Origin of the sequence: Tenacibaculum dicentrarchi, from assembly GCF_964036635.1 — a bacterium.
GTDB lineage: Bacteria > Bacteroidota > Bacteroidia > Flavobacteriales > Flavobacteriaceae > Polaribacter > Polaribacter dicentrarchi.
This window is the reverse complement of sequence record NZ_OZ038524.1, coordinates 1,054,215-1,111,885: the sequence shown is the minus strand read 5'-3', so window position 1 is coordinate 1,111,885 and position 57,671 is coordinate 1,054,215. Positions and strand designations below refer to the sequence as shown.

36 protein-coding genes (2 of these 36 cut by a window edge) are annotated in these 57,671 nt (G+C 28.6%); 32 read left to right on the top strand and 4 right to left on the bottom strand.

The genetic code is table 11. The annotated features are described in order from the left end of the window. On the bottom strand, window positions 1-3,687 hold the 5' portion of the coding sequence (locus tag ABNT14_RS04955) for an alpha-2-macroglobulin family protein (RefSeq protein ID WP_348719400.1). Its footprint begins 1,803 nt before the window's first position; only the first 3,687 of its 5,490 coding nucleotides appear in the window; it begins with the start codon at window positions 3,685-3,687; the stop codon falls past the left edge of the window. A gap of 190 nt (window positions 3,688-3,877) precedes the next feature. On the opposite strand from ABNT14_RS04955, the gene ABNT14_RS04950 reads away from it, so the two are divergent. The 32 genes from ABNT14_RS04950 (at window position 3,878) to ABNT14_RS04795 (ending at window position 52,800) form a co-directional block, all read left to right on the top strand. Then, entirely contained in the window at window positions 3,878-4,459 is a 582-nt protein-coding gene (locus ABNT14_RS04950) for a tRNA-(ms[2]io[6]A)-hydroxylase (RefSeq protein WP_101901990.1), read from the top strand. A gap of 5 nt (window positions 4,460-4,464) precedes the next feature. Further along, complete coding sequence (locus tag ABNT14_RS04945) at window positions 4,465-4,902, top strand: DUF4268 domain-containing protein (RefSeq protein WP_101901988.1); 438 nt, start codon at window positions 4,465-4,467, stop codon at window positions 4,900-4,902. Window positions 4,903-4,932: 30 nt separating this feature from the next. Further along, window positions 4,933-6,327 (top strand): tRNA uridine-5-carboxymethylaminomethyl(34) synthesis GTPase MnmE, encoded by a 1,395-nt coding sequence (gene mnmE, locus ABNT14_RS04940; protein ID WP_101901986.1) that lies wholly within the window; start codon window positions 4,933-4,935, stop codon window positions 6,325-6,327. A 170-nt stretch (window positions 6,328-6,497) separates the two neighbouring features. Further along, a complete protein-coding gene (locus ABNT14_RS04935) occupies window positions 6,498-7,649 on the top strand; it encodes a tyrosine-type recombinase/integrase (protein ID WP_101901984.1) in 1,152 nt (383 codons plus the stop codon). Window positions 7,650-7,906: 257 nt separating this feature from the next. Beyond that, the gene (locus ABNT14_RS04930; RefSeq protein ID WP_145993557.1) at window positions 7,907-8,875 is read left to right on the top strand and encodes a hypothetical protein; all 969 of its coding nucleotides are present in this window, start codon (window positions 7,907-7,909) and stop codon (window positions 8,873-8,875) included. A 160-nt stretch (window positions 8,876-9,035) separates the two neighbouring features. Then, window positions 9,036-9,323 (top strand): helix-turn-helix domain-containing protein, encoded by a 288-nt coding sequence (locus tag ABNT14_RS04925; RefSeq protein WP_101901977.1) that lies wholly within the window; start codon window positions 9,036-9,038, stop codon window positions 9,321-9,323. A 91-nt stretch (window positions 9,324-9,414) separates the two neighbouring features. Continuing rightward, window positions 9,415-10,767, top strand: coding sequence for a DUF3987 domain-containing protein (locus tag ABNT14_RS04920; protein WP_101901975.1), 1,353 nt, complete (start codon window positions 9,415-9,417; stop codon window positions 10,765-10,767). Window positions 10,768-10,978: 211 nt separating this feature from the next. Beyond that, window positions 10,979-12,019 carry a DUF6371 domain-containing protein gene (locus ABNT14_RS04915; protein ID WP_101901973.1) on the top strand — a complete coding sequence of 347 codons (1,041 nt, stop codon included), beginning with the start codon at window positions 10,979-10,981 and terminating at the stop codon, window positions 12,017-12,019. A gap of 69 nt (window positions 12,020-12,088) precedes the next feature. Further along, window positions 12,089-12,382 (top strand): mobilization protein MbpA, encoded by a 294-nt coding sequence (mbpA, locus tag ABNT14_RS04910; protein ID WP_101901971.1) that lies wholly within the window; start codon window positions 12,089-12,091, stop codon window positions 12,380-12,382. Window positions 12,383-12,384: 2 nt separating this feature from the next. Beyond that, window positions 12,385-13,152 carry a relaxase/mobilization nuclease domain-containing protein gene (locus tag ABNT14_RS04905; protein ID WP_101901968.1) on the top strand — a complete coding sequence of 256 codons (768 nt, stop codon included), beginning with the start codon at window positions 12,385-12,387 and terminating at the stop codon, window positions 13,150-13,152. 6 nt (window positions 13,153-13,158) lie between these two features. Beyond that, on the top strand, window positions 13,159-13,611 hold the full coding sequence (locus tag ABNT14_RS04900; RefSeq protein ID WP_101901966.1) for a DUF6730 family protein: 453 nt from the start codon (window positions 13,159-13,161) through the stop codon (window positions 13,609-13,611). A gap of 1 nt (window position 13,612) precedes the next feature. Next, window positions 13,613-14,203, top strand: coding sequence for an AAA family ATPase (locus ABNT14_RS04895; protein WP_101902068.1), 591 nt, complete (start codon window positions 13,613-13,615; stop codon window positions 14,201-14,203). A 42-nt stretch (window positions 14,204-14,245) separates the two neighbouring features. Next, complete coding sequence (locus ABNT14_RS04890) at window positions 14,246-14,476, top strand: hypothetical protein (RefSeq protein ID WP_101901964.1); 231 nt, start codon at window positions 14,246-14,248, stop codon at window positions 14,474-14,476. A gap of 232 nt (window positions 14,477-14,708) precedes the next feature. Further along, window positions 14,709-15,692, top strand: coding sequence for a hypothetical protein (locus ABNT14_RS04885; RefSeq protein WP_101901962.1), 984 nt, complete (start codon window positions 14,709-14,711; stop codon window positions 15,690-15,692). A 1,383-nt stretch (window positions 15,693-17,075) separates the two neighbouring features. Further along, window positions 17,076-18,461, top strand: coding sequence for a phospholipase D-like domain-containing protein (locus ABNT14_RS04880; protein ID WP_101901960.1), 1,386 nt, complete (start codon window positions 17,076-17,078; stop codon window positions 18,459-18,461). Further along, a complete protein-coding gene (locus ABNT14_RS04875; protein ID WP_101901959.1) occupies window positions 18,454-19,206 on the top strand; it encodes a VWA domain-containing protein in 753 nt (250 codons plus the stop codon). Before ABNT14_RS04880 ends, ABNT14_RS04875 begins: the two co-directional genes overlap by 8 nt. Continuing rightward, a complete protein-coding gene (locus ABNT14_RS04870) occupies window positions 19,206-19,991 on the top strand; it encodes a hypothetical protein (RefSeq protein ID WP_101901957.1) in 786 nt (261 codons plus the stop codon). The genes ABNT14_RS04875 and ABNT14_RS04870 overlap by 1 nt, the downstream gene beginning before the upstream one ends. Continuing rightward, the gene (locus ABNT14_RS04865; RefSeq protein ID WP_101901955.1) at window positions 19,988-22,054 is read left to right on the top strand and encodes a hypothetical protein; all 2,067 of its coding nucleotides are present in this window, start codon (window positions 19,988-19,990) and stop codon (window positions 22,052-22,054) included. The genes ABNT14_RS04870 and ABNT14_RS04865 overlap by 4 nt, the downstream gene beginning before the upstream one ends. Further along, window positions 22,051-23,397: a DUF4407 domain-containing protein gene (locus tag ABNT14_RS04860; RefSeq protein ID WP_101901953.1), complete on the top strand. Its 1,347-nt coding sequence runs from the start codon at window positions 22,051-22,053 to the stop codon at window positions 23,395-23,397. The genes ABNT14_RS04865 and ABNT14_RS04860 overlap by 4 nt, the downstream gene beginning before the upstream one ends. A gap of 66 nt (window positions 23,398-23,463) precedes the next feature. Then, window positions 23,464-23,775, top strand: coding sequence for a DUF6804 family protein (locus ABNT14_RS04855; RefSeq protein WP_317042216.1), 312 nt, complete (start codon window positions 23,464-23,466; stop codon window positions 23,773-23,775). 107 nt (window positions 23,776-23,882) lie between these two features. Then, on the top strand, window positions 23,883-27,140 hold the full coding sequence (locus ABNT14_RS04850) for a helicase-related protein (protein ID WP_101901951.1): 3,258 nt from the start codon (window positions 23,883-23,885) through the stop codon (window positions 27,138-27,140). A 10-nt stretch (window positions 27,141-27,150) separates the two neighbouring features. Continuing rightward, window positions 27,151-27,786 carry a DUF4391 domain-containing protein gene (locus tag ABNT14_RS04845; RefSeq protein WP_101901949.1) on the top strand — a complete coding sequence of 212 codons (636 nt, stop codon included), beginning with the start codon at window positions 27,151-27,153 and terminating at the stop codon, window positions 27,784-27,786. A gap of 242 nt (window positions 27,787-28,028) precedes the next feature. Then, on the top strand, window positions 28,029-29,918 hold the full coding sequence (locus ABNT14_RS04840) for a site-specific DNA-methyltransferase (RefSeq protein WP_101901946.1): 1,890 nt from the start codon (window positions 28,029-28,031) through the stop codon (window positions 29,916-29,918). Between the two features lie 5 nt (window positions 29,919-29,923). Further along, window positions 29,924-33,022, top strand: coding sequence for a DEAD/DEAH box helicase family protein (locus ABNT14_RS04835; protein ID WP_101901944.1), 3,099 nt, complete (start codon window positions 29,924-29,926; stop codon window positions 33,020-33,022). A gap of 1,243 nt (window positions 33,023-34,265) precedes the next feature. Next, window positions 34,266-34,556 carry a hypothetical protein gene (locus tag ABNT14_RS04830; RefSeq protein WP_101901942.1) on the top strand — a complete coding sequence of 97 codons (291 nt, stop codon included), beginning with the start codon at window positions 34,266-34,268 and terminating at the stop codon, window positions 34,554-34,556. Between the two features lie 2 nt (window positions 34,557-34,558). Then, complete coding sequence (locus ABNT14_RS04825) at window positions 34,559-37,339, top strand: AAA domain-containing protein (RefSeq protein WP_101901940.1); 2,781 nt, start codon at window positions 34,559-34,561, stop codon at window positions 37,337-37,339. A gap of 9 nt (window positions 37,340-37,348) precedes the next feature. Continuing rightward, on the top strand, window positions 37,349-38,407 hold the full coding sequence (locus tag ABNT14_RS04820) for a hypothetical protein (protein ID WP_101901938.1): 1,059 nt from the start codon (window positions 37,349-37,351) through the stop codon (window positions 38,405-38,407). A gap of 9 nt (window positions 38,408-38,416) precedes the next feature. Further along, window positions 38,417-39,901 (top strand): phospholipase D-like domain-containing protein, encoded by a 1,485-nt coding sequence (locus tag ABNT14_RS04815; RefSeq protein ID WP_101901936.1) that lies wholly within the window; start codon window positions 38,417-38,419, stop codon window positions 39,899-39,901. Further along, a complete protein-coding gene (locus ABNT14_RS04810) occupies window positions 39,891-41,495 on the top strand; it encodes a sigma 54-interacting transcriptional regulator (protein ID WP_101901934.1) in 1,605 nt (534 codons plus the stop codon). Before ABNT14_RS04815 ends, ABNT14_RS04810 begins: the two co-directional genes overlap by 11 nt. Before the next feature lie 234 nt (window positions 41,496-41,729). Further along, entirely contained in the window at window positions 41,730-43,280 is a 1,551-nt protein-coding gene (locus ABNT14_RS04805; protein ID WP_101901932.1) for a Fic family protein, read from the top strand. A 683-nt stretch (window positions 43,281-43,963) separates the two neighbouring features. Next, on the top strand, window positions 43,964-51,814 hold the full coding sequence (locus ABNT14_RS04800) for an InlB B-repeat-containing protein (protein WP_348719399.1): 7,851 nt from the start codon (window positions 43,964-43,966) through the stop codon (window positions 51,812-51,814). 95 nt (window positions 51,815-51,909) lie between these two features. Beyond that, window positions 51,910-52,800 carry a PorP/SprF family type IX secretion system membrane protein gene (locus ABNT14_RS04795; RefSeq protein WP_101901730.1) on the top strand — a complete coding sequence of 297 codons (891 nt, stop codon included), beginning with the start codon at window positions 51,910-51,912 and terminating at the stop codon, window positions 52,798-52,800. Window positions 52,801-52,988: 188 nt separating this feature from the next. On the opposite strand, the gene ABNT14_RS04790 is transcribed toward ABNT14_RS04795, so the two are convergent. The 3 genes in view from ABNT14_RS04790 to ABNT14_RS04780 are tightly spaced (at most 40 nt apart) and all read right to left on the bottom strand, a layout consistent with a single transcriptional unit that may run on beyond the window. Further along, complete coding sequence (locus tag ABNT14_RS04790; protein ID WP_101901733.1) at window positions 52,989-54,581, bottom strand: SulP family inorganic anion transporter; 1,593 nt, start codon at window positions 54,579-54,581, stop codon at window positions 52,989-52,991. Window positions 54,582-54,621: 40 nt separating this feature from the next. Next, window positions 54,622-56,487: a proton-conducting transporter membrane subunit gene (locus tag ABNT14_RS04785; RefSeq protein ID WP_101901735.1), complete on the bottom strand. Its 1,866-nt coding sequence runs from the start codon at window positions 56,485-56,487 to the stop codon at window positions 54,622-54,624. Window positions 56,488-56,497: 10 nt separating this feature from the next. Beyond that, window positions 56,498-57,671: the 3' end of a YbcC family protein gene (locus tag ABNT14_RS04780; RefSeq protein WP_101901737.1), read on the bottom strand. The gene runs 1,334 nt beyond the window's last position; the window shows 1,174 of its 2,508 coding nt (coding positions 1,335-2,508); its start codon lies off the right edge, out of view; its stop codon occupies window positions 56,498-56,500.

Genomic DNA, 57,671 nt, shown 5'->3' with positions numbered 1-57,671 from the left:
TAAAATCATTACAGGTTTACGTACTAAAGCTGTTTTTTCAGCACTTCCGTAAGCGTTATTTTCAACATCGGCAGCAACTACCATAGCACGTACCGAACCTATATATTTAGGTATTTTTATTGTATGTGTTTTACTAGCTCCTTTTTCTAAATTAAAAGGACCTAAATAAGTAACCATTGGTTTAAATCTATTAGCTTTTTTATTTTTACTTCCCGCTTCTGATTCATCTCCTCCAATACTTAAAATCTGATTTACTTTTCCTCCGTAAGCACCTACTACATCATCAAAAACATCCCAAGTTTTTACTCCTAATGATTGGCGTGCATAAAATGTATTCCACGGATTTGGTGTTTTAAATCGAGTTAAATCTAATAATCCATCATCAACCAAAGCAATTGTATAAGTCATTGCTTTTCCTTTTTCTTCTTTAACCTTTATTTTAGTTATTGATTCAGGTCTTATTTCATCTGCTAATTCAATCACTGGAGCTAATTTAGTTTCAGGATTATTTACTAACATAGGAATTGAACCATACATACGAATTGGTAAATCGTTAACCGTTTGACTATGTTTTTGTAATAACGAAATATTTACAAATACATTAGGTGTATAATTTGCTAATACAGGAAATTTAAATGCTGTTTGCTTAGCTGTTGTTTCTACCCAAAAATGGTCTAAAACTTCTGTTCCATTTTCAATAGTAATTAAAGCTCTTCCTCCTTCTGATGATGGAAATTTTACTGTAGCAGTTTCATTTACTTCATAAGATTCTTTATCTGTAGTAAAAACTAGCATCGTTGCATTTGTTTTATCTTGATTTCCTCTTTTCTTTCCATACCAAGAAGGCCAATCAAAATAAACAACATTTGAAGTAACATGTTTACTTCTCTTATCTGTTACTTTAATAAGATAACGTCCCCAATCATTTTCACTTATATTTAAATCAAAATAACCTTTTCCGTTAGCATTTGTTTTTACTTGTAATGTTTTATATGCTTGATGATGACGTGTTCCATCATAATTAGAAAGCCCATTATCAGAAGTACTCCACCACCAACGCCAAGAGATTTTATATACTTTTACTTCTAAATTATTAGCAACTCCTACGCCATTTTCATTTACTGATGCTACATTAAATGTATATTTTTCATCTGTAAATAAATAATTTTTAGATTGTTGTTCTGATGCGTTTAATAAACCAGCATAAGTTTTATAAGGTGATACTTTTTTCGAAAACACATCTGTACTAAAATCTCCACCATTTTCATAAACTTTTGTTATAAAACTAGCCTTTAACATTCCTGGAGCTTTACTTTCTAAACTTGGAGATACTGAAAAACTTGTTTCACCATCGTTATTTAATGTTCCGTCTAATACCTTAAATTCTTCTGTTCTAAAATTTCGAGTAATATCATCAAAATTATAATTTTTAAATTTCGGAAACTCCGTTTTTATCTGTCTAAATTTACCGTTAATATCCAACTTTAAATTTCTTGCAATTGCACCATGTAACCATTTTACTTCAACATCTCCATTAATATCTGTATCAGCTTTAATAAAATCGGCTGTGGTTTTTAACTTAATTTTTAAACGGTTTGGTTTTATAGTTTCAATTTTAAGTGTTTTATTAAAAACCGCACCACCAACGCTTACTCTTAATTTCCAATTTCCTGTAATTGCATCTTGACTAGTTTTCGGAGTATATCGATATACATTTTTATTATTTTTAGAAAGTACTTTTCGTTGGATAATTTTTCCTTGTGGATTAATCAATTCAAATTTAATAGGATGCTTTTCTGGTATCGGGTTTGCATTATCATTTAAAACAAAAGTCAAAAATAATTGATCACCAGGTCGCCAAACACCACGTTCACCATAAATATATCCTTTAATTCCTTTTTGAAGTTTTGTTCCTGAAACATCAAACTTACTCATTGACAAAGCATTTCCGTCATTTAACTTAATGTAAGTTGTATTTTCATCTTTAGTTACTTTTGCAAAAAAAGCATTACTAATTCCGTTAAAATTAGCAACACCATCGGTATTTGTTGTTGCCGTTATAACAGCTTGTTGTTGTAAATTATATAAGGTTACAGAAGCATCAGTAACAGGTTTTGTTGTTAATAAATTAGTAACAGCAATAAAAGTAGTTTTGTTATTTCCTTTTTTAACAATAACACCTAAGTTAGTCGCCAAAACATTGGTACTAATATTTTTATTATAAAAATACGAATCTGTACACGGATTTTCTCTGTCACTCCATCTATAACGATCATAATTATAATAATTAGGATTATCATATTCTCTTGTATCTACTTCTTTTTTACCATAAACAATAGTATTTGTATTCGTAGTTTCATCACAAGTATAATTAGAATATTTTTTATTGAATGAAAATTCAACTCTATACATTGCGCCATTTTCTATAGATAAAACTTCAGATAAATCTATAGCAAAAGCATTTTCTTTTGTTAAGTCAACACCTTTGTCCGTAAGATTTACTGTATATTTAGCTTCAGGACGACCTACATAACGTAAATTACCCTGATTACTTAAATTATTATTTTGTAAAAACTGTAAAACATTATTTTTATATATTTTATATACCGAAACATCAACAGCTTTTAAATTAACAGCTTTAAAATTAATTTTTAAATTAGTTGAACTCGGAATTATAGTTCCGCTTTTTATAAAACTTACTAAAGGCTTTAATTGTTTAAAATGTAACGTTTGACTGTAACCATGTTTTAAAGAAAATCCTTCTGTATTTTTAATTCCTTTAAAAACTTGTAATTCTACTTTATTTTTAAACGAACTCTTCGGATAAATAGTTACAATATTATTTGTTACTTTATATGTAAATCTTCTTTTTTGAGCATTTTTAAAAGCTATTAATCCCTGTAAATCTTGTGATTTTTTAATAGGGTCAGAAAAACTAACTTCAATATGTTGTTTATCAGTATCAATAACTTCAATACTTAATACTTTAAAATTATTTTTACCTGTTATTGTTAAAACACGTTCTCCTTTTGAACTAGAATTAATACTACTTCCATCCCAAATAACTTTTATATCTCTATCTTCTTCTAATCTTTTTAAATTTTTAATTTTAAAAAAAGCTTGAGAAACAAGTGTTTCTGATGTTTCAAAATTCATCGAAATATCAGAATTATTATACGTTGCTTTAACTAATTCTGATAATTTATCCGAAGAAATTACATCACTAATATTTACCACACCTTCTACATCATATATATTTTTACTAGAAACAATAGGTGTTGATAAGGTTACATTAAAAAGTAGTTCTTTAGTTTTTACTTTTGTCGTAAATTTTTGTAAATCATCAGAAATATCATCATATAATTTTGATAAATGAAGTGTTACTGTATATTCTGTGTTACTTTTTAATTTTTCTGAAGGAATAAAAGAAATTTTATTTCCATCTAAAAAAACCTCACCTTTCACCTGTGGATTTACCGTAATAACATCATTACTGACTGTGGTTACTTTAGGTGTTTTTTTTAGTATAAACCTAAAATCAGCAACAGATGAAATTATTTCCTTAGGAAATACTGAAACATATTCCGTATAATTATCAACAGTACTTTTATCTTCTACAGATTTTTTACAGGAATTAAACATCAATAGCAATAATGTTACTGCTATTATTTTCATAAAATTATTCATAATTAAGCATTTTTTTTGAAGTAGACCAAAGTTAATTGTTTTATCAATAAAATCGAACCTCTTTCTACTTTTTATCTATAAAGATTTAAAATGATAAAAAATTAAATAATTTGTAATAAATAAACACTACATATAATTATCTCTTACATGTAATAATCCTTAATTTTGCAACCTATATTCAATTTACAATATGTTAGGATTACAATTTGAAACCGAAACTTCTTGGGCAGATATTGCTAAAGACAACCTACAACAAATATTAACAGACCATGCTTTTTTAGAACAAAAAGCAGCTTCTAATGCTGTTTCTATAATTATTAATTATTCCGAAGAAACAGAACTTGTACAAAGTATGAGTGAAATTGCTATTGAAGAAATGGAACATTTTAAAATGGTTCATGATTTTATGGTAAAACGAGGCATGGTTTTAGGAAGAGAACAAAAAAATGATTACGCTATTCGTTTACAAAAATTCTTTACAAAAACAAAAGACCGTACAAACGCATTAGTACAACGTTTATTAATTGCGGCGTTAATTGAAGCTAGAAGTTGTGAACGTTTTAAAGTGTTTTCTGAAAATATGGAAGATGAAGAATTATCTAAATTCTATAAAGATTTAATGATTTCTGAAGCAAACCACTATACTGTATTTTTAGGTTTTGCTCGTAAATATCAAGATAAAGATATTGTTAATAAAAAATGGAATGATTTAGTTGCTTTTGAAGCTGAAATGATGAGAAATAGAGGTTCTGAAGCCAAAATTCACGGATAAAAAATATGTTTAGTAAAGAAGAATCTGCAGCAATGCGTAAAGAATTTTGGACAAGTTTTGGAAAATCTTTTCCAAGAAAATGGCTATTGTATAATACAAAAATTAAAGGTTTCGCCTTTAAATTTCAAGGAGATAGAAAAACAGCTTCTGTGTGTTTAGATTTTGAACATCCTGATGAAATTGCCAATGAATTATTGTATGATAAGTTACTTTCTTTAAAAAATATTTTAGAAACTGAATATTTACCTGAAATTATTTATCATGAAAATTTCGAGCTAGATAATCGAAAAATTATTCGACGTATTTATGTTCCTTTTGATAAAAAATTTAGTATTCATAATAAAAATACGTGGCGAGATTGCTATGAATTTTATGTAAAAACAATGGAACAATTTGAACTCTTTTTTTATGAATATGAAGACATTATTAAAGATGCAATTTAATTTATTTTTATTAAAATCACTATTTTAAATATGATACAAAATGATACTATTATTGCCATGGCAACTCCTTCAGGCGTTGGTGCTATTGCGGTTATTAGGCTTTCGGGCGAAAAAGCTATTGACATTGTAAACACTTTTTTTAAGTCGATAAATAAAAAAAAATCGCTACTTACTCAAAACACACACACGCTACATTTAGGGCATATTATCAATAATAATATTATTTTAGATGAAGTTTTAGTATCTATTTTTAAAAATCCTCGTTCATATACAGGTGAAAATGTAGTAGAAATTTCATGTCATGGTTCTGTTTTTATTCAGCAAGAAATTATTCAATTATTTTTAAAAAATGGTTGTAGAATGGCTGATAATGGTGAATTTACCATGCGTGCTTTTTTAAACGGAAAAATGGACTTAAGCCAAGCCGAAGCCGTTGCCGATGTAATTGCGTCTAATTCTGCGGCGAGTCATCAAATGGCGATACAACAAATGCGTGGCGGAATTACCAACGAATTAAAAGATTTACGCCTACAATTATTAGATTTTGCGGCATTAATTGAGCTTGAACTTGATTTTTCTGGCGAAGATGTCGAATTTGCAGACCGAACTAAATTCAAAGAATTAGTTGCTAAAATCACATTTGTTTTAAAACGATTAATCGATTCTTTTGCCTTTGGAAATGCCATGAAAAATGGAATTCCAGTAGCAATTATAGGTGAACCTAATGTAGGAAAATCAACTTTATTAAATACGCTTTTAAATGAAGAAAAAGCAATTGTATCTGATATAGCAGGTACTACCCGTGATGCCATTGAAGATGAATTAATTATCGAAGGCGTTGCTTTTCGTTTTATTGATACGGCAGGAATCCGAGAAACACAAGATATTGTTGAAAACATCGGAATTAAAAAAACTTACGAAAAAGCAGAAAATGCACAATTAATTATATTTTTGATTGATGCAAATAAATTTGCCATTTCTAGCGATGAATTTTTGCAAGAAATTAAAAATATAAAAGAGCGTTTCCCTAATAAAAGACTGCTTGTAATTGCTAATAAAATTGATACTTTATCCTGTCATGACACAGCTATTTTAAAATCTGAAATTGATAATTTAATTTTATTATCAGCAAAACAAAAAACAGGAATTATAGAATTAAAAGCTGAATTAACATCTTTAGTAAATACAGGTGCTTTAAGTAATAACGAAACAATTGTGACAAATTCTCGTCATTTTGAAGCGTTAAACAACGCTTTAACAGCAATAACCTCGGTACAACAAGGAATTGATTTAGAAATTTCTACGGATTTATTCTCGATTGATATTCGTGAGTGTTTACGTCATTTAGGAAATATTACTGGTGAATATGATGTTGACAAAGATATTTTAGGACATATTTTTGGTAATTTCTGTATCGGAAAGTAAGTACACAAAACAAAGGAAACTAAAAGAAAGAAAACCAATAAAATCAAGTACTTAAGCTTATTTTATTGGTTTTTTATTTTCCTATATTTTCCTTTTTTAATACATTTATGGAATCTAAACTCCACCTCATAAGTAAATAACTAAAATGAGGTGTATTTAATTCCATCTTTATGAAAATATCACTAAAAAAGAAAAAGTTAAAAACAGGAAAATACAGTCTTTTTATCGAATACTACAAAGGAACTGTTATTGATAAAAACGGAAAGACAAAACACGATAGGGAATTTGAATACTTAAAGCAGTATTTAATAATCGACCCTAAAAATAAAACTGATAAATTAGAAAATAAAGAAACACAAGAATTAGTTGAAAAAATACTATCAATTAGACAAGCTGAATATTATCAAGGAAAATACAAAATTCAACATAATTCAAAAGAAAGATATAATTTTCTAGAATACTATAAAGAAAAAAAAGAAGAGCGTTGTCAGTCTGAAACCAATTATGATAATTGGGAAGCTGCCCAAAAACATATAGAGAATTTTTGCTCCTCTTCTATCACATTTAGTGATATTGATATCGATTTCATTAAAGATTTCCAAAAACACCTGCATACTGAAGCAAAAACAAAAGCTGGTCAACCATTAGCTCAAAACACAAAACACACTTACTATAATAAATTTAAGGCTTGTTTACGTAGTGCATTTGACGAAGGTTATTTAAGAGAAAACTATGTTGAGAAAGTTAGAGCTATTCCTATGGGTGAAACGCATAGGGAGTATTTAACTATAGATGAAGTACAATCCCTCTCAAAAACACCTATCAAGCAAATAGTATTAAAAAAAGCATTTCTATTTTCATGTCTTACTGGTATTCGTTGGTCAAATATTAATAAAATGAAATGGAGTGAAGTTAGAGACGAAGGAATAGATGATAATTGTCAAGCTATACATCGAATAGTGTTTTCACAAAAGAAAACCAAAGGAGTAGAATATCTATATATATCTCCACAAGCTAGAGAGTTCTTAGGAGAAAGAAGAAAACCTGAAGATAGAGTTTTTACTAATCTTCACTATAGCGCTCAGATGAACATTAACTTAATTAAATGGTGTATGAGTGCTGGTATCACAAAACACATTACCTTTCACTCTAGCAGACACACGAATGCAGTTCTTTTACTAGAAAATGGAGCTGATATTTATACAGTATCTAAAAGATTAGGTCATAAAGAAATTCGTACAACAGAAATTTACGCTAAAATTATTGATAAAAAAATGAAAGAGGCTGCTACACTAATTCCTAAATTAAATATTGAGTTATGAAAAAATATATTAGTTTGTTCGTTCATAAAATTGTTTTTTACAATTATACAATCTTTAAAATTTTCTTTATTTCTATACCTTTAATTCCAATTATCTTATTATCTATATACTGTAAAACAGATGTGTTTTATTTTTTATTAATTACAGCATATACACTTCTTTTACTTTTTTTCATTTATAAAATAAGGTCAAACAAAAATCTAAAGTATAACTTTTATTATTTAAAATATATAAATTTATCTAAAGAGACCTATCAATTGCTTCGAGAAGATGAAAAGGTTAATTTTTACGATACTATTATTAAAGCTATAATAGAAAAGGATTTATTACTCATTTTTTTTAAAAAGCAAGAATTCAATAAATCTCAAACTTCTTTTATTTCAGAAATAAATTCAATTAAAATTAAAGAAAATATTTTATCTGAAATAAGTTTTGAAAGGTTTAACAATACCATTGAAACATACAAAGGAAAAGAATGGATTAGAGATATTTTCCTTTATAAAAGAAAATATAGAAAAGGAGTTGATATTATTTTAAGCAAACTTTCTAACCATCCAAATACAGAAAAAACAAGTGATCTAATTAGAGTTTTAATTAATAATTTAAACTTATCTGAAAATGGAATAACTCTAGAACCTGAAAAAGACTTTAAGAATGAAATTGATTATGTTTTAGATAATCAAAATCCAGAAAGTCATAAAACTATAGTATCAGTAAATAATCATAATGAAACTAAAATATTAATTCATAATCGCAAAGAAAAACACATTTACAATGAAAAAAATACTCAAAACACTTATAATACAAAAATTTACAATCATATAGAAGAACCTATTGGCAAACAAACAATCTCAAAGAGCTTAACTAAAAAACAAAAAGAACATTCTATTAAAATTTTAAAAAATTGGTTTAAAGATTTAACAGATAAAGAAGCTTTAATTTTATTAAACTTAGAAACTTCTAAAATTTTATTTTTAAAAGGAGATTTTACACCATATAGCTATTTCCTATCTATATTAGAAAAAAAAGGTCATTATACATCAACACAGATAGAAGATTTTTTAGATTCAGAACAACTAAAAAGTTGGAAAACAAAAAAGCCACTAAATAAATTAAATCACAGAACTTACAAGAAAAATTTAGAAGATGCTGAATATATTATAAAATCTCTTCGTTCTAAAAAACAAGAAAAAGATTTAATTGAATTACAAAAATTATTAAAATAAAATAAACGACTGAAAAACAACCAAATAAACAATAATTATCAATTATTAAATTATTATCAAATAACCTTTCCCTTTATCATCTTTTCTTTGTAACCAGTTAACAAAGAGAATATAACAAGACTGCGCAGTCCATTGTAAATCTTTAAAATAAATTAAGATAATGGACAATATACAATTAGACCAACGACTTGATAGAATCGAAAGATTACTATTAAACAATAAGACTGTACTTACTTTTGATGAGGCTTGTGACTATACAGGTATCTCAAGAAGTTATATGTACAAAATGACTTCCACTGGAATTATTCCACATTCGAAACCTAATAATAAAAAGATCTTTTTTTCTAAAGAAAAGCTTGATGTATGGTTATTAAATAATCATAAGAAATCTACATCTGAAATAGAAAAAGAAGCTCTCAATTATGTCTTAAATAAAAGAAAAGCTTAATAGTTGCAACCTATTAAGCTTTATAATATTTCTTTTCCAAATATTAACTTCTGTATCAATCAAAGATATGGCTTAAAACTTACACATAAAAATGAGTAACTCAAAAGTTGTTCATATTGATAAAATCGACCTTGAAAACGATTTTACTCAATTGACACACAATAATAAAAATCCTTTTCCTGTTGATGTTTTCCCAAAAATTACTCAAGAAATCATTTATGAAGGAAATGATAAATATCAATTTGCTCTAGATTATTTAGGAGCTGGAATTTTAACAGCAGTCTCTTCTGCAATTGGAAACTCTTTAAAAGTTAATGTAAAGAATGGTTGGAACGAAAAAGCAAACCTTTTTACTGTAATTGTTGGTAGACCTGGAGACTCAAAATCACATGCTTTAAATTTTTGCCTAAAACCTATTCAGATAAAAGAAAACCTATTATTTGATGAATATTCTAAGTTACTCAAAGAATATGAAGAAGAATTGAAATCTGACCCTAAAACCACATTAATAAAACCTTATTTACAAAAATATCTTATTAATGATTACACGCCAGAAGCCTTAATTCTTCATCATTCTAATAACAAAAGGGGACTTTACATATTCGTAGATGAATTAAATGGATGGATTAAAAACTTTAATCGATACAATTCGTCTGGTGAAGCAGAAACTTATTTAAGTCTTTGGAGTGGTACAACAATCTCAACCGATAGAGCATCAGGTAAAAGTTTTAGAATTAATGATCCTTTTATAGGTGTAATAGGAAGTACACAAATATCAGTTTTAAAATCTTTTGCCAAAGATGGTAGAAGTTCTAATGGCTTTATGGATCGTCTATTATTTGTATATCCAGAAATTCAAAAAACTTTAAAATGGAATATCAATAAAGTAGATGATCGAATTTTAGAAAATTACTATTCAATTATCTCAAATCTTATTGAAACATCAATAGATCAAAATGAACCTCTTTTGATTCCAATTGAAGAGACAGCTAAAAAACATCTATTTGACTGGCAAAATAATAGACCTGAAAACTATCTTTTTGAATATGAAAGAAGTATTGAAGTTAAACTTCAACAATACGTTATTCGTTTTGCCTTGATTTTACAATCAATACATCATGCAGCGAATAAAAACACATTGGATAAAATTGAATTATTTGCAATTCAAGGAGCTATAAAACTTTTTCACTATTTCTACAACAATGCTATAAAGGTTAGACAAGAAATTATTAAAAAGGCATATGTTGAAACCTTAACAGAGTTACAAAAAACAATTCTTAATGAATTAGATGATGAATTTACTACTGGTGAAGGATTAAAGATTGCTTGCAGGAAAATTAATAATAAACCTAGAATTAGTAAAAGGCAATTCTACACGTATTTGAAAGACTCAAAATTATTTAAAAAAGTATCACATGGGAAATATCAAAAGATAAACCTATAGAAAATACTGCACTTTCTTCACTTTAAATCAAATCTAACTAAAAACCAGCAGATTAACACGTTTTTAAAGTGCAAAATTAGTGCACAAAATGCAAACCTATGCATTTTGAAAATGCAGAAAGTGCAATCAAAGTGAAGCCAAAGTGCAGTGAAAAACGGGCTAAAGCCCAAGTATAGCTTGAAAGTGCAGAAAATGCAGTAAAACCATATACATGTATAAATATTCATTACATAAAAAATCAATAAAGCATAAATGTCCTCAGTGTAAAAAGAACAAATTAGTCCTTTACATTGATACTGAAAATGACAATTATTTATCATCTAAAGTTGGTAGATGTGACAGAGAAATTAATTGTGGTTATCATTTAACACCTAGAGTATATTTCAAAAACCACAATATATCTTATAAACCACTTATAAATAAAAATCATCCTTTAGAGATTAAAGATACTAATTTTCACATACCAAAAGACCTAAACAATTCACTGGCTAATTATGATAAAAATAATTTCATCAAATTCATAGAATCTAAATTTAACTCAGAGCAAGTTTCTAGTATGTTAAATGATTATAAAATTGGTACAGCTACAGCATGGAACAATGGAACTATATTTTGGCAAATTGATTACCAGAATAAAATTAGAGGCGGGAAAATCATCCTATACAATGAAAAAGGAAAAAGAACTAAATACATCAATTGGATACATTCTTTAAATATTAAAAAAGGAAAAATAAATTCATTTAACCTTTCTCAATGTTTTTTTGGTGAACATCTTATTTCAAAATATGACAGACCTATTGCAATTGTAGAGTCTGAAAAAACAGCCTGTATAATGAGTGTTTTATTTGAAAAATATTTATGGCTAGCTTCTGGATCTCTTGGAGGTTTAAATGATAAGAAAATAAAAATATTAAAAAATAAGACAATTATACTCTATCCAGATTTAGGTATTGAAGGCACAAATGGATCTCCTTATTCAAAGTGGAAAAAAAGCTGTGAGGAATTAAAATCAAAAGGCTACGATATTCAAATATCAAATTTATTAGAAAAAAAAGGAAGTATAACTGAGCGAGAAAAAGGATTTGATATTGCTGATTATTTTTTAAAAAGTATAGAAGAAAAACCAAAAAAAATAATATCAAAAATAAACAATACAGCTCTAAAAATGTATATGAAAAACAAGAGTATAAAATCGCTATTAGAAGTATTTGAACTAACTGATTTAAATGGTGTTAAGATTAAGGTTGATTAGTATTTCAAGATGTGTCCTTGTCAGGACATATCTTGCTTTTTCTCCCTTCGGTCGCAAAAGTTTAAAAAAATGAAGAATCAAAAAATAGAATTTAGATGTACTCTTTTTGAGAAAAAACTTTTAAAAGTTAAGGCTAAAAAAGCAGGTTTATCTTTAAGTGAATTTTGCAGAAAATCTGCAAATGATAAAATGATTATTGAACGCTTAACAGAAGAGCAAATAACTATTTACAAAATGTTAATTACCTATCATAATAATTTTAAAAGCATCGGGAATTTAATAAAAAACAAGCACCCTGATTTATATCAAAAAGTATTTCAAACTGCTGATGAAATAAAAAATCATCTTAAAATTTTTAAATAAAAATGATAGGAAAAGGAAAATCAATATCACATACAAAAGCATCTATTGCATATGGTCAAAATCAAGAGAAAGATGCTGAAATAATTTTAAAACAAAACTTAGCTGGAGAAACTCCAAAAGAAATAACAGGAGAATTTAAAATTATTCAATCAATGAATGATAACTGTCAGCGCAATACATTGAGTTTTGTAATCAGCCCTACTATTGAAGATGGTGAAAAATTAACTTCTAAAGATTTAAATAAAATTACAGATGAATTTCTTAAAGATTTAAAGTTAGAAAACCATCAAGCAATTGCTTTTGTTCATAATGATAAAAATCATAAACACATTCATTTATATGTAAACAGAATTGATTTTGATGGAAAAGCTTATAACGATAGTTTTATTGGTAAACGCTCTCAAAAATCAGCAGAAAGAATTGCTGAAAAAATGCAACTACAAACCGTAAAACAAGTTAAAGAACAAAAGTTAGAAAAGGTAAAAGATATTAGAAAATTTATTCAAAATAAACACGAATTATCGTTTAGTGCCTTTCATCCTGAGAAATATCAAAAATACATCAAAGAAATGGAAAAGTTTAATATTAAAGTAAACCCTGTAATTAATAAAAAATCAAATAAGCTTCAAGGGTTTCGATATCAATTTAAAAATACAAACCTTAAAGGAAGTGATGTACACAGAAATATGTCTATAAATAAACTAAATATTAATTATTACAAAATTGCTAAAAAAATTACAAAGCAAGTTGGTAAAGGAATTTCAATATAAAATAGTATGGCTAAAATAGAAGAAGTAACAGCGTTGTTAATAGATGAAATAGCAACATTTGAAAAAGCAATAAAAGAATTTAAAAAACAAACGGAAGGCATAGAAAAACATAAAATTGAAATTGATGTATCTCAAGTAAAAAATGTTTTTAAAGAGTTTGAACACAAAATAAATACAAGCTACAAGTTAGAGAACAACCAATTAAAGGTAATTCAAAACAAACTGAATAAATCAGCCATTTTTCCAAATTGGATGGCAGTTTTATTTAGCATGTTTTTCATTGTCTTGATTTTAAGTTTTGGTTTTAATTTTTATCAATATCAACAAAAAAAAGAGGTAGAAATAATTGCATATAATAAAGGAGAAAAAAACATTAAAAATAAAATGATCATTTTTTTTGATAAAAACCCTAAAAGTTTAAAAGCTTATGAAAAATGGGCTAAAAAAACAAAGAAATAACATGGGGAAAATAATTTTAACAACACATCAAAAAGGTGGTGTAGGTAAATCGACGCTTACCTATAATTTAGCTCAAAATATTTCAGAAAATGCTTCTGTACTTGTTTTAGATTTTGACCTACAAGGAAGTTTATCTCAAATTAAAGATTTAGTAAGTGATTTTAACATCATGTCTTATAATCGAGAAATAAAAAAAATAAAAAATCTTCCTTATGATTTTATTTTTATAGACACCCCTCCTTACCTATCTAATCAATTACCTGAATTGATTGATTTAGCTGATTTAATTATCATTCCAACAAAAGCAGGAGTTTTTGATTTATTAGCTATAAAAAGCACCTTAGAACTTATTGAAAATAAAAATAAGACAGCTAATTCTTTAGTTATTTTTAATATGATTAAAGCAAATACAACATTAACCTTAGATATTTTAATAGGATTAGAAGAATATAATATCCCTATTGCTAAAACTCATATTTCTGATCTCGTTTCATTTACCAGATCTGTTTTAGTTAGTGGGGTAAAAACTGATAAAAATGCTCAAAAACAATTAGATAATTTAACCAAAGAAGTATTAACAAAACTCATATAATTCTATAAATATATACTTATATAAAAATACAATTCTAGCATTATGGAAAAACAAAATTTTAATGATTTAATTAATAAAGCAAAGGCTAGCAACCAAACTAAAACCATTCAAAAAGTAGTTCCTGTTTCAGTGAAAGAAACTGAAGAGGTTCAATTTTCTTTTTATTTAGATAAAAACTTACTAAAACGAATTAAACAGCAAGCTTTAAACCAAGATGAAAGCATTAAAAACATCATTAACAAAGCTTTAGAAAATCATTTAAAAACATCTTAAATTTCGAATATCTGTAGTATCTTGCATAAGATTTACAGATATAAAAAATTAACATATAAAGCGTTTAGCTTTTGAACTGGAACTAGAAAATCGCCAATTTTTAAATCCTCCACTTTCAAAACTAAGACGCCCATGCTACTGCGTGGGCTGTTCTTATTTGGAGGAAAGGTGTTTGGCGATGCCACTAGTTCGATAAAGTTCAGTTCCACGCTTTTTTTATTCAATTTATATCATGAAAAATCAATACCCGAAAATCGCCAATATTCAATTACAAATTTCAGAAAACTGCTCTGATTTAGAAAAAAAAATTCTTCATTTCCATTGGGAAATGGAAGAATTAAAATTTACAAACATTCCAAAAAAGACAAAAGAAACTTACGATATTACACAAGGTTATTTAACTAAGTTAAACGCAAATCATAGTAAATTATCTGTTTATATTTTATGTGAAAATTGTATTTCATACGAAAAACAGATTGCAAAAAGCCATTCTAAATTCAAAGAGATTTTAAAATTAAAACAAGGTCATTTTAAGTGTAATCATTGTACTGAACAAGAACGAATTTTAGCTGAAGAACAAAGAAAAAAAGAAAATGATAAATTAATTGAAAGTCTAAAAATTGCTATAGAAAACGAAAATTGGAATAACCTTTCAAAATTTGAAAAAACACTATTAGTTCATTGTTTAGAAAAATCCTTTAATCAAATAAAAAGTCATTATGGAAAAATTCTTGGTCAAGGTAATTTTTATCAACTTATTAGAGCTTTAGAAAACATTGAAGCACAAAATTTAATTATTTTAATTAGAAATTCTTGGAATAACTATGTTACAAATTTTAAATATTTAGATAGTTTAAAAGACCATCAGGAAGAAATAAATTTTATAAAAGAACTCTCTGACGACAATACAACTTTTGATGATGCTACAAATACTTTAAAGTTTAAATTAACTATCAATGAATTTCAACATCATCCAGACAGCCCTTTATATGCTGGAGCAATAAAATTTAAAGAACGAATTATTATTGAACCTGATGTTGATTATATTTTTGGTTTATGGCAAAGATCAAATGACAATCTATATTTAACTATTATTCCTGTTTCTGAATTTGAAAAAAGACCTACACAAAAACCTATTACAAAACTTCCTAAAAAAATAAAACAAGGTGCTCATGAGTTTTTAAACACTATCGGAAGTACTTTTAATTTAGAATAATAGCAACTAAAAACCATCTAATTAACTCAATACAAAACATAGCTTAAACATTTACAAAAAACATGTTATTAAGCTATGTTTTAACTGCTCACCTTACACGCTATAAACATATATTTATAGATTTATATAATTATCTAACCATAATTATATATCAATACATTTTATTACTTTAGACAAAAAAATTGCAATCATAAATAAATGAATAACAAAAAACAACGAGTTTTTATAATAATTTATTAGAAGTAAAACAGGTAACAAATAATTTAAAAACAGTCCTAATAAAGGTGATTTTGCTAGTCAATCTATGTATTATTTTGGGTACAAATTATATGCTATTTACTCAGAAAAGGAGTTATTGAAAATTTTGATTTACCCAAAGCTTCTATTCATTCTTTAAAAGATATTTAAAATCAAATAAAAAACTTTGTATTACTTGCTGACAAAGGATATTTATCTTCCGAATACAAACTCGATTTGTTGACTCATTCTAATATCAAAATTGAAGTTACAATGAAAGAAAATCAAAATAATTCATTATTATTAAACCCGATGTTTAATACATTTTTAGACAATGGAAAAGAACAAGTAAAGATTTGTAATTAACATTTCCCCATAAAAAACATGGATAAATTCCCTGTTAAAAAAAGGTTCTTAGATCCCCCTATTGAATTACAGCAAAGAGTTACAAACTATTGAATAACTTATTTTAAAAATCTAGACTTTTAAATAAAATTAAAGCAATACCTGACATATGCCACTTCGTCTCATTTTCAAAATCAGTTGATTATTTCTAGAAATGACACAAAAAATCAACTGATTTTGAAAACGGTAAAACTACGTGGATGTATTTTACCTTTAAAACACAAACAAAGGTAAATATTAAAATTATTTACCTTCGTTTTTTAATAGATATAAATATACTTTTATATGAATCTATTTTTCTACAAAAGTATAATTAGACATTTATATAATTATATAAAAATAGAAGCTTGTTTAAAACCTCTAACTCCTAACCTGAATAAAACTTTATCTAAATAAAATAAGCACTAACAACAATCAAACAATTAATTGCCAGCAAGTTAAATCTACAAAACACACACCTCTAGCTCAGAATTTTATATATTTCTATAAATATAGTTTTACATAATTATGAGTTACCGTAATTATATACCAATTAAATTTAGTAGTTTAGAAGTCTAAAAAAATTGTATCTACTTATTATGCTCACAACATAATAAGCGAAAATCTATATATATGAATAAACTCTCAAATAATAAATTAGCTTCCTTTTATTTACTCTACAGCAAGCAACTATCCTAGATAAGTTTCATTAACTATAAATTTAATATAAAAATTTAATAAATAATATAAACTTATTTACAAATGCAAATAGATAGTTATTTCACAAAACAAATAGATGTTAGACAAATTATTATAGAACAACTAGATAATGCTACTAGCAAAGTATTTATAGCAGTCGCATGGTTTACGGATACTATTTTATTTAAAAAATTATTAGAACTGCAAGAAAAGGGAGTATCCATAGAGTTAATAGTAACAAAACATAAATTTAATACCGATAGCAGAAATAATTATCAATTAATTGATGAAAATGGATTTTTTGCAGAAATAGGGAACGATAATCAATTGATGCATATGAAGTTTTGTATTATTGATTATAGTATTGTAATTAGTGGATCAGCTAATTGGTCAAATAGAGCATTTACAGTAAATAATGAAGAAGTAACAATCGTTTCAGAAAATCAGCAAAGGTCTAATGATTTTATAGAAGAGTTTGAACGCTTAAAAGAACTTTCTGGGAAAATTAAAAAATACGAAGAAGCACTTGATATTTCTAAAGCGTTTAAATATTTTAAATTAATTAAAGCGTTCGTAGATTTAGGAGAAACAGCAAATATTCAGCCATATATTTATAAGCTTAAATTAATAAAAAAACTAACTCCAATAACAAATCTACTCTTAGCTGGTAATTATGACTTGGCATTTATTGAAATTGACAAGTTTGAGAAAAGTTATACTCAATTGATAGATATTACAGCTATCGAAAAATCTCAAATAGCTTCACAAATAAAACTTCTTTCCTATCAAATCGAAATATTAGAAATAGAAAAAACCGAAATAGAGGCACGAATAGTACAATTCAATCATCGATATATTATTGAGCTTAATCCATTAATTTCAAAAATTATAGCTCTCAAAAAGAAGATTTATGAAAAATTTAAAAAGCACGGTATTGTAGATGATACTTATAAGAAAATTGAAGAAGAATTTAATCAAAAGAACAGAGAATATCAAGAGGAATTAGAAATTGAAATACCTGAGTTAAATAATAATGATGTAATTGATATCAAAAAAATGCACAGAGAAGCTGTAAAATTATGTCACCCTGATTCATCGAATTGTATTTATGAAGATAAAAATGAGGCCGCAAGAATTTTTAATGAATTAACAAATGCAGTAAAAGTCAATGATATTAAAAGGGTGAGATATCTTTGGAATGAATTAAAACAAGGTACCCCTATATCAGATATTAATAAATATGGAGAGTTAGAACATTTAAGAGTGAAATTAGAAACTATTAAAATGAAATATAATTATTTGTTCAATGAATTATCTTTAATACAAGAATCTGAAACTTGCCAAATAATTTTAAAAATTGACGATTGGGGTACGTATTTTGAATCTCAAAAAAAACTTTTAAAACAAGAATATAAAAATTTAATTGAAAAACATGTAAAGCATGAGTAAAGATGTACAAAAAATAAATAACACCCAAAAAGGAAAATTAGATTTACTTAATATAAATACATCTACTCTTACTGCTTGTTTAAGCGGTTTGGTTGTTCCTAGATTATTTTATCAATTGGTAGTTTTTGTATTGGATGCTTCGGAATCCATGACTTGGGAAGGTGTTTCAGGAGAGTCTAAGGGTAAAGAAATTCATAATCAAATTGGACCAATAATTAAAAAGTTAGCTGGAAGTAAAAATGCTAATAGTTTTGATGTTAGCATGTATGCTTTTTCACAGACTCATAAAGAGTTTGTTTCGATGCAAACACCAAATTCTATTGATATTGAAAACTTTAACTTCAACCCCTGTAATTATGTTGGCAATCACCAAACTTATGCTGAACCAGTGTTTTTGGAAGCTGAAGAAAAAATCAATAATTATTTATTAGAAAATAAAGATAAAAATAGTCAAGCAATGATTGTTTTTTTGGGAGATGGAGATATTTACGACTATTCTAAAGTTATAGATATTTGTAATAGATTAAAATCTAATAATAAAATTACGATACTTAGTTATCTGATGGAAGATAGATCGTGGTCAGAAGAATTGGAGAAAGAAAAACTTGATCGCCTTAGAAATAATATAAAAAACATGTCAAGCAAGGATAATAATGGACTAAATTTTTTCGAATCTAAAGTTGATCCCGAAGAGATAAGAAAACACATGATTAAAAGTATCTCAACAGTATCAAAAATAGATTAATGTATTTTTCAGCACAACATATAGACGTTAAATTAAAACAAGATTATGCCGATTTTTCTATTGATGAATGTAGAAAATCTTTAGTGCTTTGCGATGGAATAGGTGAATTTGAAGATTCGGGTAAAATATCAGAGGTTGTTGTAAACCAATTTATAAGAGAAAACTATTCAGAATTATCTGAGGTAGTTTTGGATGATGAAGTTCAAAAATTGAAAAGTGATAATGTAATTGGTGGAACAACTTTTATCAGTGCTATTAATAAAAACAAATCAGATAAAGTTCAGGTAGAGTATCTTGGAAATGGCGGAATAATACATCTACATGGAGATTTTTCAACTAACGTGAATTCTGAAGAACCTTATAGGTATGGTGAGTTAATGATACCTCATATTTCTCCTAAGGGAGTATTAACGAGGTATATTTCTCATAACAGTGGAAATATAGAACAAACATCATCAAAAATAGAACTTAATCTTAATTACATTACTGGAGATATAATATTGCTATTTAGTGATGGGATTTCGTCCCTTGAAGATAAAGTGATTTTAAAAGATAATGAAAATAGGTTTTGGAGAAATGAAAATCCTGCTATTCAATTAATTTTAAAAGAATTAAATGACTTTCTTGTTTTAAATAAAAATCCTGAACTATTTAAAGAAGAACTCATAGCGTTTAATAATACTATTCTAAAAAAACTAAATTGTGAAAATTACCTAGAAGACGATGCTTCTTTAGGATTTATAATATCAGAACAAGTGTTAAATCATTATAATAAAAAACAATGATTAGATCACTTTCAAGTATCACAGATATATCTGTGATAAATCAAAATAATGAAAATGATATTTTATCTTTTTCAAAAATTGATTTCGATAATAATCCAATAGGCTCTGGTGGTTTTGGTTCTGTACATCATGTACAAGCAATAGATAGTATTTCAAAATCAGAGTTCGTTCTAAAAATATTCACAGATGAAGAACACAAACAGCATGCTTATGATGTAATAAAAACTCTACATGATAAGTTAAAAAAGCGTCAAGTAAAAACAAAAACACCAACATATCATGACTTACCAGAATTATTAGGTCTTCCTTTTCTTGTCTTTAAAGGTTATGATACTGTTTCAGAAAAGCATTGTGTCGCTTTTTTAATGTACAATCTTCAAAAATTAAATTATGAAGATTACGGAAATGATACTGCAAATTTAGAAGATTATAAAATTTTAAGTATTCCAGATAAGTTGTATTTAGCTTACCAATTAACCAAGTCAATAGATTTTCTACATCAAATAGAATTTATTCACGCTGATTTAAGTGAAAATTCTTTATGGTTTAATGCTAATAGAGTTCAATTAGCTATAATTGATTATGATAGTGGGTTTCATTTTGATATACAAGGAAAACCGACTACAGTAGGTAAAATTGGACATTGGATTGGATCTCGTTTTAGAAATATTATTGGACAGAAAAAAGATTCATCAGATCTAACAACACTCGATAGGATTTACGAAGAATATTGGGTATTAGCAAATGCAACTTTTGAAATTATATTTGGTGTAATGCCATTCTTCTTTTTATCGGATACAAATGATAACACAAAACAATCTTATTTAAGTAAAAATGAGTGGCCAAATATAGATTACCAATCGTCACTTTTTAACGAACAAAACAAACAACAGCATCAAGCTATAATATCTCTTATAAAACAATTAGAGAGTACTGGTGCAGAGGAGTTAATTACTGCATTTAAAACGGTATTTAATAAAGGATATAAAAACGAATCTAAAAGATTAACAGCAAAAGAATGGAAAGATTTACTTTTAACTCTGAATAAATCTCTAGAAAACAAGCCTTTAATTAAAAGATTTAGTGCTAATAAAATGAATATAAATCAAAAAAATGAAGACGTTTTGTTTTCATTTGATGTTCAAAAATATAACGCAATTTATCTTGATAATAAACTTGTTTCTTTACATCAGAATTCATTAACCTTAGCTTTAAAAGATCATAAAAAAATTGTTTTAAAAATAAAAAATGATTTTCAAACTATAGAAGACTTTATTGAAATTAAAGCTATAAAAATCAATCCCAAAATAGTAAAATTTGAAGCTTCTAGTTATTTAAGAAACTCTCTATATCCAATAAACCTGAATTGGATTGTAGAAAATGCTAAAGAAGTTACTGTTTCTGGATTAGGAAGTTCTTTTCCTACATTAAGTAATATAGATGTTAAACCGACAACCAAAACTACTTATACATTAACCGCAAATGGTTTTTTTGATGAAAAAATTACTAAGGAAATTACTATAAATATAATTGAGCCTGTAATTAAGTCATTTAATTGGGAAATCAATCTGAATGAAGGAATTGATAATATTGACTTAAAATGGGAAACAGAAGAAGCGCAAAGTATTGAAATTACACCAAACGTTATAGCGAATAGTACTAATGGCTTAGTTCATGTAGCTATTAATAAAGAAACTACCTTTAAATTAAAAGCAAAAGGGCTCTTTAGTAATATTGAAAAAGAGATTACTGCACACCCTTTCCATATTCCGAGTGTTAAACAAATATTTGCAGAAGCACCAAAAATTGAAATTAAAACAAATATTGATTTTTCAGAATCGAGTTTACCTAAAGAGTTATTTACAATTAATAATATCCAATTTTCAAATAATATCAGTTTTAATAACCTTGAAATTGATTCAACTGACCTACAAAAAAAATTAGAATTTCCAAAATTCGAAAATGAGAATGTCTTAATAAAAAAAGTTAATAAAAAGAAAATTACATTATCTGATATTTATGATAGTGTATTAAATAAAATTCACAAAAGATTAAGTAAATGAAAAAGCTAATTAAATATCCTTTCCAAAAGTTATATAAATTTTTCTTGTGGGCATCTGGCGCAGATTTAGAAATACTAAAACATGCTCCTACAGATGCTAATAAATATTTTGGAATTGGCGGTACCATAATTTTCACATCCCTAATGGCTGCTTTTGCTGGTGGTTATGCCTTTTTTACTGCATTTAAAATAGAAATATTAAACACAGAAGGTGTTGTTATTGGCTATACTATGTTAAGCGAATGCTTAGCTTTATTTTTTGGATTATTCTGGGGGGCTTTAATATTTAACCTAGATAGATATATTGTTTCTACGTTTGGTGTAGGTGATGGTAAAAAAACAATTTCTAGACAAGAATTAATGGAAGCTGGACCAAGATTAATAATGGCAATGTTATTAGGCTTTGTAATTGCGACCCCTTTAGAATTAAAACTTTTTGAAAAAGAGATTAATGCAGAAATTAGTACACAAATAGCAATCGTAAATAACACTTTAATTAAATTTGGTGAAAATGACCCAATTTTAACAAGGTTGAAAACAGAGAGAAATGATTTGCAAACAAATATTAAAAATAGAAGTAAAATAATTGAAGAAAAAAGATCTTTTTGGGAAGCTGCTAATAAAGATAAAAATGACGAATGGAACCTAGGTAAGTTTAGTGGTAAAAAAGGAAAAGGTGGATATTATGATGATCTTAAAAAGATTTCTGATGATGCTGAAATAGCTTATTCAACAACTAAAAACAGTACCACTATTTTAAATGAAAAAGATTATAAGGTAATTGACGACATAGATGTTAAAATAAAAGCAAGAGAAAGTGCAACGCAATCTGACATTCAAAATCAAAAAACAGTTCAAGCTCAAAACAACGGATTAATTGCTAAGCTTAAAGCTTTAGACAATTTAATGTATGAAGAAGTTCCATTTTATGAGGTAAAAGATGGCGAAAAACAATTAGTTAAAATATCTAAAGAAAAAACAGTTGTTTGGTATGCTAAATGGTTAATTACAATTCTATTTATATTTATTGAAATAGCTCCTATTATGTTTAAAATGATGACAGAAAGAGGGACTTATGATGATATTTTAGACAGAGTAAAGCATGAAGCAAAAGTGAAACAATTATTATTACAGTCGAATATTAATGAAGAAATTAACACAGCTGTTAAAGTAAATTCTGATAAGAACGCACAAAAATTAAATGCAGAATTAACAGCAAACAAAGATTTACTACAATCTATTGCGAATGCGCAGGCAGAAATTGCAGAAGTTGCAATTGAAGAATGGAAAAAAGAACAATTAATAAAAGTGAAAAACGATCCTAATATTATGATTAAATCTTAAAATGAAGCTATACCTTAATTAACTATAAGCTCTTATAATTAACATAGTTTCAAATAATGGATATTTATGAAATTTAAAAGTATAGATAAAATCATCAAAATTACATTAGCAATTTTAATGCTGCTTTGCTTACTAAAGATGCCTTACGGGTTTTATGAGTTTGTAAGATATATTACTCTTGTAGGTTTTGGTATTTTGGCCTATAAAGCTCATGAAAAAGAAGATAAAACTACATTCATAATTTTTATCACTCTTGCCCTACTCTTTCAGCCTTTTTTTAAGATTGCTCTTGGAAGATTAATTTGGAACATTGTAGATGTAATTACAGCTATATACCTGTTTGCAAACCTCATAAGTCGCTATACAAAAAATAGATAATTATAAAAACACATTCCTATAAATATAATTTTATATAATTATATATCAGTTCGTTTCATTACTTTAGATATTTAAATAAAATCCAACAAACATTCTGCAATTAAAAAATGATAAAACATTTCAATAACAAAACTCATAAAGTTGGTGACGACTTAAAAATGACTATAGAAAAAGGAAGTAAAATAAGTATTGCAGCTGCAATTTTTTCAATTTATGGTTTTGAAAGCCTTAAGAAAGAATTGAAAAACATAGACGAATTACATTTTATTTTTACAGACCCTACATTTATTGAATTAGACAAAAAGAACCGACAAGAAAAAATGTTTGAAATTTTGGCTAATGATAGAAAAAAATCTATTGGTGGTTCTCGTTTTGAAATTAATCTTAAAAATGAATTAAAAGGAAAAGCTATTGCCAAAGAATGCAGAAAATGGATTGAAGACAAAGTAACGTTTAAAACCAATGCTAAAAACGGATTCATACAACCTCAATTTATCATTAAAAACCCTGACAATAATTTTGCTTATAGCGGAATAAATGAATTTTCTAGCGCAGGTGTTGGTTACGAAAAAGATAATTCCATTCTTAATATGGTTACTCGGTTTGAAGATTTCCCAATCACTGATGCTTTTTTACAGCAATTTGATGACGTTTGGAATGATAAAAATATTCTAAAAGACGTTACCAAAGATGTAAGTTCTTATATAGATAACCTGTACAAAGAAAATGCTCCAGAGTTAATTTACTACATAGCCTTGTTTCATATTTTTGATGAATTTTTAGAAAATATTACTGAAGACGAACTCGCAAATGAACAAACTGGTTTTAAAGAATCCGTAGTTTGGAATACTCTTTACGATTTTCAAAAAGATGCTGTACTTGGTATTATCAATAAATTAGAACGCTACAACGGTTGTATTCTGGCAGACAGTGTTGGATTAGGAAAAACCTTTTCCGCGCTGGGTGTTATTAAATACTATCAAGAAAGAAATAAAAGTGTTCTTGTTTTATGCCCTAAAAAATTGGGTGATAACTGGAAAACCTTTTTAAGTAATTATGACGACAATATACTATTTAAAGACCGTTTTAATTATGATGTTCTATATCATACCGATTTATCTCGTGAAAAAGGAAAGTCTGGTGATACAGATTTATCAAGAGTAAATTGGGGAAATTATGATTTGGTTGTTATAGACGAATCTCATAACTTTAGAAATAACGACCCTCGAAAGGATAAAATTACTCGCTATAAAAGATTACTTCAAAATGTAATGCAAGCAGGTGTTAAAACAAAAGTTTTGATGCTTTCTGCAACTCCTGTTAATAATAAATTTACCGATTTAAAAAATCAAATAGCATTAGCCTACGAAGGAAAAACAAATGTAGTTGATGAAAAACTAGGTACAGAAAAATCTATAGACTCCATATTAAACAAAGCACAACGTACTTTTAAAGATTGGTCGGACTTACCTGTAGAGCAAAGAACCAGTAAAAAATTATTAGCCGAGTTAAATCAAAATTTCGATTTCTTTAAATTACTTGATAATATTACTATTTCTAGAAGTAGAAAACACATTACTAAATATTACGATACCAATGCTATTGGTAAATTTCCTAAAAGATTACCACCCGTTACCATAGAATCTGAAATTACACACCTTAAAGATTTTATAAAAATAAAAGAACTATATGAAAAATTAGCTATGCTGTCAATGTCTATTTATACACCTTTCGATTATATATTAGATAGCAAAATAGCCTTTTATGCAGATGTCTACGATACTAAAATTGAAGGAAAAAGTAGCTTAAAACAAACTACTAGAGAAAAAAGTTTGCAAAAACTAATGCGTGTTAATTTATTAAAACGATTAGAAAGCTCTGTAGATTCTTTTCGTATAACTTTAGAAAAATTTGTAAATGCGGTTAATAGCAATATTAAGAATATAGAAAAATTTGAAAAAACAGAAGGAAATCAATCGGCTGAAATGACAGAAATAGCTGATTTAAATTTTGATACAGAAAGTGATAATTGGCTTGATGATGAATTTAGTACCAACGGAAAAATTAAAATAAATTTAGCCGATATGAATACCAGCGGTTGGAAAGAAGACTTAAAACAAGATTTATATATAGCACAAGATATTTTAGAAGAAATGAATTGGGTTACTTGGAAAGAAGATGCTAAACTAAACGATTTAAAAAAATGCATCACCAATAAAATTGAAAACCCAATAAACAAAGGAAATAAAAAGATTATCATTTTTACAGCCTTTGCCGATACTGCAAATTATTTATACAAACAAATTGCAACATGGGCTTTAGAAAATCATCAATTGAATACCGCAAAAATTACAGGAAGTGGCACTAATGATTGTACATTAAAAATAGACAAACAATTTAATAATTTGTTAATTAATTTTTCGCCACGTTCTAAAAAAAGAAGTGAAAAAAATAAAAATAATGCCGAAATTGATATTCTAATTGCAACCGATTGTATTTCCGAAGGGCAAAACCTACAAGATTGTGATACCCTAATTAATTATGATATTCATTGGAATCCTGTGCGTATTATTCAGCGATTTGGTCGTGTTGATAGAATTGGCTCTATAAATAAAGACATTCAATTAATAAATTTCTGGCCTCAAATTTCACTAGACGATTATATCAATTTAAAAGGTCGTGTAGAAGGTAGAATGATAATAGCAGATGTTGCAGGAACAACTGAAGATAATCCCTTAACAAATAAATCAACAGACCTCGATTTTAGAAAACAACAATTAGAACGCTTAAAAGATGAAGTTATTGATATTGAAGATATGGATACTGGAATTTCTATTACCGATTTAGGATTAAACGATTTTAGAATGGATTTGATAAACTACATAAATGAAGGAAATGATTTAAAAGGAATACCTAACGGAATGCACGCCGTATGCCCTAAAATAACCGAAAAAGGAATTGATGAAGGCGTTATTTTTGTACTTAAAAACATCAATTCAGATGTAAATATTGATAATAACAATCAATTACACCCATTTTATTTGGTCTATATCAAACAAAATGGAAACATTATTTCTAATCATTTAAATGTAAAAAATACTTTAGATATTTTACGTGGTATCGCTAAAGGTAATTCAGAACCTATTGCCAAAGTATTTCAACAATTTAATACAGAAACTAAAGATGGTAAAAACATGAAAACTTACTCCAATTTATTAGAAAAATCTATTGAAAGTATTATTGAAGTAAAAGATGAATCTGTTATAGATAGCCTATTTTCTAAAGGCGGAACTACCGCTAATTTATCAGGAAATATAAAAGGCTTAGAAGATTTTGATTTAATTACATTCTTGGTTATAAAATAAATAAAAAGCTATGAAAAACTTTAATTTACCAAAAAATGCTATCGTAAATAAATTTATACCAAAATCTAAATTTATAGAAAAATCAAAAGGAAATACAACAACACAACAAGAATTTACCAACGCTATTTCACGAATTACTTGGGCATACAACCTATCTGAAAAAACCATTAATATTTCGGGAACGCAAAAAATAGAAGAATTACAAATTTTTAATATCGCCTTAAAAAATAAAGAAATTCCTAAAAACACCTTAAAAGTTATTGATAAAGCTATTCCTTTTGCTATTTTGTATCTTTTTGAATTTGAAAATAATTTTGCCTACGGAATTACCATCAAAGAAAATACAGAACAACGTTATTTTTTCTCTGAATGGAACGAGGAATTAAATTTCGATTTTACAGGAAATACAATTGAACATATTTATCAAAAAATAATTACCTTATTTATACAGTATCAAACAGAATTAAATACGGAAAATGAAAGTTTTGAAAATATTATTGATAAAGAAAAACAACTTAGCAAACTAGAAAAAGAAATTGCTTCGCTTCAAAAAAAAATATACACCGAAAAACAATTTAACAAACAAGTAGCCTTTAATAAAACCCTACGCAATAAACTAAAAGAAATTGCAGTTTTAAAAAAATAGTAAAGAACAAAATTAAAGTATCCTTATACTAAGAGCCTGTTTAAGTTTCATCTAAAAAAAAAAATCTAAAAGAAAAATAAGAAATCGAATCCGTACACCTGAATTTAGTTCAGCATCTCATAATACTTACTTATTTAGTGTAAAAAATTGAGGTTTTTTTTTCGTAAATTTGCACTTTTTTTTACTTGATTAAAATCATCTTCTAAATTAAAAATTAGGGCAACTACATCAAAAAAAATACCATGAACAAAATCATTCCACAAACCAAAGATATAACCACAGAAAACATCAATAAAATTGCCCTACTCTTTCCGCAAGTAATTACCGAAAAAGAAGACAAAAACGGCAATACTATAAAAGCCATCGATTTTGAGCTATTAAAACAACATTTATCTAAAGAAATTGTAGAAGGTGCTGATGAGCGTTACCGATTAGATTGGCCAGGAAAACGTGCCAGTATTTTAAAAGCAAACACGCCAATAGATAAAACCCTAAAACCAGACCGTGAAAGTTCTGTAAATTTTAACGAAACCGAAAACGTATATATTGAAGGCGATAATTTTGAGGTTTTAAAAATTTTACAAGAATCTTACTTAGGAAAAATAAAAATGATTTACATAGACCCGCCCTACAATACAGGGAAAGATTTTGTGTATAAAGATAATTTTAAAGTTTCTAAAGATGAATATGAAGATGAAATTGGTACAGAAGACGAAGAAGGCGGAAAACTCTTTAAAAATACCGATACAAACGGACGTTTTCACTCCGATTGGCTTTCTATGATGTACGAACGCTTATTAGTGGCTAGAGATTTATTAACCGATGATGGCGTTATATTTATGTCTATTGGAGAAGATGAATCTCATAACTTACGTAAAATAGCGGATGAAATTTTTGGAGAAGAGAATTTTCAAACTGAAATAACATGGCAAAAAAGATATACAAGAAGTAATAATACTATTGATTTTACTACTGTTGTCGAATCTATTCTAGTTTATTCAAAATCTGAAAACTTCTTAGTTAATCTTTTACCTAGAACAAATGAAACCGATAATAGATATACAAATCCAGATAAAGATATTAGAGGTGATTGGAAAGGAGCTTCTTTTTTAGGGCCTGTAAAACCATCCGAAAGACCCAATTTATGCTATCCTATTGAAAACCCTTATACAGGAAGTAAAACATACCCTACATCTAATGCGTGGAGAAGAAGTGAAAATGAGTTTCATAAACTGCAAAATGAAGGAAAACTTTACTGGGGAAAAGACAACTCCTCAAAAGTACCTTCAATCAAAATGTTTTTAAGTGAAGCAAGAGGGCTGACACCTACAAATTTTTGGAATTATGAATATGCTGGTAATACAGATTTAGGAACGAAAGAAGTAGAAAAGTTATTTGATTTAAAAGTTTTTGACTTCCCTAAACCTTCTTTATTAATGAAAAGAATTTTAGAGCATAGTATAAATAATAATGATTTAGTCTTAGACTTCTTCTCAGGTTCAGCAACAACCGCCCACGCAACCATGCAATTAAATGCAGAAGATGGCGGAAACCGTAAATTTATAATGGTTCAAATTCCAGAAGAAACCGATGAAAAATCAGAGGTTTTTAAAGCAGGATATAAAACTATTACAGAAATAGGAAAAGAACGCATCCGCCGTGCGGGAAAAAAGATTTTAGAAGAAAACACAGAGAAATTAAAAGAGCGAGAAACTCCTTTAGATGTTGGTTTTAGAGTTTATAAAACATCGGAAAGTATTTTAAAAGACGTAGCAAAACACCCGAACGAAGTTACACAAACTACTTTATTTGAAAGTGAAGATAACATCAGAAAAGATGCTAGTTCAGAAGATATTTTAACCGCTGTTTTGTTAGATTTTAGTGAAAAACTAGACCATCCAATAGAAAAGCAAGTAATTGCAAATTCCGAAATTTTTATAGTAGATACCAACGCCTTAGTTGCTTGTTTTGATACCGCAATAGATATGCAAGTGGTAGATGCGATGGCAAAAATGCAACCAATAAAAGCCGTTTTTAGAGACGCTTGTTTTATAGATGATAAAGACCTTATAAACACGGTAGAATCTCGATTTAAACAATTAGCACCAAACACTAAAGTACACGTAATATAAAAGCTATGAAGTTAAAATTTAAAAAACAGCAGTATCAAACCGATGCCGTTAATAATTTGGTGCGTGTATTTAGTGGACAAACCAAAGGATTTCGTAAAGAAACCATAGGAAGAAGAACCGTAAAAGCCGATTTATTACAAAATGAACATAGCGTAGAAGACAGTATATTTTCAAATAAAAAATTTGAAATTACGGAAGAAGCTATTTTAGAAAACGTAAAAAACTTACAACGTGAGCAACAATTAAAACCTTCAAAAAAATTAGATGGCGGTTATAATTTTACGGTAGAAATGGAAACGGGAACTGGTAAAACCTACGTTTATACCAAAATGATGCTAGAAATGCACCGACTTTATGGCTGGAGCAAATATATAATTATAATTCCATCGGTAGCAATTCGAGAAGGAGTTCGTAAATCATTAGAAATTACGGCAGAGCATTTTCAAGAAGAATTTGGTAAAAAAATACGATTTTCTATTTATGATAACAAAAACAAATCGAATTTAGTAAACATAAAACAGTTTGGAAATAGTTCGGAAATTGAAGTAATTATTATGAATTATCAAGCCTTTGGTAGGCGTGGAAAAGAGGCGTTAAAAATATATCAAAAACTAGATTCTTTACAATCGGAAAGACCTATTGATATAATAAAACGCACCCGCCCTATTTTAATTATTGATGAGCCACAGCGTTTTGGTGATGTTGCTGAAAAGAAATTAGAAGAATTTAATTCGTTATTTGTTACTCGTTTTTCGGCAACCCATAAAAAGGAAAAAACGAAAGTTAAAAATTCACAAGGCAAAAATGTTACAGTAGAAAAAGAACGTTTTAACAAAGTATATCGACTAGATGCAGTAGATGCTTTTAATCAGAAATTGGTTAAAAAAATACAAGTAAAAGGAATTGAAGTAAAAGAAAATACAGGTACAAATTCCTTTTTATTTTTAGATAGTATTTTAGTTTCTAAAAACAAATATCCAACAGCGAAAATAGAATTTGAGGTAAAACAAAAAACGGGTATTAAAAAAATAAGCAAGAATTTTTCTCAAAATGATGATTTATTTTCAGCATCCAACGAATTAGAACAGTATAAAGGCTATATAATTTCAGAAATAAATGCCAAAACCAATACAGTAAGTTTTACCAACGGCGTAACACTTTTTGTAGGACAAGCCAGCGGAAATATTTCAGAAGAACACGTTAGACGCATACAAATACGAGAAACCGTAATATCGCATATTGAAAAAGAACGAGAATTATTTAAAAAAGGCATTAAAACGCTTTCGTTATTTTTTATTGATGAAGTAGCAAAATACAGAGCTTACAGCGTAAAAGAAAATGGCGAAAAAGGCGAACAAATAAAAGCCGAATACGAGCAAATTTTTGAAGAAGAATATAAAAAAGCCATTGCACAGAAATCACTTTTTAGCCCAGCATATAATGCTTATTTAGAAAAGTACGAAGCACAAAAAGTGCATAGTGGTTATTTTTCTATTGATAAAAAAGGAAAGGCAGTTAATTCAAAAGAAACCAAAGGACAAGGCGGAAGTGATGATATTTCGGCTTATGATTTAATCATGAAAAACAAAGAACGTTTGCTAAGTTTTGATGAGCCTGTACGTTTTATTTTTTCACATTCGGCATTGCGAGAAGGTTGGGATAATCCTAATATTTTTCAAATTTGTACACTAAAACATAGTATTTCTACAACTTCTAAACGTCAGGAAATAGGTCGTGGTTTGCGTATTTGTGTAGATAAGTACGGAAATCGTATGGATTCTGAAATATTAGATGCCGATTTTTTTGATGTAAATACTTTAACTGTAATTGCTAATGAATCGTATGATACGTTTGCCAAGCAATTACAAAATGAAATTTTAGCCTCTTTATCTGCCAGACCAACACATTTAGAAGTTTCTGTTTTTAAAGATTTAGAATTAAAAAATAAAGCAGGCGAAACTTTTTCTTTTGATGAAATGACAGCAATGCGTGTAATTATAGATTTTACACAAAAAAATTATATTGATAAAGATTTTAAAGCAACAGAAACCTTAATTGATGCTATTGATACAAATACGTTTACCACAATTCCTGAACTAGAAAACTACAAAGAAGAATTAAAAAATATTATTATTGAAATTCATGAAGTAGCTACGTTTAAAGCCAGTACAAATGGCAAAGCAAATAATTTGCCAAAAGAACTAAAGGTAAACGCAAACTTTGCTAAAAAAGAGTTTCAAGACTTATGGAATAAGATAAAAGTAAGAACATTGTACGATGTAGATTTTGACACAAATGAACTAATAAAAAAGAGTGTTACTACAATAGATAATCAATTAAATGTTCGTAAAGTTTCGGTGCATATTGCCACAGGAACACAAAAAGAAAACATGAGTTCTGATGCTTTGAAAATGAGTAATAGCTTTAATAAAACAAAGCAACAATCTTATAAAACGGCAAGTATTTTAGGAAATACAAGGTATGATTTAATTAAAGAAATAGCCAAAAATGCACATATCACCAGAAAAACGGCTACCAATATTCTTACGAAAATCAATGCTTCAAGTTTTGAACAGTTTAAGCAAAACCCCGAACATTTTATAACGGAAGTTTCACGCTTAATAAACGAAGAAAAAGCAACAACTTTAATTAATAATATTACCTATCATAAAACAGATGAAAATTATTCTGATGATATTTTTACGGTAAATAACTTTAACGGTTCGTTGCAAGAAAATGTATTAGAAGTTCAAAAACACATTTACGATTACGTAAAAACCGATTCGAAAATAGAGCGAAAATTTGCAGAAGAACTAGAAAGCGGTCAAGCAATTGTATATGCTAAATTGCCTAGCGGATTTAAAATACCAACACCCATAGGAACTTACAACCCCGATTGGGCAATTGTATTTGATAATAAAGATGTTAAGCAGGTCTATTTTATTGCTGAAACAAAAGGTTCTATGAGTACTTTGCAATTAAAAGGAGCGGAAAACCTAAAAATTGAATATGCAAAAAAGCATTTTGAAAAATTAGGTACAGAAAGTTTAAAATATGATGTGGTTGCAACCTATGAAGATTTAATGAATAAAATTTTGAAGTAATATTATTAACGATGTTGTAGAGCATCGTTAATATTACTTCAAAACCCAACAAAACAGTTACTAATTTCACTAAATTAAATGTACTACAAAGACGTAGACATCTTAAAAAAATCAGCTATATCGCATTGAAAACCTAACAAGAAATAGATTAAGGAATTAAATTTGAAGTAAAAATAGGTTAACCATAGACAATATATAAAAATAACCTTAAATTTAGGTAAACGAAAACATAGTTTGCATTCTATTTGGAATGCAATTCATTATTTAGTCAAAACAGGCTGTCAATAGCGTTTACTTCCAAATGATTTTCCAAAGTAGCAACTCGTTTATTACTACTACTCTAAGTGGTCATTTTTAGAGTCTTTTGATTTATTATTAAGTAAATTAACAGAAAAAAATCATTTTAAAAAAGGACAGAATCCAGTACCTAGTTTAGGCGTAATAGATAGTCAAAGTGTTCGTTAGGGAAATAATCGTTCTTTAAATAGTTTTAACGGGAATAAAAAAATGAAAGGCATAAAACGTCATATGATTGTTGATAAATGGTTTTCTTTTAGCTGTAATGGTTACCGTTGCCAATATTCACGATAGTAAAGCCATTTTATTATTGATGAGAATCTTAAAATATTACCTAATTTCTGTGAAAGTAATTCTTATAAATAAAGATTTATAGAGGAGAGATTGTTAAGTAAATAAAAAGGAAATTTAGCGATGTAATTCAATTAGTTATGGGTCTGATAAAAATAAAAGTAGCTTTAATTCGATTCATAAAAGATTGATTGTAGAAAGAACTTTTTTCTTAGTTTGATAACGACAAAAGACTCTGTAGAAACTATGAATTATTAATGGAATCTTCCGAAAATATGACCAGATTATCAGCCATAAAACTTTTATTGAATAAAATTTAAATAGGCTCTAAGCAAAAAACAAAACCTCCTAAACAAGACGAAAACCCTAAAAAAATAGATCTTTTAGAAAATCTTGATAGAGATACTTTAAAAAAAAGTAAAAAGTTATTGGTAAAAAAATTAAGAATATTAGCCTTAATAATTTTAGAACTGTAACCGTATCTAAATTAATAATATATAGACAAATATTAAAAAACCATCTTAATAATATATTATTTAAAAAATAATATATTACTTTTAACAAACTATAAAAACACTTAAAAAAACTTGATTATCAAGCTATTAAAACTTGGCATAAATTCTGAATTTAACTTATCAAATTAAAAAAATAAATTATGAATTTGATATCTAACTTCGAGCAAAGTTTACATTTTAAACAACGAATTTCACAACGACAAATAGATCCTTTTTTGGTTTCTATGTGTCTTATTAAAGGATCTATTAAAACTATGAAAAAAAACAAAATAGAATTTACATTATCTAAAGAAAATATTAATCAGGCAATTGAACAAGGCTACATATTAGCTAAAGACTGCTTTGGCTTAACAAGCTTGACTGTAGTAGCACGAGAAAACACATTAATAACCGCTTTTGTTAGATTTAGCGATATAGGAGTAACAAATTAATAATGGACAGAGCTAAACAAACAAATTTATTTAAGGCAAATTCAGTAGAAACAACTGACAAGCCTTTTATAAAAAAAAACATTTTAAAAAGTGTAAAATATGCATTAACAGACTATGTTAATTACATTAATAAAAATATAAGACTAGTTCAAGAAAATGGTACAATTACAATTCCTTTAAAAGAATTAGAAACAAGATATTACATAAGATCTAGTAAAGAAAAAAAAACGATAAAAGAACAAGTTTTAAAAAATAATTTAAAGACTATTGTAGTTAACAATGAAGGTGCTATAAAAGTTAACAGTTACAATGAAAAAGATAATTTTTTCATTGTAAAAACAGATAAAAAAATTAAAACAATTGCTATAAAATTAGATGGTAAAAATATTCCTTTAAAATATGAAACAGCAATAGCTTACACTGTTCAGTTAGATAAATTAAATGATAAAGAAACAAAAAAAGTAGAAACTGAATTATTTGAAAAAAATAATCAGGATATTTTTACGGAAAAACCAAGTGATAATGAAAAAAAGAATAAAAAAATTAGAGCATCTATTAAGGCAATAAATGTTAAAGATAAAACTATAGTTCTTAATTCTACAGAAAAATTAGAATTTATTTATTTAAAAGAAGATGATTCTCAATTAAGGAAGCAGTTAGATGCTATTAAGATTTTAAGAGATAATCCAAGAAAAGAACATACGCCTCTTCAAAAATTGTTTGATCCATCAAATACTGCAATACAATATTTTGAAGAAAATGTTACACATAATAATCCTAAACCATATTTTGAGATTTTAAATGACCTAGATATTGACGGTGTAGATCAACAGCAAAAATTTGTAAATAAAGCCTTAAAAACTAAAGATTTTGCTTTGCTAGAAGGTCCTCCTGGTTCAGGGAAAACTACAGCTATTATAGAATTAATTATTCAATTAATAAAACAAAATAAACGTGTTTTATTAGTTTCCGCTACCCATGTGGCTGTTGATAATGTAATTCATCGAATACTAAAAAAATATAAAAAACAATGTGAAGGATTGGTGGTTCCTCTTAGAATAGCTTCAGATATAACTAGTATAAGAAAAAAAAGTGTAGAACCTTATGAATTGAAAACTTTTATAAAAAAAACAAAAGAAGAAATAACTAAAAATATAAGAACAAAAAATATTAATGAGAGTGGTAAATTGCTATTAGAGAATATTGATACTGATAATAATGTTTTTGATGATATTATTTTGAAATCGGCAAATTTAGTTGGAGGAACAATGATTGGAATTTTACAGCACCCTGATATTCAAAAAGGTGGTATACAGGAAATGTTTGATGTTATGATTGTAGATGAAAGCTCTAAGGTTACTTTTTCAGAATTTATAGTTCCAGCATTGCATGCTAAAAAATGGATATTAGTTGGTGATGTAAATCAATTATCTCCTTATACCGAAGAGTATTTTATTAATGAAAATATTGATGCAATAATTAAAGATAAACAAGTAAAAGAAAAAATAGCTGCAGCTTATACCGTAAACCAAAAACTGTATTCTACAAAAAGATGGGATAAAGAAAGTGTTAAAATCTTGTTTTCAATGAATCATAATGAAAATGATTTTGCAGATTATGAAGTCTTTAAAATACCTACAAATTTTGAGGTTAACAATATTAATATTTTAACACTAAATAGCGTTGATCTGATAATTTGTGAACCTACAAGAGCGCATAAAAAAATTATTTCAGATTATGTTTATGTAAAAGCACATGTATTTGAAAACAAGATTGATCTTATTTCATTTAAAAATAGACAAAAATATTTTCATAAAAATACAGGGAAAAATAAAAATTTCTCTACTCATAAATTTGAGTTTATAAGTGATAAAAAACAAGATTGGAAAGAATTGGTTGGTAGTAATTTAAGCCAAATGTATCAATATCGTTTAGATGAAAAATCTAATGCAGAATACAAAAAAGAGTTTGAGTTTTTAGTTCCTAATGAATTTCAAAAAGATGTTGAAAAAATTAGAAGAATAGCAATGCCTTCTATACTCGAATTATTACAAATTGGTGTAGGAAATCCCGACCCAGAAGACCAATCACGTCAATTAATTTACAAAGGCTTTAAAGGAGCTGATACAGTTATATCTAATAAGTTTCAAACGCTGTCTTATCAACATAGAATGGAAGATGAAATTGCAAGTATTTCAAGAGAGCATTTTTATGATAATGAAAATTTAAAAACAGCAAATACAGTATCTCAAAGAACAAATATTTTAGATTGGTATAAACCAAATGATAAAAAAGTTATTTGGATTACTAATAAATATCGAAATAAAAGCAAAAAAATTGTAAATCATAAAGAAGTTGAACAAATTAAGTTTGAATTAGAGGCATTTATAGAGGAAGCGAAATATCATCCTAAACAAGATAATAATAATTACGAAATAGCAGTTTTAAGTTTTTATAACGATCAAGTAGCAGAATTAAAAAAAATGTTAAGATCGCTATCTAACAAATTTAAAGAGAATAAGATTTTTACGATTAATAATGTAGAAATAACACTAAGTACTGTCGATAAGTTCCAAGGAGACGAAGCTGACATGGTACTTCTATCTTTTACAAAATCGACTAAAAAAGCCCATTACAATAGCCCTAATCGATTAAATGTAGCTTTAACACGTGCTCGTTTTAAACTAATCCTTTATGGTAACAAAGACATGTTAACCAAAAATGCACAATTAGAAGCGCTTAGAAAAATTGCAAATAAAATAGATGGTAGATTAAATAATTAAAAAGAAAATATGAAATTAACAAAAAATATACATATAAATAAATACAGAATATTAGCAGATTATAAAGTAAAAGTATCAAAATCTCCTTTTATGTCTGTTCTTCAATTAGCAAATGAAAAAGGAGGCATATTAACTCCTGATGTTCTCTATGATCAATTAATGCAACCTTTAGCGATAAAAGCATGTGAAAACTTATTAGAAAGATTAACCTCAATGAATTACTTTGAGGCGTTCTTTAAGTACGATTTATTCGATGAAACAGAAAAAAAATTCCATGAACTTACCTCTTTTGGTGAACAATCTATTGAAACTAAAGATTTTTATGATAAAAGAAATGGGCTTTTAGAAATTTGGGTTGCTCATGATAATGAGTTTACGCCAAATATTGTTATGATAAAGGAATTAACTTCCGATAAAGACAAGAATAACGAAACAAACAAAATAGAGAAGATAAATAATGAATTAAAGAGATTAATAAATAATACAAAAATTATTTCTCTTAAAAATAATGCTTTTACCATAGATGAAATAGAAAGTCAAATAGAGTTTTTAGAAAGTAGTTACGAAAAATTGTCAATTACATTAGAAAATAATAACAGTAAAATTGAATTAGCTGGCTTTATCAAGCATAAAAAAGAAAACAAACAAGAAGTAATAGCTTCTATTTTAATAAATAAATTTCATAATAATTATCTTCCTAAAGAAAACATCTTATTAAAAGATTTTAATAATCAAGATATTTCATTAATTAGAAATATTAAAATAGAAGAACCACGTTTTATAGAAACAGATTTTGATTCAATAACAATACCGAATATAAAAGTAAGCCCAAAATATTTAGAGGATGCAAAAAAATGGTTTGAAGCATTACTTAAACAAAGAGTGAATCGTTATTTTTTATCTGATGAAGAATTTAATCAATTTGAAAATGATATTGCAAATAAATTTGAACTTTATAAAAATCACCTAATAAATAGTATAAACAGGCAACAATTAATAGAAATATTTGAAGAAGAAGATTTTTATAAAAAAACTAAGTTAGAAACAATAGATTATTTAAATTATTAAAAAAAAGCAATGAAAGAATTAGTACACACAGAAAATTTTGAAAATAAAAAAGCACTAAATAATATTTTTATTCCTACAGATAAAAAATGGATTAGTACAGAAAACGATAATTTATCTATAATAGAATCTGGTAAAAATGGTGTTTTGTTTCATAAAATAATTACTGATATAGAAAGTGCTGAAGAAATGATTTGCTTACAGTCTTTTTTAATTCAAGATACCAAAATAATAGATGCTTTATTAAAAGCAAAAAAAGAAAGAGATGTCAGAGTTTTTGTAATGGGATGTGCTGAAGCTAAATTAGAATCAAACCCTTATGATGAAGAAGATAGTTTTATAACAAAAGAGTACAAAAAAATGTTGGAGGATAAATTTAAAAATAATTTTACTCATAGGCAAGCGGGTAATTTACATGCAAAATTTATTTTAATCGATCCTAAAAAAAACTCTAAAGGATATATTTTTACAGGTAATTTTAATGAAAAGCCATTTTTTGAAAATCCTGAATTAGCCGTTAAACTTTCTAACACTCAAATAACGGAACTATTTAAAATTTTTGTATATCATTTTTGGGAACATACTACTGATGAGCAAACCAATACTAGTCAATTTGATAAAATCAAAAAAATTAATAAATTTAGTCTACCTCATTTATCTGAAATACTTTTAACTTCTCCTAATATCGAAATATCTAACTTAAAAAAAACCTTACTTGAGGCTGTTTCAAAAGCAAAAGAAGAAATACAAATTTCTACCTTCGGATTAGATATTAAACATGTATTATCAAATAAAATTTTAGATAAACTGAAAGCAGGGATAAAAGTAACCATCTATTGTAGACCTAGATTAAAAACTATTAATGATAATATAGATGTACTTGCTAAACATGGTGCTAAAATTGTTTGTCACCCTTTAATTCATGCAAAATCTTTAATTATTGACAATAATGAAGCTTATATTTTTTCAGCAAATTTTGAAGCACATGGAATGGATACAGGATTTGAAATTGGAACAAAATTAAACACAAATCAAAAAAATGACTTATTAAAAATATATGCGAATTGGAAAGAAACTTTTCCTTTTGAATACATACACGAAAATAAAATAATTAATACAGATAAATATCAATATTTAAACAAAGAAGGAAAACTAACAGGTTTAATGCATATTGAAAATCATGAGAATAAAAAAATCTCAAAAAAAATAACAACACTAAAAGATTTAAACTTGTTGTTTCTAATAAAAGAACCTCAAAAATTTAGTTCAAAACAATTAACAATAGAACTGAAAGCTGAAATTAATAGTATAAATAATTACATCAAAATTGAAACTATTAATACAGAAAGTGAAATAATCGAAATTAAAACAGGAAGAAGTAAAAAACAAAAAACAGAAAAAGTATTATTGTTAAACACTTCTAAAATAAGTAATATTCCTAATTTTCTATATAAACTAAATGAGCTAGATAAAAATATAAAAGTATATGCAAAGTAAAAACAAACAAATACTTTTAACATGGGACGCTTTTAATAATGGTTTTATTGTTACTGCAAAGGTTTTAGAATCATTATTATTAGAAAAAAAAATCATTATAAATAAAATCTATTATTTACAGAATCAGAATTTATCAAATGAAAATTTAGCTGAAATAGATATTTTTTTTGAAAGAAAAAAACACAAAGAAGTTTTAGATAAATTTAATGATATTAGAATTAAAGAAAGATTAAAAGATAATCGGAAAATCAGTGAATTAATAAAACTAGAAACTCAAACGCTTCCTAAATTTGAAAATAAAAAAATCTCAATTAATGGAGTAACTAATTATCAATCTATTTATGATAGTCTGATAAAATTCATAAAAGAAAATTTTTATAGTAAAGATAATATTGATTTACATATAAACATTTCTCCAGGAACACCGCAAATGCATGTAGTTTGGTTAATGTTAAATTCTGCGGGTTACTTACCTATAAATACAACTTTGTGGTCAAGCCAGTTTGATAAAATTAAAAAGATAACCTATATAGAAGAAATAAAATTTAAACCTAATATTTTTCTAAGTGAATTATTAAAAAAGAAATATATAAGCAATACAATTAAGTTAAACCTAAACGAAACAAGATCTTATAAGAGAAAAGAAGCGGAAAATAAACTCACTTTATTTTCACATATCCCAAATGCATCTATATTGTTATTAGGAGAAAGAGGAACTGGTAAATCGACTTATGTTCGAGAATTAATTTTAAAAAAGTATGACAAAAATTATCCTTTTTCAGAATTAGCCTGTGGTACTTTTACTGAAGAATTAATGAAATCAGAACTTTTTGGATATAAAAAAGGAGCGTTTACTAGTGCAGAAAAAGATAAAGATGGTATTTTATCCAATTTTAAAAATGGCGGTATCTTATTCTTAGATGAAATACAAGATTTATCAAAACCACTACAACGTCAATTAATTCAAGTATTACAAACAGGAAAATATTTACCATTAGGTTCATCACAATTCGAAAAAACAAATTTCAGATTAATAGCGGCAAGTAACATTACTTTTAAAAACTTAACAAAAAACAAGTTAGATTATGATTTTTTTGATAGAATTTCTAGGTTTATAGTAGAAATTCCTTCCTTAAGAGAATGTAAAGAAGACTATGTTATTAATTGGGAAAATGTATGGAACGATGTCGCAAATTTCGAAAATGCGCCGAGTTTAATCTGGAATGAAAAAATTCATACTTTTTTGAAATCAAAAAAACTATTTGGTAATTTTAGAGATATGCAAAAGTTAGCTTCCTATATTCTTGCTTTTTATTTTGAAAGTCATAAAAAGGATATTGCTATTGAGAAAGCTATTACCGAATTTGAAAAATGGAATATTGACAATACAAAAACAACTCAAACATATTTTACAGAAGGAAAAACATATAATGAAATAATTTCTCGATTTAATAAAGAATTAGCTGAATGGTCTATTGAATCTTATGGTAGTAAAAATAAGGCTTCTTTGATTCTTGATCGTTCGGTGAGTATGCTAACTAAAGATATCAATATGAATAGACTAAAATCATACAAAAAAAGCTGTTCAACGTAAAAATTAACTATTTTAAAACTTTTAATAATCACCTTTAGTAGTATTGTATTTGGTAACGGGTTAGTTTTCTTGTATTGAAAATTTAGTATCAAAAAAAGTGATTTATACATTTCTTATTTTATTAAGCTACATTTTGCGCGCATTTTTATTAAAATAAATATTAATGCGCACATTATTTTTAATTTGCGCATGTTTTTTAATTATATTTGATTATAATTTAAATAATTTTATAGTATGGAAATAATAATACCATTAAATGAAACTTCATTTTTTCAAGGAAGAAATACACCTGAAAAAGGAAAAATAGTGGGTTATGGTGCTATAATAGAAAGTTTAAAATTACCAATACCTTTTCCAAATAGCCTATCTCTAATAACTAAAAAAAGCAAAAAATATAATAATGACCATTGGAAAGTATTTCCGACTTCATACCAGCCAGAAGAGACATTGTACAAACAGTTGGTATTTGCTATTAAATATGAAGGTATTAATTTACTATTATTTAAAGCGTTATTTGAAGTAATTACAAAAGACCAAATAAAAGAGATTCTACACATAGAACCATCTGGTCAATATAGTCGAAAGATTTGGTTTATATACGAATGGCTTCAACAAGAACAAATTGATGTAGCGGTAGATTTAAAGAAACGTAAATACATTCAACTACTTGACGCTAATATTCAGTACACAATAAAAGGAGAAGAATCTGCAAGGCACAAAATAATCAATAACCTACCAGGAACGGTAGATTTTTGTCCATTAGTTTTTAAAACTGAAAAGTTAGAAAACTATATTAATAGTAATTTATCTAGCAGAAAAAATACAATTCTAAATAGCATACATAAAGATATATTGCAACGCGCTTCTTCTTTTTTATTATTAAAAGACTCTAAAGCATCTTTTACTATAGAGGGTGAAAATCCTGGCAATAATAGAGCTATGCGTTGGGGTAAAGCAATTGGTCAAGCAGGTGGAAACTCATTAAGTATTGCCGAACTTGAGCGCTTACAACAAATAATTATAGAAAACAGTAGGTTTATAGAAATGGGCTTAAGGAAAGAAGGTGGTTTTGTGGGAGATCATGATAGAAGCTCAGGAGAACCTATTCCAGATCATATTTCTGCAAAAGAAGAAGATATTCCTAAATTATTAAATGGAGTAATAGATACAAATACACTATTACAAGATGACAGTTATGATGCTGTTTTAGCCGCTGCAACCATATCATTTGGTTTTGTATTTATACACCCTTTTATAGACGGAAATGGTCGCTTGCATCGTTATATAATGCATCATATTTTAGCTAAAAAGAAATTTACACAACAAGGAGTTATTTTTCCTGTTTCTGCCTCAATTTTAGAGCATATTAATGATTACAAAACTGTTTTAGAATCTTATTCTCATCCATTATTAGACTACATAATATGGAAAGAAACGGAAAATCATAACATTAAGGTCACAAATAATACCATTGATTTTTATCGTTATTTTGACGCTACAAAGCAAGCTGAGTTTTTATATGATTGTGTAGAGGATACACTTGTCAGAATTATACCTGAAGAAGTTAGTTATCTTCAAAAATATGATCAATTTAAAAAATACTTAGATAATCATTTTGAAATGCCTAACAAAACAATTGCAATCCTCATTCGATTTTTAGAACAGAATGAAGGTATTTTATCAAAACGTGCACTAAAAAAAGAATTTTCAGTATTAGAAAGCACCGAAATTATAGATATACAAACAAATTATAATACTATTTTTTATAAAATGGAACACCTATAAATAAAAAAAATATTTTTTTTACTCTACAAAAATCTTACACCACTACTCCACCTCACCTACTCTAAAACCCTTTAAAAACAAGGCTTATTACTTTCTGTATCGGAAAGTAATACCATAAAAACACAAATAACCCCTTCTAATAGAGAGGTTTATTTGTGTTTTATAACAAAAAACTCTATTTAAGATAATTTATTAAAAATAATTAAATTTTTCTTTATTCTATGAAATTTTAATTATTTACTGTAAATACACTTCTTTTTTCATTAAAGGTTAAAATTTCACAGCTAATAGCTTATTATTTAAAAGTAATTGAATTTTCTTTACATATTTATTCATTTGGAAATTTTTTTCTTTATATACAAATGCCTAGCCCCGATTGAAGCAATTGTTTGAGCTCCTTTTTTGATTTTTTTCAAAAAAGAGCGAGTGCGGAAAGCGGGAAATTGCTTCAGAAAAATAGTATTATACAGGTTAATTTATTTAAAATCATGAATATATCTCAAATAATTAAAGTTACTAATTACCTGATTTACAATAGATAAACCAACTGTTTAATTTACGATTTTCTTAATAAAAAGAATGAAATCAGATACTTATGACAATAAGTACACAACAATCATTTAAAAAAACAACAATTTCACAAAACCAAGTTGTAATTTTGCGCGAAATTAAATTTTCACAAAATGAACCTTTTTCACTCAAAAAAGACCCCTCTGTTAATTGCTTTTTTGCTGTCTATCTTTTATAGTTTTTCTCCAATTCCGAGTTACTATAAGGCAGCTAATTTTATTGAACCTGAAACCACAACTTATTACCCACCTAAAGTTTCAGAAACATTAAGAAGAACTCCTATAACAATAATGATCAACGAAATTGATGTAGATCAAAAAGGTCGTGATACCAATGAATTTATTGAATTATATGATGGAGGCACAGGAAATACCTCTTTAAGTGGCTATAGTATTGTGCTATTTAACGGTGGTAATGATAAAAGTTACAAAACCTTCGACTTAACAGGGCATAAAACAACTGCCGATGGGTATTTTGTAATCGGTAGTAGTACCGTGGCAAATGTTAATTTCACTCCTACTAAATTTAGCCTTCAAAATGGTGCCGATGCCATTGCTTTATACCATGCTGATGCTAGTAAATTTAGCTATGGATCGCCTGTTACAACCACCGATTTAGTCGATGCAGTTGTATATGATACCGATGATAAAGACGACACTGGCTTATTGGCATTGCTAAACCTCAACCAACCTCAAGTTAATGAACACGGGAAAAAAGATAAAGAAAATCATTCTTCGCAACGTGTTATTAATGGTAGCGGCGGTTTAAGAAATACCAATACCTATACACAAGCAACTCCTACGCCTGGTAAAGAAAATACTGACGGTAGTAGTACTACTCCCCCTACAAATACCGATACAGAAGCACCTGCTGCCCCTAGCAATTTAACGGCTTCAAATATTACAGAAACCCAAGTAACTTTAACATGGGAAATAGCTACTGATAATATTGGCGTATCCCACTACCAGATATTTAATGGAACTGTAAATTTAGGAAACACTAGTAACACTACTTTTAATCTAACAGGATTAACAGCCAACACAACCTACTCTTTTACAGTAAAAGCTATTGATGATGCCACTAACAGTTCGCTTGCTAGTAATACTGTATCTGCTACAACTTTAGAGAGTACGACTAATAATACGCCTATAACAATCATGATTAATGAGATTGATGTAGATCAAAAAGGGACTGATACCAATGAATTTATTGAATTATATGATGGTGGCGCAGGAAATACTTCTTTAGACAATCATACTATTGTACTCTTTAACGGTGGTAAAGATAAAAGTTATAAAACTATTGACTTAACAGGGCATAAAACAACTGCTGATGGTTATTTCGTAATTGGTAATAGTACGGTGGCGAATGTAAATTTAGTTGAATTTGCTAAAAATGGAATTCAAAATGGTGCCGATGCCATTGCTTTATATCATGCTGATGCTAGCGAATTTCATAATGGTACCCCTATAACAACCAACAATTTAGTAGATGCCATTGTATATGACACCAACGACAATGACGATACAGGCTTACTAATACTACTAAACGCCAACCAACCTCAAGTTAACGAAAACGCAAAAGATGATAAAGACAGGCATTCTTTACAACGTATTGTTAACGGTAGCGGAGGCTTAAGAAATACCGATACCTACACACAGGCAAGACCCACGCCTGGAAAAGAAAACACCACTGTTTTTCCGATACCATCTTTAACAACTATTACAATAGCAGCAGCAAGAGCTAAAAATGATGGGGATGAAATACAGGTAAAAGGAATATTAACCGTTACCGATCAATTTGCGGGAGCGGCTTATATTCAAGATGCAACTGGTGGAATCGCAATTTTTGATAAAGATGTACACGGAAAAGGAAAGTTTAAAATAGGCGATGAAATTACCGTTCAAGCTTTTAAAGCTACTGATAAAAGCCAGATTCAACTAATAAACATTGTTGGTATTTCAAATCATGGAGCAGCAACAAACCCCATAGTTCCGAAGGAAATCACCTTAAATGAATTAGCTGCTCACCCTGCGGAATTGGTAAAAATTTCAAACCCTATATTTCCTAGCCCAGGAAATATGTTTTTTGGAAATTCGAATTATAGAATATTTGACAATAATAACAATACCGCCAACTTAAGAATAGATATTGATGTAAACGGAATTACAGGTTTAGCACAGCCTCAAAGCTGTAGCGAAATTACAGGTGTTGTAGGAAGATATTATAATTTTCAGTTAATCCCTCGATTGACTAGCGATATAAACTGCGCTAAAAAATACCAGCATCCACCCTTAGATCATGATAAAATTTCCAAAGATAAAACCTTAGATATTGTTACTTGGAATATTGAATGGTTTGGAGATGAAAAGAAATCACCCGCTGCTGGCAACCAAAATTCAGATGAAATTCAGAAAGAAAAAGTAAAACAAATATTGCTTAATTTAGATGCTGATATTATTGCTGTTCAAGAAATTATCGATATTGATTTATTTAAAGAGCTTATTGCTGAATTACCTGCCTACGATTTTATTTTATCCGACGCTGTTTCGTATCCTAATAGCACTTCTGGAATGCCTCAAAAATTAGGTTTTATCTATAAAAAATCAGTAGTAAACCTTAAAAGTAGTACGCCTTTATTAAAAGCAATTCATCCTTATTATAACGGAAACGATGAAAGTGCACTTCAAGATTTCCCTGATCCGAAGAAATCCAGATTTTTTGCAAGTGGTCGATTACCTTTTTTAATGACCGCCGATATTACTATTGATAACCAAACAAAAGAAGTTAATTTTATCGTTTTACATGCCAGGGCAAATACCAGTGCTGCCAAAGCGCAAAGTAAGTACGATATGCGTAAATACGATGTTGAAACACTCAAAAAAGAGCTTGACGCTAATTTTCCAACAAAAAACATTGTTTTATTAGGTGATTATAATGATGACGTAGATCAAACAGTGGTAGCCAACGATGTAATTGGCAATGCTACTACATACGATGCTTTTGTACAAGATGCAAGCAATTATACGATTGTTACAAGCGCTCTAAGCAAGGCAAATTTCCGCTCTTATGCCTCTAGAGAAAACATGATTGATCATATTACCATTTCTAACGAACTTACCAATAATTACCTATTAGGTTCTGAAAAAGTACACTATGAATTTTACAATAATCTGTACGAAAAAACAACTTCTGATCACTTTCCTGTTTCTGTTCGTTTACAACTTAATGATGTTGTTGAAGCTCCTCAAGTAATTATTAAAATAGCCGATGCAAGAACCAAAGTTAGTGGCGAAATAGTTAGCATAACAGGAATTTTAACGGTTACTGATCAGTTTGCAGGATCGGCTTATATTCAAGATGAAACTGGTGGAATTGCTATTTTTGATGATAAAATTCACGGCGAAGGAAAATTTAAAATAGGCGATCAAATTACTGTAAAAGCAACAAAAAGCACGCATAATGGGCAAATTCAGTTAATCAATGTTATTTCTGCTGTAGCTAGTACAACCGCAGTAAACCCTATAATCCCGAAGGTAATTACACTTGCTGAATTAGCAAATCATCCTGGTGAATTGGTTCAAATTTTAAATCCTAGCTTTCCACTTCCAGGGAGTATGATTTTTGGAAATTCAAATATTGAAATTACCGATGCCTACAATAATAAAGCACAAATAAGAATTGATGCTGATGCAAAAGAACTTACAGGTTTAGCACAGCCAGAAAATTGCGACCAAATTACAGGTGTGGTAGGCAGATATAATGCTACGCTACAAGTATTACCAAGATTAAAAAGTGATGTAAGCTGTGCCAAGCAATATGAGCACCCAAGTTCTGTAAATGACGCTATTGCTAAAGATAAAACCTTAGATATTGTTACTTGGAATATTGAGTGGTTTGGAGATCAGACCAACTCACCTGCAGCTGGCAATCCAAATTCAGATGAAATTCAGAAAGAAAAAGTAAAGGAAGTATTGCTTGGTTTAGATGCCGATGTAATTGCTGTTCAAGAAATTGCTGATATTGTTTTATTCCAAAAACTTGTAACTGAATTACCTGCCTACGATTTTATTTTATCGGATGCTGTTTCGTATCCTAATAATACTACAGGAGTAACTCAAAAATTAGGTTTTATCTATAAAAAATCAGTTGTAAATTTTAAAAATAGCAGCCCTTTATTAAAAGCAATTCATCCGTATTATAACGGAAATGATGAAAGCGCTATTCAAGATTTCCCGCATCCTAGTAAAGCTAGTTTTTTTGCCAGTGGGCGATTGCCTTTTTTAATGACTGCCGATGTTACTTTAAATAACATCACAGAAGAGTTTAGTTTTATCGTTTTACATGCCAGAGCAAACAATAATAGTGATGCTCAAAACAGGTATGATATGCGTAAGTATGATATCGAAGTGCTAAAAAAAGAGCTTGACACTAATTTTTCGACAAAAAATGTCGTTTTATTAGGTGATTATAATGACGATGTCGATCAAACAGTTGTAAGGGTAAACACAAGCACATCTACCTATGATGCCTTTATACAAGACCCTACTAATTATACCATTACAACAACAGCTTTAAGTAAGGCTGGTTTCCGTTCATATCCGTCTTTCCCTAACCTGATTGACCATATTACCATTTCTAATGAGCTTAACGACAATTATTTGTCAGGTTCTGAAAAAGTCCATTATGAACTTTATAACAATGAATACACCAAAACAGCTTCCGATCATTTACCTGTTTCTATACGTTTAAAATTTACAGGGAATTACACGGTAAAATACACCGCAGGAAATAACGGAACAATTACAGGAAATTTAACCCAAACTATTGAAGAAGGAAAAGCAACATCCGAAGTAAAAGCGATTGCTAATACAGGATATGAATTTGTAAAATGGAGCGATAATAATACTTCGGAAACGAGAACCGATATCGCCGATGCTGATAAAGAATTTAAAGCGGAATTTGTGAAAACTGTAGTTGTCGTTAAAAATTACACGGTAAAATACACCGCAGGAAATAACGGAACAATTACAGGAAATTTAACCCAAACTATTGAAGAAGGAAAAGCAACATCCGAAGTAAAAGCGATTGCTAATACTGGTTATGAATTTGTAAAATGGAGCGATAATAATACTTCGGAAACGAGAACCGATATCGCCGATGCTGATAAAGAATTTAAAGCAGAATTTGTAAAAACTGTAGTTGTCGTTAAAAATTACACGGTAAAATACACCGCAGGAAATAACGGAACAATTACAGGAAATTTAACCCAAACTATTGAAGAAGGAAAAGCAACATCCGAAGTAAAAGCGATTGCTAATACTGGTTATGAATTTGTAAAATGGAGCGATAATAATACTTCGGAAACGAGAACCGATATCGCCGATGCTGATAAAGAATTTAAAGCGGAATTTGTGAAAACTGTAGTTGTCGTTAAAAATTACACGGTAAAATACACCGCAGGAAATAACGGAACAATTACAGGAAATTTAACCCAAACTATTGAAGAAGGAAAAGCAACATCCGAAGTAAAAGCGATTGCTAATACTGGTTATGAATTTGTAAAATGGAGCGATAATAATACTTCGGAAACGAGAACCGATATCGCCGATGCTGATAAAGAATTTAAAGCGGAATTTGTAAAAACTGTAGTTGTCGTTAAAAATTACACGGTAAAATACACCGCAGGAAATAACGGAACAATTACAGGAAATTTAGCTCAAACTATTGAAGAAGGAAAAGCAACATCCGAAGTAAAAGCAATTGCCGATGCAGGGTATGAATTTGTAAAATGGAGCGATAATAATACTTCGGAAACGAGAACCGATATCGCCGATGCTAATAAAGAATTTAAAGCAGAATTTGTAAAAACTGTAGTTATCGTTAAAAATTACACGGTAAAATACACCGCAGGAAATAACGGAACAATTACAGGAAATTTAACCCAAACTATTGAAGAAGGAAAAGCAACATCCGAAGTAAAAGCAATTGCCGATGCAGGGTATGAATTTGTAAAATGGAGCGATAATAATACTTCGGAAACGAGAACCGATATCGCCGATGCTGATAAAGAATTTAAAGCGGAATTTGTAAAAACTGTAGTTGTCGTTAAAAATTACACGGTAAAATACACCGCAGGAAATAACGGAACAATTACAGGAAATTTAGCTCAAACTATTGAAGAAGGAAAAGCAACATCCGAAGTAAAAGCGATTGCTAATACTGGTTATGAATTTGTAAAATGGAGCGATAATAATACTTCGGAAACGAGAACCGATATCGCCGATGCTGATAAAGAATTTAAAGCGGAATTTGTAAAAACTGTAGTTGTCGTTAAAAATTACACGGTAAAATACACCGCAGGAAATAACGGAACAATTACAGGAAATTTAGCTCAAACTATTGAAGAAGGAAAAGCAACATCCGAAGTAAAAGCGATTGCTAATACTGGTTATGAATTTGTAAAATGGAGCGATAATAATACTTCGGAAACGAGAACCGATATCGCCGATGCTGATAAAGAATTTAAAGCAGAATTTGTGAAAACTGTAGTTGTCGTTAAAAATTACACGGTAAAATACACCGCAGGAAATAACGGAACAATTACAGGAAATTTAACCCAAACTATTGAAGAAGGAAAAGCAACATCCGAAGTAAAAGCGATTGCTAATACTGGTTATGAATTTGTAAAATGGAGCGATAATAATACTTCGGAAACGAGAACCGATATCGCCGATGCTAATAAAGAATTTAAAGCAGAATTTGTAAAAACTGTAGTTATCGTTAAAAATTACACGGTAAAATACACCGCAGGAAATAACGGAACAATTACAGGAAATTTAACCCAAACTATTGAAGAAGGAAAAGCAACATCCGAAGTAAAAGCAATTGCCGATGCAGGGTATGAATTTGTAAAATGGAGCGATAATAATACTTCGGAAACGAGAACCGATATCGCCGATGCTGATAAAGAATTTAAAGCGGAATTTGTGAAAACTGTAGTTGTCGTTAAAAATTACACGGTAAAATACACCGCAGGAAATAACGGAACAATTACAGGAAATTTAGCTCAAACTATTGAAGAAGGAAAAGCAACATCCGAAGTAAAAGCGATTGCTAATACTGGTTATGAATTTGTAAAATGGAGCGATAATAATACTTCGGAAACGAGAACCGATATCGCCGATGCTGATAAAGAATTTAAAGCGGAATTTGTAAAAACTGTAGTTGTCGTTAAAAATTACACGGTAAAATACACCGCAGGAAATAACGGAACAATTACAGGAAATTTAGCTCAAACTATTGAAGAAGGAAAAGCAACATCCGAAGTAAAAGCGATTGCTAATACTGGTTATGAATTTGTAAAATGGAGCGATAATAATACTTCGGAAACGAGAACCGATATCGCCGATGCTGATAAAGAATTTAAAGCAGAATTTGTGAAAACTGTAGTTGTCGTTAAAAATTACACGGTAAAATACACCGCAGGAAATAACGGAACAATTACAGGAAATTTAACCCAAACTATTGAAGAAGGAAAAGCAACATCCGAAGTAAAAGCGATTGCTAATACTGGTTATGAATTTGTAAAATGGAGCGATAATAATACTTCGGAAACGAGAACCGATATCGCCGATGCTGATAAAGAATTTAAAGCAGAATTTGTACCGATTGTAAAAGTGATTAAAAATGGAATTACAGCTTCAAAAGGTTTTTCACCAAACGGAGATGCCAATAACGACACTTGGGTAATTCAAAATATAGACCGCTACCCTAATAATACCGTAAAAGTATTTAACCGATGGGGGAAAAAAGTGTACTATAAAAAAGGCTACCAAAACACTTGGGATGCCACGGCAACCGATACTGGTACAAAGCTTCCTGTTGGTTCATATATCTATATTATCAACCTAAATGAAGCAGGTATCAAGCCAGTTCAAGGCATGATTTATATAAATTACTAGAAACTTTTCAAAATTTTAATCGCTATAGAAACCCTTTTATAGCGATTGAAATACAGTTGTTTCAAAATAAGAAAAACAATATTTAAAAATATAAAATGAAAATAAATACTCTAAAATATATAAGCCTGCTATTCTTGGCAATGCTAAGCAGCAAGGCAATCGCGCAGCAAGACCCTTCGTTTAGCTTGTATCAATTTAATATGAATATTATAAACCCTGCTTATGTGGGTAGTAGCGAAACTACAGAGGCTACAGCAATGATTCGCAGCCAATGGACGGGCATAGAAAATGCGCCATCAACACAAACTTTGTCGTTTTCATCGCCTACTGTTTTAGGTAAAAATATGGGATTGGGTTTTTCAATTGTAAACGATAAATTTAACATCGCAAAAGAAACCGCTGTTTCGCTAGATTTTTCTTACAAATTACCATTATCAGAAAATCAAAGTTTATTTTTAGGCTTAAAAGCTGGGGGTTCATTTTTTAATGTAGAATTGGCTTCCTTACAAATAAATGATCCATTATTTTCTAAGAATATCAGTAGTTTTAATCCTAATTTTGGAGTGGGTGCTTATTTAAAAGGCAAAAATTACTATGCTAGTTTGTCTGTTCCTACCTTATTAAAGAGTAGCCGATACCAAAAAGATGGCAACACAATTACAGAAGTCTCAGATAAGCCTCATATTTATTTATCATCTGGTTATATATTTGATTTAGATGGTGTTTACAACACTAAATTAACGCCTTCATTTATGATGCGTTATGTATCGGGAGTGCCGGTATCTTTTGATGTTACAGTAATTACAAGTATGTTAGAAAAATATGAAATTGGGGTATCGCATCGTCTCCAAGAATCTGTTAGTTTCTTCGGATTGTTTAAGTTTTTAGACCATTATAAAATAGGATATGCCTACGAATATACGACTACTGATATTTCAATATACAGCAGTGGTTCACATGAATTTGTGTTTAAATACCGTTTTTAACATCGAATAATTTACTCTATGGGAAATGTGATAAATCACGTATGTACAGTTATGAAAAATTGGCGAATAAAATATTCCGATTTATCGCATTTCAACAATCAAGATTATAATAATTAAACCACGATGTGAAACATCATAAATAGCAAAACAGACGCGAGAAAAATCGCGTCTATTTTGCTATAAAAAAACTATAAAACCCTTCCCGCTAATCGATGTGCTGACATTGGCTTATGATTTTCTAATCCTTTTATGTAAACCTTTCCGCCGCTAAACTGATAATCATGCTTAAAATGTTCTAAATTTTCCATTACAGAATGATCTACAAGTTTTGTTTTTTCTAAATCTATGGTAATATTTAAACCTTCGGGGATAGCCTCTAAAACTCTTTTAATCCCTAAATAATTCGTAAAAATTGCCGATTTATCAATTTCAACCAAATAATCATCGCCTATATTAGACACCACAGTAGGCGCTTTAAAAAATGAGCCTATCGGTACGCCATTAATTAAATGGATTATCATTTTTAAAACCATACCCGCTACAATTCCTATTAATAAATCTTCAGCAAGAGTAACAACTATTGTTACTATAAATATTAATAATTGCTCCTTCCCTATTTTTAAAACATGTTTAAATTCTCGTGGATGTGTTAATTTTATACCAACCGCCACTAACATTGCTGCTAATGCTGAATTAGGAATCATTTCTAATACTGGGGCTGCTACTAATAAAAATATCAGAATAAAAAAACCGTGAAAAAAATTTGCCCAGCGTGTTTGTGCGCCGTTGGCTACGTTTGCTGAACTACGTGCTACTTCCGATATCATGGGTACTCCGCCTAAAAATGCCGCAATAGTATTCCCGATACCCACGGCAATTAAATCTTTATTCATATCCGATTTTCGCTGGTGAGGGTCTAGCATATCTATTGCTTTTACAGTCAGTAACGACTCTAAACTTCCTACCAAAGCAAACATAATTACATATTTTATAAATATTCCTGTTTGAAAAACGCCCGCAAAACTTGCGTTAATATTCAAATTATTTAATAAACTTCCTACCTCTAATAAGGCGTATGATGGCTCTGTATTGGCAAAATCCATAAAAAATTCAGCAGGAATAGCAAAAATTAATACAACCAATGCCGCTGGAATCATTTTAATTGTTTTGTTTTTTATACCTGGCCACAGTAACATTATTAACAAACTTACCACGCCAATTAAGGCAGCTTTAGGATCTAGGTTTTTTATAAAATAAGGGATGTTCCAGAGTAATTTTAAAGGACTCATTCCTTTTGAAATATCTGGCGCATCATTTAATAATACAGGAATTTGTTTTGCAATGATAATAATACCAATAGCGGCAAGCATTCCGTGAATTGCCGACAACGGAAAGAAATCAGCAAGTTTACCTAGCTTTAAAACACCAAAAATAATTTGAACTAAACCTGCAACAACCATTGCTCCAAGAGCTAGTTTCCAGCCTAAAATAGCATCGCCATGACCAAAATCAGACACCGAGCCTGCAATAATAACAATAAGCCCAGCAGCAGGACCTTTAATCGACAAGCGAGAACCCATAATCAAACTAACCAATAAACCGCCAATAATAGCAGAAATTAATCCCATAATTGGCGGAAAATCTGCCGCTTTTGCAATTCCTAAACTTAACGGCAATGCCAATAGAAATACAATAAAACCCGAAATAGCATCGGCTTTAAAGTTTTCTTTAAAACCCGCCCAACCATCCGCAGGAATTTGTTTTAATTTTTGAGTCTTCATTATATATGTTTTTAATTTAAAATTTATTTTAATTATTTCTTTAAGCCGATCTTCTAGCTTCAGCATTAGACCATTTGTGGTTAGGTCCTAAAAATATTCTGGCGTAAATTCTCATTATCGAAATACCTGATACTACATAATTGATGGCAAGCATCCCCATAAAAAAAGGTTGATTTATACGCACATGAGAAAACAGTAAATCTTCGCCTAAAAATGTTGTGGTAATAGGAAAACCCCCTAAGGCAATTGCGCTTATTAAAAAAATAATTGCTTTGTATTTATGCTCAATAGAATGCCCGTAGTAATCGTCTAAACTGTATTTTTCTTGCTTTGCTAATTTGTACAAAACAACAAGCCCTACCACTCCCGATACAACCACACCAGAGAGGTAAAAAACAATTTCGATATACTCAAAATGTTCATTGAACGATATTGCTAAGGCAATTAAAAAATGGTTAAGAATTAATAAAATCCAGGCGCCATACGGATGCTTTCGAATGGTAAATGCTCGCAACACAAAAATTAAGGCAATTAAACCAAATACATCGGGTAAATACTGTTTAAAAATAAAGTGATCATACTCATAAAAAGATAAAATATATCCTGCTACGCCTCCAATTGAAGCAAATAGTATAAGCGCCGTTTTGGTATTTAAATTAGAAAATTTATCGCCTAATTTTTTAAAAGGAAACCACAAATAGTTATAAATATAGGTATCCATATGAAATTCTTTAAGCCCGAAAACATACAAGGTGTTGTATAATTTTTTTTGCCAAGCACCCATCGGTTTAAAACTCTTTTGTTTATAATTAAAAAACTGATCTCTTAATTTATATGTTACAATAGAAGGGCTAATTAATAATTGATACGAACGTAAAAAAGCATTTCCTGTTAAATGTAATAAGGCTAAGGTTTCAAAGCCCAATGCTACTTCCACCATCATAATTCCTATTTGAGCAAGAGACGAATAAGCAATTTGACCTTTAATTGAAAATTGAACCCTTGCAATCGTTGTAGAAACAAGTGTTGTAACCAAGCCTAAGAGTATTACATTAACCTGAATAAAGGGTATGTGATGCCAAAAAGGATAGGTTCTTAACATCAGATAAACACCAATATGAACAGCAATCGAGCCATAAAAAATAGAGCTAGAAGGTGTTGGTCCTTCCATAGCTCTTGGCAACCAAGATGAAAAAGGAAATTGCGCCGATTTAATTGAAGCAGCCAACATAATCGCAAAAGAAACCATAATAGCAACACCCATATTTCCAGCGATATGATTTTGCACAAATTCAGGATTTAACAACTGTATAAAAGTTACATTTTCATGAAATAAATGATGCATAAACCACATAGCTAATAAAATACCGATGTCTGCCAATCGATACATTGAAAATACTTTAAAGGCATTTCTAACAGGCAAATACCTATCTCGATAATACGCAATTAATAAAAATGATGACAATCCTAAAATTTCCCAACCGATAAACATGGTTTCAAAATTTCCTGAAAAAATAATTACCTGAACACCAAAGAAATACAAAATCATGGTGGTAAAATACCGCTTAAAACCATTGTCTTTATGCATATATCCTCGGCTGAACATCGCAATCATAAAGGTTAGCGTACTAGACATCATTAAATAAGTTGCGGTAACTTTATCGAATAACAAATCAATAAAAAAGCTATAATCACCTGTACTATAAAGTGTTATTTCTTTAATATTTAACGTATTTTGATTAAAAAGTAGCCAATAAAAAATAAAGCCAATTCCAAAAAATACTTGAAGCCCTGCGGGAATAGCCATTGATAAAAAAATACCTTTTTCATTTTTACTAGGGATGATAAGGCTTACTATAAATCCTAAGAAAGGAATTAATAGAAATAAAGGTAATAATTGTTCCATTGTGCGCTGCTTAATTAAATTGATGAATAGGTAAATTATTAGAAGAACTTTCAATAAATCGCTCGAAATTCTCAATTTTAGGAACCACCTTTTGAATCGGATGGTATATTTGAAAACTGCCATTTACCAAAATATAAAGCTCCTTATTAAAAGGATTGTAAACCGCTAATTTCATCCAACCTTTATCGTACCATCCAAAAGTATCAGGATTTGCTTTGAGTACTTTGAGTACTATTTCTGGTTTTTGTTCTACAATTGTCAAAATGCGTACTGGATCATGAACATCAATCATTTGATATGGCAAACCAGGTCTTAAATCACCCTTTACGCCATTGGCTACCGAATACAATCCCATTACATTTTGTGGTAATTTTGAACCTGCACCAAGCTTTTCATTATCTACAGTAGAAAAAAAATATTCTAAGTTTATTCCGCCTGCAACCCCTGTTCCTGCACTTAGTATATTGGCTAAAAGCGCTCCATCTGAATCCGATTTATAATCATAAGAATTTAAAAAAGCTCGCTGATCTAAAAATAAATTTCTAGTTAAATTTCGATGTCCCACAATAAACAACGCATTGTTTGAATGATTATACTCAGGACGAGGTTCAAAAAGAGATAAGGCTCTTTTTTTAACAATTTCATGTACTTTTTTAGGTGTTTTTTTTGTGTTAATTAACAAAAATTGACGCGCACGTTCTTTGGCATTCATCGCTAACCCTGCTTCAAATTTTTCTTTATTTTTTGCATGTGCTGTAGCCAATATTTCAGGAATCAATTCTTGGTCAAAATAGTCAAAAGTATCTTGGGTAGTATCGTGATATGCCCCTACAAAATGAGTGCTTTCAGGAATTATTATACCCTGTTTTACAAGCGCTTTTCGCAGGTCTTTTCGGTTTGCCATTTGAGCAAATAACCGAGCGTTTACCGTACTTGGTCGCCCTGCACAAGCACCACAGTTATACCCAGCAAAATAGGGGTTATTTGTACTACTTCCGCCATGACCAAAAAAATAAACTAAGGGCATAAAATTTTTAGTTAACCCTGTATTAAACAGCTCTTCTTTGACTATTTTTATCATTTCTGATAAGGTAAATCCTACAATTAAATTATCTTCTAAATCATCTTTTTTATCCTTTAAATTATTTTTATTTTCATAAATTAAGGTTGAATTATAATCCATG

Bases quoted from the DNA above. Each gene is read 5' to 3' on its own strand.
- ABNT14_RS04950 (WP_101901990.1), top strand. From the start codon at position 3,878: ATGTTAGGATTACAATTTGAAACCGAAACTTCTTGGGCAGATATTGCT.
- ABNT14_RS04945 (WP_101901988.1), top strand. From the start codon at position 4,465: ATGTTTAGTAAAGAAGAATCTGCAGCAATGCGTAAAGAATTTTGGACA.
- mnmE (WP_101901986.1), top strand. From the start codon at position 4,933: ATGATACAAAATGATACTATTATTGCCATGGCAACTCCTTCAGGCGTT.
- ABNT14_RS04935 (WP_101901984.1), top strand. From the start codon at position 6,498: ATGAAAATATCACTAAAAAAGAAAAAGTTAAAAACAGGAAAATACAGT.
- ABNT14_RS04925 (WP_101901977.1), top strand. From the start codon at position 9,036: ATGGACAATATACAATTAGACCAACGACTTGATAGAATCGAAAGATTA.
- ABNT14_RS04920 (WP_101901975.1), top strand. From the start codon at position 9,415: ATGAGTAACTCAAAAGTTGTTCATATTGATAAAATCGACCTTGAAAAC.
- ABNT14_RS04915 (WP_101901973.1), top strand. From the start codon at position 10,979: ATGTATAAATATTCATTACATAAAAAATCAATAAAGCATAAATGTCCT.
- mbpA (WP_101901971.1), top strand. From the start codon at position 12,089: ATGAAGAATCAAAAAATAGAATTTAGATGTACTCTTTTTGAGAAAAAA.
- ABNT14_RS04905 (WP_101901968.1), top strand. From the start codon at position 12,385: ATGATAGGAAAAGGAAAATCAATATCACATACAAAAGCATCTATTGCA.
- ABNT14_RS04900 (WP_101901966.1), top strand. From the start codon at position 13,159: ATGGCTAAAATAGAAGAAGTAACAGCGTTGTTAATAGATGAAATAGCA.
- ABNT14_RS04895 (WP_101902068.1), top strand. From the start codon at position 13,613: ATGGGGAAAATAATTTTAACAACACATCAAAAAGGTGGTGTAGGTAAA.
- ABNT14_RS04890 (WP_101901964.1), top strand. From the start codon at position 14,246: ATGGAAAAACAAAATTTTAATGATTTAATTAATAAAGCAAAGGCTAGC.
- ABNT14_RS04885 (WP_101901962.1), top strand. From the start codon at position 14,709: ATGAAAAATCAATACCCGAAAATCGCCAATATTCAATTACAAATTTCA.
- ABNT14_RS04880 (WP_101901960.1), top strand. From the start codon at position 17,076: ATGCAAATAGATAGTTATTTCACAAAACAAATAGATGTTAGACAAATT.
- ABNT14_RS04875 (WP_101901959.1), top strand. From the start codon at position 18,454: ATGAGTAAAGATGTACAAAAAATAAATAACACCCAAAAAGGAAAATTA.
- ABNT14_RS04870 (WP_101901957.1), top strand. From the start codon at position 19,206: ATGTATTTTTCAGCACAACATATAGACGTTAAATTAAAACAAGATTAT.
- ABNT14_RS04865 (WP_101901955.1), top strand. From the start codon at position 19,988: ATGATTAGATCACTTTCAAGTATCACAGATATATCTGTGATAAATCAA.
- ABNT14_RS04860 (WP_101901953.1), top strand. From the start codon at position 22,051: ATGAAAAAGCTAATTAAATATCCTTTCCAAAAGTTATATAAATTTTTC.
- ABNT14_RS04855 (WP_317042216.1), top strand. From the start codon at position 23,464: ATGAAATTTAAAAGTATAGATAAAATCATCAAAATTACATTAGCAATT.
- ABNT14_RS04850 (WP_101901951.1), top strand. From the start codon at position 23,883: ATGATAAAACATTTCAATAACAAAACTCATAAAGTTGGTGACGACTTA.
- ABNT14_RS04845 (WP_101901949.1), top strand. From the start codon at position 27,151: ATGAAAAACTTTAATTTACCAAAAAATGCTATCGTAAATAAATTTATA.
- ABNT14_RS04840 (WP_101901946.1), top strand. From the start codon at position 28,029: ATGAACAAAATCATTCCACAAACCAAAGATATAACCACAGAAAACATC.
- ABNT14_RS04835 (WP_101901944.1), top strand. From the start codon at position 29,924: ATGAAGTTAAAATTTAAAAAACAGCAGTATCAAACCGATGCCGTTAAT.
- ABNT14_RS04830 (WP_101901942.1), top strand. From the start codon at position 34,266: ATGAATTTGATATCTAACTTCGAGCAAAGTTTACATTTTAAACAACGA.
- ABNT14_RS04825 (WP_101901940.1), top strand. From the start codon at position 34,559: ATGGACAGAGCTAAACAAACAAATTTATTTAAGGCAAATTCAGTAGAA.
- ABNT14_RS04820 (WP_101901938.1), top strand. From the start codon at position 37,349: ATGAAATTAACAAAAAATATACATATAAATAAATACAGAATATTAGCA.
- ABNT14_RS04815 (WP_101901936.1), top strand. From the start codon at position 38,417: ATGAAAGAATTAGTACACACAGAAAATTTTGAAAATAAAAAAGCACTA.
- ABNT14_RS04810 (WP_101901934.1), top strand. From the start codon at position 39,891: ATGCAAAGTAAAAACAAACAAATACTTTTAACATGGGACGCTTTTAAT.
- ABNT14_RS04805 (WP_101901932.1), top strand. From the start codon at position 41,730: ATGGAAATAATAATACCATTAAATGAAACTTCATTTTTTCAAGGAAGA.
- ABNT14_RS04800 (WP_348719399.1), top strand. From the start codon at position 43,964: ATGAACCTTTTTCACTCAAAAAAGACCCCTCTGTTAATTGCTTTTTTG.
- ABNT14_RS04795 (WP_101901730.1), top strand. From the start codon at position 51,910: ATGAAAATAAATACTCTAAAATATATAAGCCTGCTATTCTTGGCAATG.
- ABNT14_RS04790 (WP_101901733.1), bottom strand. From the start codon at position 54,581: ATGAAGACTCAAAAATTAAAACAAATTCCTGCGGATGGTTGGGCGGGT.
- ABNT14_RS04785 (WP_101901735.1), bottom strand. From the start codon at position 56,487: ATGGAACAATTATTACCTTTATTTCTATTAATTCCTTTCTTAGGATTT.